A 57671-nucleotide genomic window follows, 5' to 3' on the forward strand; every position below is an offset into this window, starting at 1 on the left:
CGCGGGTTATATGGAAAACGCTGAAACCACGCAGCAGGCCGCCGCTCGCGAAACCTGGGAGGAAGCCTTTGCAGAGGTCAAGCTGGAGGGTTTATACACGCTCATTGACCTGCCTCATATCAATCAAGTGTATATGATTTTCCGAGCTGAGCTTCTGGGTGGTTTTAGCGCAGGTCCTGAAAGCTTAGAAGTAGCGCTGTTCGAAGAGCATGAAATTCCCTGGGATGAGCTTGCTTTCCCAACGATTGAGCGCACCTTGCAGCACTTTTATGAAGACCGTAAAAGTGCTCACTACCCATTACACATTAGCGCGATTACTCCTGAAGATAGAGAGCGCTATTTTGGCAGTGCCTAAGCTCTTTTAATGCAGTGTATCGCCGAATTACAGATCGGCCAGTTGCCAAACATCATAGGCCACCTCTTCATAGGGGTGGGCTAGCTTCAGAGCCGCAATGGCTGCCCGTATATGTTCATCGCGGCAGACAAGCTCAACCTTTACTTCTTCGACAATTTCAAGTGACCCTACGTGACCCAGGTGTGGTTGCGCACCCTCCAGCGGGCGGAACTGGCCGGTGCCGCGAGTTTGAAAACAGCAGGCTTCATAATCACCAAGTCGGCCAGCCCCTGTTTCAAAGACCGCTTCTTTAACACTCTCGGCATCTTCAATGAGGACAAAAAAAAGCCAGTTTGTACATATCAATTGATCTCCTAAATCATAAACTATAGCGGAAGAGTCCTATCTGAACGGAGAAAGGGCGATAAGACGTTAGTGTGATGATATTTCAATTTACAGAGTAGTGAGTCAGTCAATGGATAAGTTTGAGATAAAGCTTGATCAGGCGGCCAGGGCTGCTTGGATGTCGTATGTGGGGGGCATGACTCAGGATGATATTGCCAGCCAGTTAGGCGTCTCTCGGCCAGGTGTCCAGCGCCTTTTAGCCCTTGCAAGGCAAGAAGGATTAGTGAAAGTTCATATTGATCATCCAATTTCTACTTGCATGACATTAGGCAGCGCGCTGCGGGACTATTTTGGATTGTCTTATTGCGATGTGGTGCCTGCCGATAGTCAAGCGCCTGACAGTGCTGCGTATTATCTTGCTGTGGCAGGCGCAGAGCGAATGGCACGGTTAGTGGAGCGCAGCGATCCCTTAACACTTTCGTTAGGCACCGGACGCTCTGTTAGGGCGGCTGTTGAAGCCCTGCGCCGTACCGAACGCCCTCAGCATCGGTTTGTATCTCTGGTGGGAAACGTCGCAAGGGATGGCTCGGCTAACCGCTATGATGCGGTCATGCTTCTTGCTGACAAAACGGGCGGCGAACGCTTTTTACTGCCTGCGCCTGTGGTTGCGGAGTCGTTGGCTGAGAAAGAGGCCATGCTTACACAGCGATTATTTAAAGCGATTGCTGATGTGGCGCGCGAATCAGAAGCGGCATTTATTGGAGTAGGAAGAATCGACCGCCAAGCCACATTATTCCAAGACCACTTTATTAGTGAAAGCGAGCTAGATGAGCTATTAAGCCTTAAAGCTGTTGGTGAATTGCTTGGTTGGCCGCTGAATGAGCGCGGTGAGATTATTGATTGCTCGATTACAAGGCGCGTGACCAGCCTTCCACTAGAGCGTTTTGGAAAGCACCTGATGGTAGCGATAGCGGGGGGGCACGATAAAGCACCCGCGATCTTAGCCGCATTACGTGGTGGCTGGTTAAAGGGGCTGATCACTGATGAAATTGCAGCACGGCATATCGTTGACGCTATCACTTAGTGATCAATAGTGCATTGCAACATGCAAGTCAATGAATGAATTAGCGTAAAGTCTAAGGTCGTAAGCTTTGCTTTTTTTGGCTTTACATACGATCATTTGTTCGATCAATGATCAAAGTGATCAATTTAATAATAATACCAATATCTGCCAAGGAGAAACGCTTTATGCGTCTCACACGCCATTTGCCTATTGCCACGTTAGCCGCTGCTATTGCTGGCGCGGGAACCGCAAACGCCCAAACTGAAATCACTGTGGCCACAGTCAATAACAATGACATGATGATTATGCAGAGCCTGACGGATGCGTTTGAAAACGCCCATCCTGATATCACGCTTGACTGGGTGGTATTGGAGGAAAACGTACTTCGTCAGCGAATGACCACCGATATTGCGACGAGCGGTGGTCAGTTTGATGTGATGACGATTGGCACGTATGAAGTGCCGATTTGGGCAGAACGCGGTTGGCTTGAACCGCTTGATAACTTGCCAGACGACTATGCGATAGACGATTTACTGGCCTCTGTTCGTGATGGTCTTAGCTTAGATGGCACGCTTCATGCACTGCCGTTCTATGCTGAAAGCTCAATGATGTATTACCGCAAAGACCTGTTTGAGCAAGCGGGTATCGAAATGCCCGAGCAGCCAACCTGGGAACAGGTGCGTGGTTGGGCCGAGCAGCTGCATGGTTCTGAAGACGGTTTAGCGGGTATTTGCTTGCGTGGTAAACCTGGCTGGGGTGAAAACATGGCGTTTGTCTCTACGCTAGTTAACACCTTTGGCGGCCGCTGGTTTGATGAACAGTGGAACCCTGAACTCACTTCCGAAGCCTGGGTAAGCGCTGTTCAGTTCTACGTTGATTTACTAAATCACTATGGGCCTCCAGGAGCAAGTTCCAACGGCTTTAATGAAAATCTGGCACTTTTCTCACGTGGCAACTGCGCGATGTGGGTGGATGCCACGTCAGCCGCTGGCAAACTCTATGATGAGCATGAGTCCGACGTGGCAGAGAGTCTGGGCTTTGCACCGGCTCCTATTGCCGAAACCCCCAAAGGATCGCATTGGTTATGGTCTTGGGCGCTGGCGATTCCAGAGTCTTCCGAGAACAAAGAGGCTGCACGCGAGTTTATTACTTGGGCAACCTCACAGGAATACATAGAACTTGTGGGTGAAACTAACGGCTGGACTAACGTCCCTCCCGGCACCCGCAAATCTACTTATGCAAACGAGCAGTATATGGAAGCGGCACCATTTGCTGGTTTCGTACTTGAAGCCATTCAGAATGCGGATCCTACCGATTCTACTCTAGAGCCAAATCCTTATGTCGGTGTGCAGTTTGTTGGTATTCCTGAATTCCAATCGATTGGAACGCAAGTGGGGCAGTCCATTGCGGCAGCGTTAACTGGGAGCGATACGGTAGCCGAGGCGCTAGAGGGTGCTCAACGCGCGACCGAGCGCACTATGCAACGAGCTGGCTACATCGAGCGATAAAAATCAACGTCTGCCTCACCGTTGGGCAGGCGTTTAATGGATGTTTCCTAGCAGATCAGCTTTTTGGCAGGTACTCCCATGAATAAAACACGTGCTTCTGGCCGTACGGTCGGTGGGCTACGAACGCTCTCGCTTCAAGCTCCCGCGGTAACGCTACTATTGCTCTGGATGATCGTGCCATTGGGCATGACTATCTGGTTCTCACTTCAGCGCTATAACCTACTAATGCCCGGTATGTCTGGCTTTGCCGGGGTAGAAAACTACGAGTATCTGTTAACCGATCCAGCCCTTTGGTCTGCCATGGGCACAACGCTACTACTGGTTGGCTGGGTGTTAGCTATTACGGTTGTTGGTGGCACCTTGCTGGCAGTGTTATTTCAGCAAGAGTTTGCAGGGCGTGGCATTGCCCGAGTGTTGGCAATTTCGCCTTTTTTTGTGATGCCCACGGTTAGTGCCTTGGTATGGAAAAACATGATGATGCACCCTTCCAACGGGGTGCTGGCATGGCTGGCTGAGTCGTTAGGGCTACCTGCACTGGATTGGTTCTCTTCGCTGCCGCTGACCTCAATCATCATTATCGTGGCATGGCAATGGCTACCATTTGCGTTACTTATACTGCTGACCGCCATGCAGTCATTGGATGAAGATCAAGTAGAGGCTGCGCGCATGGATGGCGCAGGCCCTATCGCGATTTTTTTTTTTATCACGCTGCCACATCTAAAACGGGCGATTAGCGTGGTGATCATGATCGAGATGATCTTCTTGATGACCATTTTTGCGGAGATTTTTGTCACCACAGCCGGTGGCCCGGGGCTTGCTACAACAAACTTGGCCTATCTCATTTATATCCGGGCATTGCTTGATTTTGATGTGGGGATTGCCTCCGCGGGTGGCGTGATTGCGATTATTCTCGCCAATATCGTCGCCATTTTCCTTGTCCGCATGGTCGCCAGGAACTTAGAAGAGTGACTCTGTATCAGGGCGTCTTGGGAGCATTTCAATGACAATACAACGTACTAGCGTCGCACCACCGGCAGTGCGATCTCTACCCGCTAAGCAGTTGCTGCTTACACTGGTGGGTTGGTCGATAGCGCTAATTATCTTTTTCCCCATTCTATGGATGGTGCTGACAGGGTTTAAAACGGAGGCAGCGGCAATTGCCGATCCGAGCTTTATTTTTTCACCCACGCTTGAAAGTTATCAGGCGGTACAGGCCCGTTCTGGCTACACACGCTTTGCGCTGAATAGTGTGGTAGTGGCGTTTGGCTCTACGTTCCTGGCGCTACTGATTGCGATTCCTTCTGCTTATGCGATGGCTTTTTTGCCCACCAAGCGAACCAAAGGCACGCTGCTATGGATGCTGTCTACCAAAATGCTGCCGCCCGTCGGCGTATTGGTACCGATTTATCTGATTTTTCGCGATGTTGGGTTACTGGATACGCGCACTGGGCTGATCATTATTTACACCCTGATGAACCTGCCCATCGTGGTATGGATGCTCTACACCTTCTTTAAAGATATGCCGAAAGACATCCTTGAGGCTGGGCGGATGGACGGTGCTTCTACGCTACAGGAAGTATTTTTCCTGCTACTGCCGTTAACCCTGCCGGGCATTGCCTCTACGGGGTTGCTATCGGTGATTCTGAGTTGGAACGAAGCGTTCTGGAGTCTCAACCTTACTTCTTCTAATGCGGCACCATTAACTGCGTATATCGCTTCCTTCTCAAGCCCTGAAGGCTTGTTCTGGGCCAAGCTGTCGGCGGCTTCCACAATGGCCATTGCCCCCATCCTGATTCTTGGCTGGATGACCCAAAAACAAATGGTGCGTGGCCTGACCTTTGGCGCCGTCAAGTAAAGGAGTTCCTAATGGCAACCTTACAACTGAAAAATATTACCAAGCAGTTTGGCGATACCAAGGTCATTAAAGGCATTGATTTAGAGGTCAACGATCGTGAGTTTGTGGTCTTTGTTGGCCCGTCGGGCTGTGGTAAATCCACGCTGATGCGCATGATTGCCGGCTTAGAGAGTGCAAGCGACGGTGACATCTTGATCGATGGCCAGCGCATTAATGATGTAGGGCCAGCTGACCGTGGTTTAGCGATGGTGTTTCAGAGCTATGCGCTTTATCCGCATATGACCGTGGAAGGTAATATGGGCTTCAGCATGCGTTTGGCGGGTGTCCCTAAGGAGGAGCGTCGCGCCAAAGTGCTGGAAGCGGCGAAAATTCTCCAGCTTGAACCGCTTCTTGACCGTAAGCCAAAAGCCTTATCTGGCGGACAGCGTCAGCGTGTAGCGATTGGTCGAGCGATTGTGCGTAATCCCAGCATCTTTCTGTTTGATGAGCCGCTTTCTAACCTGGATGCGGCGCTGCGAGTGCAGATGCGTATTGAGCTGGCACGGCTGCATGAAGAACTAGATGCCACGATGATTTACGTCACCCACGATCAGATAGAAGCCATGACCATGGCTGATAAAATCGTTGTGCTACATGATGGCGTGGTGGAGCAAGTGGGCTCGCCAATGGCGCTCTACCACCATCCGCGCAATCGCTTTGTGGCGGGCTTTATTGGCTCACCGAAAATGAATTTTCTACCGGTGTCGTTGACTGGCGTAACGCCTGAAGGTGTAGCGATTCGTCTGCCCGGCGGCGGTGAGCGCAGCGTGCCGGTTGATGGTGCACACTTGGATGCTAACGCCACCCTTGAGCTGGGTGTTCGCCCAGAACACTTAGTACTTGATGAGCAGGGGCCGCTGAGTGGGCAGATCAAAGTGCTTGAGCGCCTCGGCGGTCAAACCTCGCTCTACGTTCAAATGGACGATGAGCTGATCACTATTATGGCTGATGGCGATGTGGCTTATCGGGTCAACGATACCGTGCGCTTTGGTTTTGCCCCCGAGCGTGCCCATCTGTTTGACGAAGGCGGGTTAGCCCTGCCTAGCCTGCAGCAGCACCCGTTGGCAAGCCTGACCCGTCAAGATAACCGCGCGGCTACGGAAGCAGCCTCTCCAGGGGAGCAGGTATGAAAGCGCTGATTTTTGATTGTGACGGCGTCCTGGTGGATAGCGAAGCACTCGCTGAAGAGACCCTGGAAACCCACCTTGGGCAGTGGCTGCCGGATCTGGATATCCCGACGTTGCTTAGCCAAGCCTTGGGTATGACGACGGCCAACATCCTCCAGCATCTGGAACAGCTAAGCCGCCACTTATTGCCGCCCAATGCCGCTGAACTGGTCGATAACGCCATAGAGGCGCGCTTGGTGAGGGAATTAACCGCCATTGCAGGGGTGCATGCAGCCGTCAGCGGGATCGATTTACCCAAGGCTGTCGTGTCGAATAGCCGCCGTTGCCGCGTGCTGGCATCGCTCGCCACTACCCAACTGAACGGCGTGCTAGGCGATGTGCCGATTTTCACCGCCGAGCAGGTTGAAAACCCCAAGCCGGACCCCGCTATTTATCACTTAGCGGCCCGTTCTCTTGGCTGGCCACCCAACCGCTGTCTGGTGGTAGAAGATAGCGTGGCAGGGGTAACCGCTGCTTATGCTGCAGGCATGCGAGTGATTGGTTTTGTGGGAGCGAGTCATATAGATGAACAACAGTCCTCACGGTTACTAGCGGCGGGCGCTTGGCGAATTTTACCCCATATGCGCGGACTTCACGCTTTAGTAGACGAGTGGCAATCCCATTTGCAAGGACAAGATAACAATGAAACTGCTCAATAAACGCGCCGTTATCACAGGCGGTGCCCGTGGTATCGGGTTAGCCATAGCTCAGCGCTACCTCGCCGAAGGGGCGAATATCATTGTGGCCGACATCGATGCCAACGCCATTGACGATGCGCTCGCCACGCTGCAACAAGACGCTAGTGCCGAGCGCGTGATGGGTGTCGTGCTGAACGTGTGCGACCAAGCCTCTATCAACGCCATGGTGGAGTGCGTTACCGAGCGATTTGGCGGGATTGATATTTTGGTCAATAACGCCGCGGTGTTTGATATGGCACCGGTGCTCGAGGTGACGGAGGCCAGCTTTGACAAGCAGTTTGCGGTGAATGCTAAGGGGCTATTTTTTACTCTACAGACCGTGGCTCGCGCCATGGTGGCACAAGGGCAGGGGGGGAAGATTATTAATATGTCTTCCCAGGCGGGGCGGCGCGGTGAGCCACTAGTAAGCGTTTACTGTGCCAGTAAAGCGGCGGTAATCAGTCTTACCCAATCCTGCGGGCTGGGTTTGATTAAACATGGCATTAACGTTAATGGCATCGCGCCAGGGGTGGTAGATACGCCCATGTGGGAAGAAGTCGATGCATTGTTTGCGCGCTATGAGAACCGCCCGCTGGGCGAGAAAAAGCGTTTGGTTGGTGAGGCCGTTCCATTTGGCCGTATGGGGCTTCCAGAAGACCACACTGGGGCGGCTGTGTTTCTCGCCAGCCAGGATAGCGATTACGTGGTCGCCCAGACGCTGAACGTTGATGGTGGTAACTGGATGAGTTGATACGCCTATGAACCCTGATCTTGCGTCATTAAGCCACCAACTGATCCATGCGGCAGAAGGAAAAGCGCGCTTTATGGTCGCGATTGCAGGCCCTCCGGGGGGTGGGAAATCTTATCGTAGTGAATTGTTGTGCGATGCCATCAATCGGCACTTGCCAGGGCAGGCTGCTGTGGTACCCATGGATGGCTATCACTTCGATAACGCCGTGCTAGAGAGTGATCAACTACCGCTAAAGGGGGCACCAAATACCTTTGATGTAGACGGTTTGCATCATGATTTAACACGCATTCGTCAGACGGACAAGCCAGTAGCGGTGCCTGTATTTGATCGACCGTTGGATCTCGCTCGAGCCGGAGGGCGGTTGATTACTCCAGCGCACCGCATTGTGATTGTAGAAGGTAATTACTTGCTGCTGGATCAAGAACCCTGGCGGGCGTTGCACAAGCTGTTCGATTGGACGCTATTTATCGATGTGGACGATGCCGTACTGGTTGAGCGGTTGGTGAATCGCTGGCTCTGCATGGGCCAAGATCATATCGGCGCCCTCGAGCGTGCTCATCAAAAAGACATGCTTAACGCTGAACTTGTAAAAAGCGGCAGCGTGCCACCTGACCAGCGCTGGCGCTAGGACGCGGCGTGCCTAACAAATGACCCGGAGAGTGACGATGACCCAGCTTAATAATCACAACATGGGTGCCCTCAGCGCGGCGGTTGAGACGCCTTCTTATGATCGGCAGTCCGTGACGCCAGGCATCGTGCATATTGGCGTCGGTGGTTTTCATCGTGCCCATCAAGCGATGTACCTTGACGCGCTAATGAACCAGGGGGAGGCGTTTGAATGGGGCATTGTGGGAGTGGGAGTAATGCCTGACGATAAGCGTATGCAGAAGGCCCTGGCTGCGCAAGACTACCTTTATACGCTCGTGGTGAAGCACCCCGACGGCGAGTATCAGCCCCGTGTGATCGGCAGTATGGTGGATTACCTGTTTGCGCCAGAAGACCCCGAAGCAGTGATCGAAAAAATGGCCGATCCCGCCATCAAGATTGTGTCGCTCACCGTGACGGAGGGGGGCTACAACTTCCATCCGGTGACCGGAGAATTCAATCTGGATTCTCCACTGGTGCGTGACGACCTTGCCCACCCCGAGCAGCCTTCCACCAGCTTTGGCTTAGTGGTGGAAGCTCTGGTTCGCCGCCGGGCACGGGGCATTGCACCTTTTACGGTGATGTCCTGCGACAATATTCAAGGTAACGGTGACGTGGCTAAGCGCATGTTCAGTGCCTACGCCCGTGCCCGCAGCGCGGGACTTGGCGACTGGCTAGCTGCCGAAGTGGCGTTTCCCAATGCCATGGTGGATCGCATCACGCCAGTGACAGCGCCCGTGGATATCGACGAGCTGGCCCAGCGGTTTGATATTGAGGATGCTTGGCCAGTGGTATGTGAGCCATTTACCCAATGGGTGTTGGAAGATCACTTTCCTTTGGGTCGCCCAGCGCTTGAGAAAGTAGGCGTTCAACTTGTCGATGATGTAGAGCCTTATGAGCTGATGAAGCTACGACTGCTCAATGCCAGCCATCAGGCGCTTGCTTATTTCGGCTACTTAGCAGGCTACCGTTACGCCCATGAAGTGTGCCAAGACCCGCTGTTTGTTGAGTTTTTGCTGAGCTACATGCGTGAAGAGGGCACGCCTACGCTGGCACCAGTGCCAGGGGTGGATTTAGAAACCTATCGGCTGACCCTGATTGAACGCTTCGCCAACCCGCAAATTAAAGACACTCTGGTACGACTATGTGCTGAAAGCTCTGATCGCATCCCCAAATGGCTCGTGCCTGTCATTCGCCAGCAGCTCGCCCAAGGAGGTGAGATTGAGCGCAGCGCCGCCGTGGTCGCCAGTTGGGCACGTTATGTTGAAGGCGTCGATGAGCAGGGAGAGGCTATCGATATTGTGGATCGCCTGCGTGAACCATTGATGGCTATTGCCACCAACAACCGCAAGAACCCCGCTGCGTTTGTCGAGAACCGCGAGCTGTTTGGCGACTTGGCTGACCAGCCTCGCTTTCTACATGCTTATCTAAAGATATTGACGTCGCTGCATGAACGGGGAGCACGGGCTACTCTTGAGACTCTGGTCGCGTCCAAAGGAACGTTGTGATGTATATCGGGGTAGATTGCGGTACGCAGAGTACTAAAGTCGTGGTAGTCGATGTGGAGCGCGGTGTGATCCTGGGTGAAGGCAGTCGTTCCCATGGCCTAGACGAGGGAGAGCATGGCCGCCGGGAGCAGGCACCAGCAGAGTGGCTGGCAGCGCTCAAAGGGGCTTTTTTTCAAGCGATTGAGCGTTCTGGTATTGATACCAAGCAGGTGCGGGGGATAGGCGTTTCCGGACAGCAGCACGGCATGGTGGCACTGGATGCAGATGGCGTGCCGGTGTATCCCGCCAAACTGTGGTGCGATACCGAAACTAGTACTCAAAATAACGATTTAGTGGCTCGGCTTGGAGGCGAAGCGGGCTGCCTGGAGAAGCTTGGTCTGGTATTACAAACCGGCTATACCGCGTCTAAAGTGGCGTGGCTGCGCGAAAACCACCCTGATGCCTACCAGCGTATAGCCACTCTGCTACTGCCCCACGACTACCTCAACTTCTGGCTGACTGGTGAGCGAGTCACTGAGGCGGGAGATGCGTCGGGCACCGGTTATTTCGATACGCGTGCCCAATGCTGGCAGAAAGAGGTATTTGCAGCCATTGCGCCGGAACTTGACCCTGATCGTGTGCTGCCTCGCCTTATCCAGGCGCATGAGCCAGCAGGGCGAGTATGCCCGCTAGTGGCGCAAGAGCTAGGGCTTCATGATGATGTGGTGGTGTCTTCTGGCGGCGGCGACAACATGATGGGCGCAATTGGCACCGGTAATATTACTCAGGGGCTGGTGACGCTTAGTTTAGGTACGTCCGGCACGGTGTGCGCCTACTCACCTGATTCGGTGGTGTGCGACAGTGCCATGGTGGCCAATTTTTGTGCCAGCCATGGTGGTTGGCTGCCGCTTATTTGTACGATGAATGTTACGTCCGCCACGACTAAGGTGCGCGAACTGTTTGGGTTGGACTTAACCGCGTTTGGTAAGCAAATAGCGAGTGCCCCAGTTGGGGCGGAAGGTATTACCGTACTGCCGTTTTTTAACGGCGAACGGGTGCCGATGCTGCCCAATGCAACTGGCGACTTCCTTGGCTTGACCAGCCTTAATATGACTCAAGCTAACCTCTGCCGAGGGGTGATGGAAGGCGCTACCTTTGGCCTGCGCTATGGTTTGGAACTATTAGGTGAGCTAGCTGCAGGCACCAGTCAGATTAGGCTGATTGGCGGCGGTGCCAAGAGCCCAGTTTGGCGGCAAATGGTGGCTGACATTACTAATACCCAGGTAATTTGCCCAGAAATCACCGACGCTGCTGCACTAGGTGCTGCCATTCAGGCGGCTTGGTGCGATTTACATCAGGAAGGCGTTACTTTGGCATCGCTTTGTGAGCGCTTGGTGCACCTTAATACCGCTTCCCTTGCGGACCCTGATGCTGGCCGTGTTACTGCTTATGAAGTGATTTATCAGCGTTATCGCGAGGCGCTTGCTCAGCGTCATGGTATTTAATAATGCGGACTGCCTAGAAAGGTATTGCTTTGCCTTGTACCGTTTAAGGAGAGATACAGAGAGTATACGCGACGCTTGAGCGGAGAGAGTCATGGATACCATCTTGCGCGATCTGCTAGATACGCTAGGGTTAATCCCCACTGATAAACTTCAGCCACTCAGTGGTGGTGATATAGCCGCTGTTTACGCCTTAACTACCCGCCAAGGGCAAGTCGTTATTAAACACGATGATTCAGCGCGACTACTTGGAGAAGCAGAAGGGCTTCGCACACTAAAAGGAGCGGGTACTTCACTAGTGATACCCGAGGTGCTGGGGGAGTCGATGGGCTGGCTGGTGATTGAGTCGCTCGACACCAAACCCGCAAACGCCCGCAGTAGCGCTGCCTTGGGCGAGGGGCTACGTGAGCTGCATGGCGTGATAGGTGATGCCCATGGCTGGCATCAGAACAATGCGTGCGGACGTACGCCCCAATCTAATTCCCCGCTGACAGATGGCCGGGCGTTTCAGCGCGAACGGCGTCTGCTGCCTCTGAGCCAAGCGTGCTATCAGCAGGGCCTGCTGGATGCCGCGTTACGCAGCCGTATTGAGCGCCAAGCAGGCCAGCTAGAAACATGGCTGCCAGATTCGCCTGCCACTCTTATTCATGGAGACCTATGGTCGGGCAATGTGCTGACGACCACTAGAGGGCCTGCACTAATCGACCCTGCTGTTTATCGCCATTATCCCGACGTTGACCTAGCCATGCTGACCCTGTTTGGGGCGACAGGTGCGCCTTTTTTCGATGCTTACTGGGACGGCGATAAGCCAGCCGACTGGCCAAGACGAGAAGCGCTGTTTCAGCTTTATCCGTTGCTTAATCATCTGCTGTTATTTGGTTCAGGGTATCGCAGCGCCGTTGAACGTTGTGTGGCCACGTTGGAAAATTTTGAGGATTAATGTGTCAGCGTTTGACGGAGCAATAGTGGTGATGGTGCTGCTTTTCTCGCTTTATTAGCTATCTGTTTGGATTGCCAATCACTGTCGCATGTTGTTGAGAGACTCAAACGCTCACTTGAGTTAGCGTGTTATTACATTAGCTGTAACACAGTTCACTTAATATTCGAGTGAGCAAAAGGAGCGCTAAAAAACTGCATGCTCATGGGGCTTTGAACTAAGGTAAGAGAGAGTCTTGCGCAGTGCGGCTATTTATATGTGACGCTGTTCATATATTTAGGTTAAGTTCAAGCCTAGCATACATACATGAATGTAACTATAATGCCACCTTTCAGAATGGCTATCATTATCGCCACCCTACGTTGACACCTAGAGGCAATCCCATGCGACTGGCACACTGGGCAGTCAATGCCCCTTTTCGTCCCCTGCTATTAGCAGTGCTGACATCTTCTTTCATACTGCCTGCACAAGCGGCAGATTTGATTAATATCACCCGCGACGCGCTTAACAATAATGCTGCCTTGGCCTCTGCACGTGCTGAGTTTTCAAGTGTTGAAGCGGCAAGCGACGTGGCAAGTGGTGCATTACTACCCCAGGTAAATGCTTCCGGTAACGTCGCACATAACCAGCAGTACGAAAGCCAGTCCTCCTCAAGAGGGGGGCAGAGTGCTGGTGCTGCTTCTAATGCAGGTGGAGAGGGGGGTGGCGATGATCGTTACAATACGGTGTCGTTAAGCCTTGAGGCGACCCAGGCACTATTTAATGCCGTCACGCGTCAGGAAGTGAATCAGGCTGAGCGTCAGATTGATCAACAAGTGTACCTATTGGCCGCTACTGAGCAGCAATTATTGATTGATGTTGCTACCGCTTATTTCGATATTTTGCGTGCCCATGAAGTCCTCGAGGCGCGCTTAGCCCAAGAACGGGCGATTGGCCGCCAGCTTGAGCAGGCCCAAGAGCAGTTTGAAGTTGGCCTCATAGCGATTACTGAAGTAGAGGAAGCGCGAGCGAGTTTTGATCAATCCCGCGCTGATCGCATCGCCGGAGAAAGTAATCTTCAGGTCGCATTTGAGGTGCTTGAACAGCTGACGGGGCAGCGTTACGCCAGTATTGATGCATTGGGCGACGGTATGCCGATTGCCCTGCCAACCCCCACGGATCGTAACTATTGGGTAGAACAAGCAATTGAGCGTAATCCGCAGGTATTGGCGCAGCAGGCGGGCATTGAGCTTTCCCGCGTAGGCGTTGAGCTGGCGCGTGCCGGACGCATGCCGACGGTGCAGGCATTTGCTAACTACCAGTACTCGGACAGCGACAGTGATCTGGTTAGTGGTTACAACACGTCAAGTCAAGTGGGCGTTTCGGCGAACTTGCCTATTTATACCGGTGGCAGTACCAGTGCTCGTATTCGCCAAGGCACTTTCCAGCTCGAAAGTAGCCAATACGATTTCGAGTCTCAGCGCCGTACCACCATTCAGCAGGTGCGTTCGCTCTATACCCAGGTCAGCAACAACGTCGATACCGTTGATGCTCGTCAGCAGGCAATCGTCTCTAACCGCAGCGCTTTGGAAGCTACGCGCGCCGGTTATGAAGTAGGCACGCGTAATATCGTGGACGTGTTGAACGCTGAGCAAAACCTTTACAACGCCATCGCTAACTATGCTGAAGCGCGTTATGACTATGTGGTGAATCTGCTGTCACTGCGTCAACAGGCCGGCTTGCTAGACGTTGCGGCGATTGAAGAAGTCAATGCGTGGCTAACGGGTGATGAGGTGAACTTCACGCTTCCTGAAAGTGGCGAACCTGACGCCTACCAGCGGGCTATGGATATTGGCGCTCCCCCTACACCGGGTGCGTAAGCTAGCGAGTCGTTAGTTTTCTAACACGTTAAACCAATCAAGCGCAGTGCTGCTATCCGTCAATGTTGAAAAGATTAATGGGAAACCGACGTATGAAGAAGACGATTCACTCAGGTCGAGCGAGTCTAGTGACGCTGATAGCTGCATTGGCGCTAGCCGCATGCGGCCAGGAGCAGCCTCAGGAACAGCAGGCCGGGCAGCAGGAAGCTCCGCCTCATGCTGTAGAAGTAGCCGAAATAGCCCGCCAGGATATCCCGCTGGATAAATCTTACCCATCACTGCTGCGCAGCGACAGTGAGGTCACGCTTGTGGCGCGGGTAAATGGGTTTCTTGAAGAGCGCCATTTTGAGCCAGGACAGTTGGTAGAGCAGGGTGATCGGCTCTATACCATTGAGCCAGATCTCTACCAAGCAACGGTTAATCAGCGTGAAGCCGACTTGCAAAGTGCGCGCGCTGAACTTGCTCGTGCCCAGCGCGATGCGCAGCGTTTTGAGCAGTTGTTGAGCCAAAACTCGGTGAGCCGTCAACAGTATGACCAAGCACTGGCTGATCAGCGGGTTGCCCAAGCCAGCGTTGCTCAAGCAGATGCGGCGTTAACCAGCGCTAATATTGATTTAGGGTACTCAAACGTTACGGCACCCGTGTCTGGCATGATCAGCTTAAGCCAGATAAACGTTGGTAATTTGGTAACGCCAGGAACTGAGCTGGCCACTATCACGCCGCTTGATCCCCTTGAAGTACGTTTTCAACTACCTCAGCGCGATGCCTTTGAGCTGCGTCGTCAACTGGGTGAGAGCGGTAGCGCATCAGATATCACCGCGCGTTTGAGCGTGCCAGGACAAAGTGGCAGCGACAGCACTGACCTTGAAGGCCGCCTGGACTTCCTTGGTTCTCGTGTTGATACCGGCACCAGCACGGTACAAGCGTCAGCAACGTTCGCAAACCCCGATGGCGCTGTATTGCCTGGTCAGTTTGTACGGGTGCGGATTGAAGGCTTGAAGCGTTTCGATGTGCTGGCCGTACCAGAAATTGCCGTTACTCAGGGGTTAATGGGGCCACAGGTCTTTATTGTTGATGATGAAAACAAAGCCCGCGAGCGCACGGTTCAGCTCGGTGAAGTGGCTGGTCCATGGCAAATCATTCGTGATGGCCTTACCGCTGGTGAGCGCGTCATCGTAGGCGACCCCGCTGGCCTGGAGCCAGGCAGGGTAATTGACCCCCAGCCGTTTGAAGGTAACGCTGCCGCTATCGTCGAAGAAGCTGAGCAGGAAGACGCCCAGCAAGAAGCCCAGGAGGCTGAGGCAATGCAGGAGGGGGCGGCTGACGCACAGCCCGCTGAAGGGGAAGAGGGCGCGCAATAATGAACTTTTCCAACTTCTTCATCAGCCGACCGATTTTCGCCACCGTTTTGGCGATTATCTTGACGCTGGTAGGTACGATGGCGATGCGAATACTGCCGATTGAGCAGTATCCCAGCGTTGTACCTCCCACGGTGTCGGTACAGGCTCAGTTCCCAGGGGCTGATGCTGAAACAGTTGCGCAGACTGTAGCCGCACCGCTTGCTGAGGCCATCAATGGTGTTGAGGACATGCTGTACATGACCTCAAACAGTGCTGATAACGGCACCATGAGCCTGAGCGTGGCGTTCAATATCGGCACGGATGGTGATATCAATACCATCAACGTGAACAACCGAGTGCAGGGCGCACTTTCACAGCTACCCGAGGCAGTTCAGTCTCAAGGGGTGAAAGTCGAATTACGCTCTGACTCTATTTTGATGCTTGTTGCCTTGACGTCACCTAGCGGTGACTACAACAAGATATACATGCAGAACTACGCCACGCTTAATATCTTGGATGAGCTACGCCAAGTACCAGGCGTAGGTAATGCCGAAGTGTTGGGTGGTGGTGAGTTTGCTATGCGGGTGTGGATGGATCCCGATAAGCTGGCTCAGTACAACCTTACGCCCAGTGAAGTGGCCAGTGCTATTCGTGCGCAGAACACCGAGATTCCTGCGGGTAACTTAGCGGCAACGCCACAAAGCGAACCGCGCGCCTATACCTATACGATTACCGCCGGCGGGCGTTTGTCGGGCACTGATGATTTCCGCAATATCTTCCTGCGCACCAACCCGGACGGCTCTTCGCTGCGGCTAGAGGATGTGGCGCGTATTGAGTTGGGCGCTTCGTTCTATGGCGTGGATGCTCGCTTAAACGGCGCCACCATGACGCCAATTATTATTAACCAGCAACCTGGTGCAAACGCGCTGGAAACTGCAGATGCGGTACGCACCACCATGGAAGAGCTTTCGGGGCGTTTCCCGCCAGGGCTTGAGTATGTAACGCCTTATGACACCACTCTGTTTATTGATGCATCCGTAGAAACGGTACTAAAGACCTTCATCGAAGCGTTCCTGATCGTTATCGTTATTCTGTTTATCTTCTTGCAGAACTGGCGCTTTACGGTCATTGCTATGTCGGTCGTGCCGGTGTCGGTTATCGGCACCTTTGCGGGCTTTTACTTGTTTGGCTTCTCAATCAACCTGCTAACGCTTTTCGCCCTGGTGCTATCGATAGGGATAGTAGTGGACGATGCGATTCTGGTGGTCGAGAACGTCGAGCGGGTACTGAGCGAAGAAGACGATATTTCGGTGCGTGATGCGACTATTCGCGCGATGAAAGAGGTCGGTGGCCCAGTTATTGCCACGTCGCTTATTATGGCGGCGGTATTTGTGCCGGTAGCATTTTTGGGTGGTTTTACCGGGCAAATTTATCAGCAGTTTGCGATTACCGTGGCGATATCGGTGGCGCTGTCAGCGTTGATGGCACTGACATTCACCCCCGCGCTGTCGGCTATCTTTATTAAGCATAACCTGCATAAAACGAAACAGTCCGCGTTTCGGCGTGCGATTACCACGCCGCTGCGTCTGTTTGACCGCTTCTTCGCTGGCTTTACCGCCGTTTATATGTGGTTCGTGAAAAAGTTGGTGCGCTTCTGGGTGTTAGCGCTCGCGCTAACTGTGGCGGTGGGGGCTGGTTCTTACTGGCTCTATGCGAATACGCCTTCCACGCTAGTGCCGGAAACTGACCAAGGTATCGTGCTGGTCAGCGTTTCCTTGCCAGATGCCGCGTCACTTAGCCGAACGCAAGCTTACATGGCCGAGCTCAGTTCACAGATAGAAGCTATTCCTGGCGTTGAGTACTCCTCTGCGGTCGCAGGTTATGACATTCTGTCGAGCGCGGTTAATACGGCGCGTGGCATCATGTTTATCAACATGAAAACCTGGGCTGAGCGAGATCTAACCGCGAATGAATTGGTAGGCCGTATCATGCAGCTGGGCGCGAGCATTGATGGTGGTTCGGCGATGGCGTTTAACGTGCCGCCAATAATGGGACTCTCGACAACGGGTGGCTTCACTGGCTACTTGCAATCTTTTGAGGGTGCTTCCACGCGTGAGCTTTATCAAGCGTCATTGCAAATTATGCAGGCAGCTAACCAGCATCCGGCTCTGAGTCGCGTATTCACGACATTTAATGTCAACGTACCTTCTTACCGTGCGGATATAGACCAGCAAAAAGCACTCAGCTATGGCGTTGCTCTTGAAAATATCAACTCAGCGCTAGCCAATACCTTTGGTAATGGTTTTGTTAACTTCTTTAGCTACCAAAACCGCAACTTCCAGGTCTATTTACAGAATGAAGATGAATTCCGTAAAACACCGGATGATGTCAGTAGTGTTTATGTGCGCGGTGGCAATGGCGAGCGTATTCCGCTTTCCGAGTTTGTAACGCTTGAACGCCAAACTGGCCCATCGGTGGTCTCCCGTTTCGGTGTTTATGCGGGCGCTCAGTTCCAAGGCAACCCAGCGCCAGGTTACAGCTCTGCACAGGCTATTGAAGCCATGGAGGAAGTGGTTCAGGAAACGCTAGGTAGAAACTGGGGCATGGGCTGGACAGGTACGGCGTACCAAGAGTCTAACCTTGGTAATACCGCCACGCTTGCTATCGTGTTTGGTATCTTGATGGTGTTCTTGATCCTGGCGGCGCAGTATGAAAGTTGGTCGCTTCCTCTCGCAGTACTAACCGCCACGCCGTTCGCCTTCTTAGGGGGGATTGGTGGCATTGTGCTGCGCGGCCTGGACACCAGTGTTTATGTCCAGATTGGGATGCTGGTGGTCGTTGGCTTGGCTGCTAAGAACGCGATATTAATTGTCGAGTTTGCTGAGATGCAGCGCAAAGAGCAGGGCAAGTCGATTCGTGAAGCAGCGATTACTGCTGCAGAGCTTCGCTTCCGTCCCATCGTCATGACCTCGCTGGCCTTTATCTTCGGCACCTTGCCGTTGGCACTGGCCTCTGGCGCAAGTGATGTGAGCAGTCACCACATAGGTACCACCGTTGCGGTCGGTATGGCATCTGTTGCCGTGCTAGGAAGCCTGTTTATTCCAAGCTTCTACGCAATGATTGCCACGGTCTCCGATTGGCTCTATCGCAAACGCCACCCTGACCGGGATGGTAACAACGAGCAGGCAGCGCTAGGTCACGACCAACCGTAACGCTGTTTAGCGGCTTGCTAGCGGGCACCCTGTTTTCAGGGTGCCCGTTTTTTTGAATGCGTTATCTCTGTTGTTTCCGGTATTTGTAATAAATACTGCTGCTTAGATGGATTTCTGTGTTAATTATTTATGGTTTTAAGCGTTTAGTGAGTTTTTTAAACTACACTTAATTGATAGTGGCTACCCAGAAAAGGATATCTATCAATGAGTAAATCTAACGCCTCAACAGCATCTGTTTCAAAGCTGAAAGCCCATATTGATGCACTAGAGAAGCAGCCTCTCGATATTGCGCCAGACGCCTCATCAAGACACTTACACAACGGTGTCGACACGCCATTTCCACCCGCCGATCTACATGGCAGCTACACCAACAATCGCCCGCTTCCAACCGACGGTATTGAGGGGCGTCATGCCTGGATCGTTGGCGGCGGCATTGCAGGGTTGTCTGCTGCCTTCTTCCTGATTCGTGACGGCCACATGCCGGCTGGCAATATCACCTTCCTAGAGGAGCAGAGCATAGAAGGTGGCTCGCTGGATGGTGCTGGCAACGCGGAAGAAGGCTATATCGTGCGTGGAGGCCGTGAAATGGAGATGACCTACCAGAATTTCTGGGACGTCTTCTCGGAAATACCGGCTCTGGAGTTGCCGCCACCATTTACTGTGCTGGATGAGTATCGCATCGTTAATGACGCCGACAAAAACTGGTCAAAAGCGCGCCTGTTGGAAAAGCAGGGTCAGATCAAAGACTTCTCCACCATGAACCTCTCCAAACGCCAGCAGTTGGAAGTCGTCAAGCTACTGCTAGCGCGCAAAGAGGATTTGGATGATGTCAGCGTAGAGCAGTGGTTCAGTGAGGGATTCCTGGAAACTAATTTCTATACCTTCTGGCGCACTATGTTTGCCTTCCAGAACTGGCATTCAGCACTTGAAATGAAACTGTACATGCATCGCTTTCTGCACTTGATGGATGGGCTTAACGATATGACGTCGCTGGTGTTTCCGAAGTACAACCAGTTCGACAGTTTTGTCCGGCCACTGATGAGTTGGCTGAAGGATCAGGGGGTGAAGGTTGAGTACGACACGGTTGTCGAAAATCTAGACATGGAGACTCTGGAAGGCGGCAGGAGAACCGTCACCACGATTCAGTGCCATGGCAGTAACGGCGGTAAAACTATCCCAGTCGGCCCCCGCGACTTGGTGTTTGTCACCACTGGTTCGATGACCGAAGATACTGCTTATGGCGATGATGACACCGTTCCACAGTTGAAAGACAACGTGCAGGCTGGCGAGGGATCAGGCTGGCAACTGTGGAAGAATCTCGCAGAAAAATCCGATATCTTCGGGAAGCCAGAAAAGTTCTGCGGGGACGTTCCACGCTCTACCTGGGAGTCAGTAACGCTTACCTGTAAGCCTTCGCCTCTGATGGATAAACTTAAAGAACTGTCGGTTAATGACCCTTATTCAGGGTTCACGGCTACAGGCGGGATTATCACCTTTACAGACTCTTCCTGGTTAATGAGCTTTACCTGTAATCGCCAGCCACACTTCCCCGACCAGCCCGATGATGTGATTGTGCTATGGACATACGCATTGTTGATGGACAAGCCCGGCGATTATGTCAAAAAGCCAATGCCTGAGTGCACTGGGAAAGAAGTGCTGACCGAGATGTGTTATCACCTTGGCTTGATTGATCAGCTCGACGCTATACTGGCTGCCACCAAAACGCGTATCGCGCTAATGCCTTATATCACCGCTCAATTCATGCCAAGAGCCAAGGGGGATCGCCCCAGCGTAGTGCCTGAAGGTTGCACCAACCTTGCCTGCATGGGGCAGTTTGTAGAAACCCATAACGACGTTGTGTTCACCCTGGAAAGCTCGGTAAGAACTGCCCGTATTGGTGCCTATAGCTTGCTCGGGCTCAAGAAACAGGTGCCGGATATCTATCCCGGTCAATACGATGTGCGTCGCTTGTTACGGGCAACTCGTACTCTTAATAGTGACGAAGCATTTATGGGTGAAGGTGTTTTACGGCGTATTCTGGGGGGAACCTACTTTGAGAATATTCTGCCGCTTGGCCGGGAGGAAACCCCAAATGATCTCCACCATCATGGGTTGTTTGAGCATCAGCTTCAGGCTGTTCGTAGTTTGTTGGGCGAAAACCATACCCTTGATGAAGTGAAAAGCCGGTTTCAGGAACTAAGGGATAAGTTGCGGGGGCGGCGCTAATTGTGGCTAATCTTGCTTAGTTAATTGGTTGTCTCAGCTCGCCGCCTTTGCGCGGTGAGTTGAGGCAGTTTCCGTACAAGCCCCGGGGCAGAGCTTTTGGGCGATAAGTGATGGGAGTCAAGGTAGCTAAACGCATAAACGCGTAAGGTGGTCTACGCTAAAAGAGACCCTGTTTTTAGCTTGTGCTAATAAATATAACGTCAAGCGAAAACATCACCAGGCTTTGTCTGGAGGAGAACACGCCATGATGCAATCACTTGTTTCCGCTGCACTGCAGTTTCCAACGGTTGTCTTTACCTTCTTGTTGGCATTGATAGCGCTCTATTGGCTACTGGTTTTAATCAGGCTTGCGCCGCTGGAGCTGTTTGAACGTGATAGCCTGCGCGACGACCACATGGCCAGCACACTTGTGTCTTTAGGCTTTGCGGGCGTGCCTGCCACGCTTGCGTTAAGCTTTTTGGTACTTTTTGCGGGTGCTATTTCGTTGGCCATCGAGTTATTAGCCCTCCGCTGGTTATCGCTGGGTATGCTTCGGGTGCCTGTCGGCGTGCTCGTGCTGTGGATCTCATTTGCGGTTGCGTCGCCAGTTGCGGCAGCCGTGTGCCATTCATTACAACGCGCGCTTCATCGCTATCAGCCGTTCAAACGTCGCTGTTTATTGGGCGCTACCGTCGTTGTTTCAGAACGCCAGAATGATGAATACGCATCTGCTCAGTTGGCAAATGAACCAAGCAGCGCAGTCAAATTGCACTGCAAAGCGGGGGATTGCCCGCAAGCTGGCGAGCGCCGAGTGCTAGTGAAGTATCTAGCCGACGAAGGCGCGTACCGCAGTGTGATTGAGCAGCAATATCTTGATACGCGTGTTCGCGTGAATAAGCTTCGCTTGCATCGCAAGCATCATTCGAACGGCTATTCCACCTAGCGAATGTTGTTTAGCCAACGTATTGTCTAGCCAAATAGGCGCCGCCACTGCTTAATGAACCACTGGCCAATAGGGTGCGAAGTAGAGGAGGCGCTTGTTGGGTTGCTGTGGGGGAAAGCGCTTAGTGGCGTGTCGAGAAACTGACGAAGGGGTGTTACTTGTTCGGAATGATTGAGCATAGGAGCATGGCCACAGCCTGGGGCTGTGAAAGTAACTAAGCCGGGTTGCACCTCTTTCATACGTGGCAGCGTTTCGGCATCCAGTAGCGCTGATTCGGCACCTCGAATCACCATCACAGGGCAATGGATGTTCGCCCAATCTGCCCATGTGTCTCGCGGTGTGTCATGGATGAATTGCTCACCAATACGGGGGTCGAAGTGATAGGTCCAGCTACCATCAGGTAGTCGCCGTGCGCTTCCCAATGCCAGCGCTCGCCATTCAGCATCATTGGTAATCCCAAAGCTTGCGTAGTGCTGTGTCAGCTCTTTTTGTAGGTCTGCAAAGTTCGTAAAACGGTGGGTTAGGCTGAAGTAACCGGAGAGCGCGATTAGGCCATCTTTATTCAGTTCAGGCCCAACATCGTTCAGGATAAGCCTAGAAATCCGATGTCGATGCGTTTTATCGGCAGCGAGTAGCATGCCCAATAGCCCACCCATGGAGGTGCCCAGCCAGTCGACCTGTTTTAATTGAAAATGATCTAGCACGCCTATCGCCACGGTCATGTAGTGGCTGTAGAGATAGTCGTGGGCAGGAAACAGTGACCAACTTGAAAGGCCGCGCCCGGGCGTATCTGGCGCAAGAATACGCCATTCGCTGCCCAACTGGTGGGCCAACGCTTCGAAATCACCGCCGTGGCGAGCAAGGCCATGCCATGCAACTAGCGTGCGGGGTGCGTCGGGATTCCAAATGCGCACAGCGATATCAAGTTCGCGGATACGAACAAATTCCAATGCATCCATAAAATAATCCTATGCTGACAATCCGCTCAGTATAGGTGTATTGCTGCAATGCAGCGAGATGGTTAGCGCTTCATCATGGTGATCAAGCTATCGATGAGTTCACCGCCGCGTTCGCGCAGTGAAAAAGATTCTGGATTTCGCAACCAATCGTGAAATAAGCCACCCAGCGCCGCCTGCATAAGCCGCGTTGCCACTTCGGGGGTTAGATCATCGCGTAGCAACTGCTGCTGCTTGGCCAATTGAAATACCAACAGCATTTCATCGAAACACTCGTCTGCGATCTCATCTTGCATCTGAATCGGATTGATATCGCTAAAGAATTCACAGCGATGCAGCAAAATCGATAAAATGCGTTGATGTGAAGGCTGCTCTAGGCGATTGAGTCCGGCATGGCATGCAAGCTGTATGGCTACCAGGGGCGAGACGGTTGGGTCAGCATTGTTGACCTCTTCCATCAACGACTGGAAGGGCATACGCACACGCTCCACCAGCGCCATAAAAAGATCGCCTTTATTTTTAAAATGCCAATATACAGCACCGCGCGTTAGGTCAGCATGACGAGCAATTTGCTCCAGCGATGTGCGAGCTACGCCTTTTGCGAAAAACACCTCTTCGGCCGCATCCAACAGCGCTTCGCGAGTTGCAGCAGCCTCCGCTTTGGTTTTTCTTGCCATATAAAAACGTAACCTCAGTAATCGACACGTGATAAGTCCATTTTATCTTATGTGCACCACTTTTTACATTCAAAACTGTATGGTTAATTGCTTTAGCTCATAACGTGGGTTAACAAATTCGTTATTTGTCGGTAAAAAGCGTATAAGATTTATTTAGAAACGCCGTTTCGAAACGAAACCGTCATTACGCACGCTATAGGAATTTCAGCATGGCGCGAGCACCTTTTACCCTGGCAGGGCACACTGTAATGCCAGGCCAACGCTTACAAATTGATGTGCCTGTGGCACGCCTATATACCCATACGCAGCTGCATATTCCGGTTGAAGTTGTGCATGGGCGTAAAGATGGCCCGGTTATGCTGGTGTGCGGTGGGATTCACGGCGATGAAATTAATGGGGTAGAGATTGTTCGTCGCCTGCTGCGTTCCAAAGCAATCAATAGCTTGCGTGGCACGTTAATTGCTGTGCCTGTGGTGAATGTCTTCGGTTTTTTGCAGCAAACGCGTTATTTACCTGACCGCCGCGATTTGAATCGCTGTTTTCCGGGCAGTGAAAAGGGCTCGTTAGGTGGGCGCATTGCGGCGCTATTCCGCGATGAAATTGTCGATCACGCCACGCATATTATCGATTTGCATACCGGTGCTATTCACCGTACCAACCTTCCGCAAATTCGTGCTCAGTTGCAGCCTGGCAGTGAAACTGAGCGCATGGCTGATGCGTTTGGTGCTCCCGTTGTGCTCAATGCAGAGCTTCGCGAAGGTAGCCTGCGCCACTATGCCCAAAATCGCGGAATTCCGGTGCTTACCTATGAAGCCGGTGAGGCGCTACGTTTTGATGAGTGGGCAATTGCCCCCGGCGTGCGTGGCGTTTTACGCGTGATGCGCCGCTTAGGCATGCTGGCGGGCGAACAGCGCCGCCGCTCACCGATGCCAGCAGAACTTGCCAATGGCTCTAGCTGGGCGAGGGCACCTATCGATGGCATCTTGCGCCCCAAGGTGCGCCTGGGCGCCCGGGTAGCAAAAGGCGAGGTGCTCGGTAAAGTGGCAGACCCCTTCGGCAATGATGAAGGTGAAGTGCTTTCTATGGCCGACGGCATTGTTATTGGTATGAGCCGCCTGCCACTAGCGAACGAAGGTGAAGCGCTTTATCACATTGCCCGTTTTGATGAGATTGAAGAAGCTGAGACGGCGATTGAAAATTTTCAATCAAGCCTAACGCCTCAGCCTGATGCGATGTATTGATACTCGGCTTTGGTACTTGGTACTTGGTACTTGGTACTTGGTACGGTGATGAGCACTGTTACTAAGGGTGCTCTACAAAGAGACCTTTGAACATCTGCTCACAAGCCGTTGTTGAAAATTATTGTTAAAGGCTTTTCATTAAAAAATTATAGCTAAAAACTATTTGCTTAATAGCGAAAGAGACCGAGTCACAGATGGCGTGATGCACGTGAGTTGGCTATACCTGTGGGGTGGCCGCTTTAGCTTAGATTAATATAGCCTGTTAAAGGTGGCCTTTTTCCAGTGGTACGGATCGTGCCATGTCGAATGTGACAAGGAGGAAGTGTTATGAGCAGTGATAGCCAGCATCCCACTACGAATGAGTCAGGTATTCCGGTTTCAAGCGACGAGCATGCCCTATCAGTAGGGCCTGATGGCCCCATTGTTATGCACGATCACTATTTGATGGAGCAAATGGCGGCGTTTAACCGTGAGATGATTCCTGACCGACAACCTCATGCAAAGGGGAGTGGTGCCTTTGGGCATTTTGAAGTAACCCACGATGTTAGCCATTATACCAAAGCCAAGTTTCTACAACCGGGCACTAAGACCGACGTGCTGATTCGCTTTTCGACCGTCGCCGGGGAGAGCGGCAGCCCTGACACATGGCGCGACCCCCGCGGTTTCTCGATTAAGTTTTATACCGAAGAAGGCAACTTCGACATGGTGGGTAACAATACCCCCGTGTTTTTTGTTCGCGACCCGATGAAATTCCAACACTTTATTCACTCGCAAAAACGCCGAGCGGATAATGGCCTGCGTGACCACGATATGCAGTGGGATTTTTGGACATTGGCACCTGAGTCAGCTCACCAAGTGGCATGGTTGATGGGCGATCGAGGCGTGCCAGCCACGTGGCGGCACATGAACGGTTACTCCAGTCACACCTATATGTGGGTAAATGCTGAAGGAGAACGGTTTTGGGTGAAGTATCACTTCAAAACTGATCAAGAGATTAAATGCATGACCCAAGAGCAGGCCGATCAGATGGCCGGCAGTGATGCTGATTATCATCGTCGTGACTTGTTCGAGGCCATTAAGCGGGGCGACTATCCTACGTGGACGCTCAACATGCAGATTATGCCGTTTGATGATGCCAAGACCTACCGAGTGAATCCTTTTGACTTGACCAAAGTGTGGTCCCATAAAGACTACCCGTTAATCGAAGTTGGTAAGCTGACGCTCGACCGTAATCCCACGGATTTTCATAGCGAAATTGAGCAAGCCGCGTTTGAACCTAATAACATGGTGCCGGGGACCGGATTATCACCGGACAAAATGCTATTGGCACGCTCTATCTCTTATGCTGACGCTCACCGTGCCCGCTTGGGTGTGAACTACAAGCATATCCCAGTGAATACCCCAAAATGCCCCGTGCACAGCTATAGCCAAGGTGGCGCGATGCGTATTCGGCACGCCACCGATCCTGTGTATACGCCCAATAGCAAAGGCGGGCCGAAAGCCGATGCTCAGCGTTACCCAGAAGATGCGGTGTGGTCGACAGACGGAAAGTTTGTACGTGCGGCCTATACGCTCAGAAAAGACGATGACGACTGGAGCCAAGCCCATGCGTTAGTGCGTGAAGTCATGGATGATGCCCAGCGTGATCGCTTAGTGTCGAATGTGGTAGGACACTTATCCGGTGGCGTTACCGAGCCTGTATTAGCACGTGCTTTTGAGTACTGGCGCAATATTGATCAAGAGGTCGGCGAGCGGATTGAGCAGGGCGTTCGCAATCCATAGCGGTGCGTTTTTGCGGCTAACGCACTCAAGCCGCTAGGCTAGTTTCGACTGTAGCTAACGGCAGCCCGCAGTCCAACTAGGACGCGGGCTGTAGTGCTTCCTAGATCTCTGTTTCGGGTTCGCGAACTAAGCTAAGCGCTTCATCGAAAAGCCGCAGGCCCGCATCCTCTTTGTGCGCGTGTTCAGACAGGTGGCGACGGAAACGCCTGCCACCGGGACAGCCCTGAAATAACCCCAGCAAATGGCGGGTAATGTGATTCAGCTTGGCCCCTTCATCCAGCCGCTGCTGAATATAAGGGCGAAATGCGTTAGCCGCTTCCAGGCGCGTGCGTGCAGGCCCCGCTTCACCAAACAGCTGCTCATCCACCCCGGCGAGTAGCCACGGGTTTTGGTATGCCTCGCGGCCCACCATCACGCTGTCTACGTGCTCAAGTTGGGCTTTGCACTCGGCAAGGGTTTTGATCCCCCCATTAATGCCAATATGCAGCTCTGGATGGCTTTGCTTCAGGCGATGCACACGGGGGTAGTTAAGGGGCGGTACATCCCGGTTTTGCTTAGGCGACAAACCCTGCAGCCACGCTTTGCGCGCGTGAACGGTAAAGATGTTGCAACCTACATTCGCCACGATCTCAATAAACCGCGCCAAGTCAGCATCTTCATCCTGATCGTCAATCCCGATACGGCACTTCACCGTGACCGGAATTGACACTGCCGCTTGCATAGCCTTAACCGCCGTCGCCACTTTTTCAGGGTAGCCCATCAAACAAGCGCCAATCATATTGTTCTGCACTCGGTCGCTGGGGCAGCCGACATTCAGATTGACCTCGTCGTAACCCCACGCCTCGGCAATGGCTGCACACTCGGCCAGCTCTCCCGCATCGCTGCCACCCAGTTGCAACGCAATCGGATGCTCTACATCGCTATAACCTAAGAAGCGCTCACGGGGCGTTCCATGCAAAATCGCACCGGTGGTCACCATCTCGGTGTACAGCAATGTTCGTTTGGTTAACGTGCGTGCAAACGCGCGATAATCGCGGGTAGTCCAATCCATCATGGGGGCCACAGAAAATAGACGAGCAGCGTCTGCTGGGCTTGCTTTAGTCATATCAATCACTTGCATCATTTGATGCGGTATAAGCCTGTCGTAATTGCTTAGCAGCGGGGGAGTCGTTGGCGAGCGATTGTACGCAAAAAGCGGGTTTGAGTACAAAGCAAGTGCATGGATAACTCAAGTTGGCCAAGGTGTTCTTAGGATGATGCTCAAAGGCACTAGAAACCGCAGGTGTTGCACTTATTAGTTGAATTCAGAATTACAGCTATTGAGACCAGACAGGGGGTCGCTTTGAGGGTTTGGGGCATAGTTCAGACCATGCATTGACGATAGAAGCAGTGAAGAGCTGTTTTGTCGCTAATTAGCGCCTTTTTTACGGCCTTTGAGTTTAGCGGGCTTCTTGCAAGGCAGGTCGTAATGCCTTGAGCCTGGGGTGTCTAAGACTTCTCTTGATATGGTAGGCCACCATTCGATTAGGCGCACAGCGGTTTCCCACGCTTTGACCCTTTTCCAGTCGTTACCCAGGTTGATCGTGGTAATTCCACAGTTCTCAAAGGCCAGCCTTTCCGGGTCACCTTTTTTGAAGCGATCTTTGGAGATAATCACCCAGCTTTTGTCGGATTGCTTGAGCTGTTCTAGCCATGCTTCATCCGTCATGCCAGGGCCGCCGTTGACGTCTCGGGCATGTATGACGGTGTGATTCTCACTGCAGAGTTTTGCTAGATGGTTAAGTGCGTTGGCAATGTGAGGGCTGATATTTTCGTCAATGAAGAAGTGCACCCGATAAAATCCTTTCTTCGAATTTTACGGCACGCTCTACTTCCTCTTGCGTCACATCATACGCACGGGCTGCATCTTCTGCGCTGCCTTCTACTTCGGCTGCTTGGGCCAGTGTGCTGGTGGGCATGTGGCTAGGTAGCACGATGGGCTTGCCGAAGGCAAAGCGTGGGTCGATCACGATGCTCGGGTCTTCGGGATCTGGATGCCAGCGCACAGGATCTCCCTCCGCATTGAATTCGATGCCTGCCCTTAGTGAGGGAACTATCACATCTTCAAATGCGTTTTGGCGCTTAACCAAGTCAATCACTGCTGTTTCGCCGTTTTCTTCCAGTGCCTTCAGGAATACCTTTTGGCCATCGGTACACAGCTGGGGATTGATGAGTGGGTAATCCCGCTGTAGTAACTCGCTGAGCGCATGCAATGCTTCACGGATGACCGATAAGCTCACATTGTGGCTACGGAATTTAGCCACGGCACGGAGTTCCAGCAAGTCTTTAAAGCTGAGGGTGTCTTCTGCGCCTAACGCTTGGGGTTCGGGTTCCCAGAGTGGCCCCTTGGTCGACCGCGCAGGCATGAGCCAGCGGCGAATCTTATCCGCTTCTACGCCAATCAGGCGCTCTGCTTGCTTGGGGCTGTAAAGCCCGATGTTAGTGAATGCGGTCATGATCTACCCCCCAGCGTAGCGCTAGGTGTGAAATATAGCGGCTTTAATATGGTGTCTTTTGGAGTGTTTTACTTTGTTGTACATGGCTATAGTCTGACACTTTAAGTGAACAGCGCAAGGGGTATCCGCCGCACAAGGTGCCATGCTGGTGGTTATTTCGGTTGAAGCCAGTAGGCAACAGGGTAGCGTTGATCTTGTGGTTTTTACCTAGGTACAGGGTGAGGTCGATATCGACCACGGCCTCAGGCAAATTCGCGACGAAATTGCCGGGTATTTTCGTTTGCCGTGCTATTAACGTTTAGTTTTTGTATAAGTCTTATGAGCCCTGCAGCACTTTGCTTATTTCGCGGTCTAATTCAATGTGATGAGGGCTAGGCAGTGGTAAGCTGATATTTCGTTGTTGAGGAGTCTCTATGCATAAGACGCTAGGTGGTATCAGTTTAGTGTTCGCGAGTATGTTGCTACTGGCTGGCTGTGGTGGTCAGGAGGAGGAGCCGACCTCTGTGCCGTCTGAACCGGTCGTTGAAACGCCTAGCCCTCAGGAAAGCGCCGAGCCAAAAGAGATGGTCGATCCTCTCATCGTGGCCATTTCGACAACGGCCTCTTTGCGCTCTGATCGTCGTTTAATGGTAGAAGGCGAAACCAAACTGCCGGACGAAGCTCTTATTCAGGTAACCATTGAGCGTGAGATAAGCCGCGTGCGCTGGCAAGAGCGTACCAGTGTCTCGCAAGGGCGGTTTAATGCAGGCCCCTTTGGCTCTGGTAGTGGTTTACCTGATGGAAGGTATATTGTGAGCGTTCAGCTTTCAGAAGCTTCTGTGCAGCCAAGAGCGGTACAGGCGCGCATTGGCAATGAAGGGGAGTACCTAGCTGGCGAGCTGGTTAGCCAGACTCGCCATGGACTAGGGCAGGTTGCCACCTACTCGCGCAGTTTCTTAGTGGGCAGTGAACCAAGACGTACGCGCGATCAGGTGGACGTGGTTGAAGAAATGTAGGACGTGGGGAGATAAAGATGCTTTAGGCAGGAGACCAGTGTGCTAGTAGTACCGCATGTATGGTGGTGTCACTGGGCGCTTTAGCAAAGTGCTCAATAACATAACCTTGTTCACTCTGGATCAGGTAATGGCCAGTTTTGTGAAACACATGGGTAGGGCCCAATAGCACTAAGTCGCCTGCTGACACCGGTGAGAAGTCCGTTTCTTGGCCGGGAGTTGCCATTACACAGGGTGCTTTCCAGTCAATCTTTAGCGGCAGGTGATGCGGCACCGTCATGGTGGTTGCCTGAACCTGTTCCCAGGGGAGGGGGCCAGTATGCGTCAGGGTCAACAGAGGAGGTGCGCTGTCACCTTCTAGTAGCGTTGCCAAAGAGCAATCAAGGGCGTCGGCGAGCGCAACAAGGCGTTCATGGCCGATTTGTTTGATAGCACCGGATTCCCAATAAGAAATGGTGACATCTGATACGCCTACTTTACGTGCGAGGGCAGCTTTGTTGAGCTTGGCCCTAAGCCGCAGTTGCTTTATACGTGAGCCTAGCGATTCCATTTCGTTTTCCTATCGATGAGCCAAACAGGCTCGTTGAATGTACTTCCACCCTATTCGGCGGCGCTCTGTGCATACCAAAAATCGCGAGGCGTTCTCAAGTATGAACACGAATCTTAGGTGCTGCGCCATACTAAGCGATTGTGCTTTAACGCGCATCTTCCTATCAGTGAGCCTTCAGCCTTTGATCAGACGCTTTTAAGTCAAACTCGTTCCCTGCAAGGTGCTGCTGGTTGCCTTAAGGGTGCGTATAATGCCGTGACGCTCTATTGCCAAAAGGACATCTTGATGACCGTTCGTACTCGTATCGCGCCTTCTCCGACGGGTGATCCGCATGTAGGTACTGCCTATATTGCGCTGTTTAATCTCTGTTTTGCGCGCCAGCATGGTGGCCAGTTCATTCTGCGCATTGAAGACACCGATCGGGTTCGGTCTACTGCTGAATCAGAACAGATGATTTTAGATTCTTTGCGTTGGCTTGGTCTGGAGTGGGATGAAGGCCCTGATGTGGGCGGCCCTCATGGCCCGTATCGGCAAAGCGAGCGTGGCGATATCTACGCCCAGTACGCCCAGCAGCTTATAGATGCGGGGCATGCCTTTAAGTGTTACCGCACCAGTGAAGAATTGGATGAATTGCGGGAAGCTCGCAAAGCGGCCGGTATGCACTTGGCCTTGAAACCGGTTGACTTGGCGCTGGACTCTGATGAACAAGCCCGCCGTGAGCAAGAAGGCTGGCCTTATGTCGTTCGCATGAAGGTGCCAAGTACAGGTGTTTGTGTAGTTAACGATATGCTGCGCGGCACAATCGAAGTGGAGTGGGCACAAGTAGATGCACAAATTCTGCTGAAGTCGGATGGCATGCCTACTTATCACCTGGCGAACGTGGTTGATGATCACCTGATGAAAATCACCCACGTGCTGCGTGGCGAAGAGTGGATTAACTCAGCGCCGAAGCATCAGTTGCTGTATGAGTATTTCGGGTGGGAAATGCCGCAGCTTTGCCATATGCCGTTGTTGCGTAATCCCGATAAGTCCAAGCTCTCCAAGCGTAAAAACCCGACGTCGATTAACTACTACCGTCGAATGGGGTTCTTGCCTCAGGCGGTCACTAACTACTTGGGCCGTATGGGTTGGTCGATGCCTGACGAGCGGGAGAAGTTTAGCCTGCCAGATATGATGGCTGAGTTTGATATTCAGCGGGTATCGTTAGGCGGGCCAGTGTTTGATTTGGAAAAACTGACCTGGCTGAACGGCGTCTATATTCGTGAAGACTTAGACGACGATGCGCTACTTCAGGCGCTTCGAGAGTGGGCGTTCAATGAGGAGTATGTGAAGCAAATACTTCCTCAGGTGCGTCCTCGTGTTGAAACGCTTTCCCAGGTAATACCGCTGGCGGGACACTTTTTCTCTGGGCTGCCTGCGCTGACGGAAGATGACTTTGATAGCGTGAAGCTTGAGAAAGAAGAGCTGGTTAAGCTGCTGCAGTTCTTGGTGTGGCGTTTTAAAGCCGTACCTGCTTGGTCAAAAGAGGCGCTCTTAGCTGAGGTTAAAGTGCTTGCTGAACACTTTGACATTAAAATGAAGGCCTTCCTAGCCCCGGTCTTTATTGCCATTACGGGTAGTACGTCGAGTACCTCAGTGATGGATGCCATGGCGATCTTGGGTTCCGACGTTACGCGGGCACGGTTACGTAGTGCCATTGAAGTGCTAGGCGGTGTCTCCAAGAAGCAAGCAAAACGCTTTGAGAAAGAGTTTCGCGATCTCTGATGTCTTGACCGCGACACTGTGAGCGCACTACAGATGTCCTTAATAAGTGGATTCGATAAGTGTGCTTGATTAGTGTCTTTGATCAGTGTTGGGAAGCGCCACTTTCATATTAATCACGGAATTTGGCGTTTCCGGTGTTTGAAAGCCTTGACGAAGGCGGGCGGAATCAGTAACATACGCTCCGTCTTCGAGACATGTGGGGCCTTAGCTCAGCTGGGAGAGCGCAACACTGGCAGTGTTGAGGTCAGCGGTTCGATCCCGCTAGGCTCCACCAATATCGAAAATTCTGATTGTCAATTTTCAATACGAGTTTTCAATATAGTACCTCAAGGCCGTATTTTTTAGGTTAATTACGTCCCATTCGTCTAGTGGTCTAGGACACCGCCCTTTCACGGCGGTAACAGGGGTTCGAACCCCCTATGGGACGCCATCTCCTACTTCCTCGAAATTTATTTGCAGATTTATTGTCGGCAAACATTTCTCAAAATACGCATTTTAACTAAAGGCAATGAGGCGACTCATTTGTCAGTTTTTGCGTTCCCGTCATTGTAATCACTGGCTGAAATCATTCCCATTTCAATCGTTTTTGGACGATTTTGTGCTTGACTTGTCCACTTTTGCAAGTTTGTGAAAGGGGTTGTGCACAACCCTGGGTTGTTGTCTCAAAAAATCAGTGATTTAGAATTATCTCTTTTAAATCAATAAGTTATATTAGGTTAAAAAATGACCAATTTAAGGCTGGGTCACTGTTCATGGCGATTGTGGGACGTTTTGTAGTGGTTGTGAACAGGGTTATCCACAGATAGTGTGGAAAACCCTTTTCAAGATCGAGGCGCTTAAAAGTCAAGCGTTATTCTGGCTTTTGTAAGCGCTTTAATAGCGACGAAGTGTCCCAACGTCCACCCTTCATACGTTGCACATCAGCATAAAATTGGTCGACAAGGGCGGTCACGGGTAGTGTGGCGCTCAATCGGCGAGCCTGCTCTAAACAAATCCCTAAATCCTTGCGCATCCAGTCCACTGCAAAGCCATGGTTATACTCATTGGCTATCATCGTTTTGTGGCGGTTTTCCATCTGCCATGAGCCTGCCGCGCCTTTAGACACCACATCGATCACCTGTTGTTGGTCCAGCCCTGCTTGTTCAGCGAAGTGCAAGCCTTCGGCAAGACCTTGTACCAAGCCAGCAATACAAATCTGGTTAACCATTTTGGTAAGCTGGCCACTGCTAGCACTGCCCATCAGAGTGACGGCGCGAGCATAGTGATCAAGGATGGGTTGTACAGCGTCAAAGTGTGCCTGTTCTCCACCGCACATAATCGTCAGTGCGCCATTTTCTGCCCCTTGCTGCCCGCCAGAAACGGGGGCATCTAGAAAGGCCACGCCTTGCTTGCGGCAGATGGTGTCTAGCTCCAGGGCTAGGTCTGCAGAGGCGGTGGTGTGGTCGATGAGGTAGGTGTCGGCTGCCATGCTGCTCAATACGCCGTCGGTGCCGGTAGTTACTTGTCTGACGTCGTCGTCATTGCCTACGCATATCAAAACAAGATCCGCGCCGTCGGCGGCTTCCTTGGGTGTGGCATGGGCGGTGCCGCCATGCTCTTTTGCCCAGGCATCCGCTTTGCTGCTTGTGCGGTTGTACACGCGCGTTGTCAGGCCTTGTTTGGCGAGGTGACCTGCCATGGGATAACCCATAACGCCCAGGCCAATAAAGGCAACAGTAGTAATGGTTCGCATAGAGCACCTTATTTGTGTGGGGGAGTGGTTTGTGTGTGAGGAACAATAGAGAGAAGTGAATTTACGATAAGCAAAAGGCCACCCGTGGGTGGCCTTTTATTATCCTAGTGACGCTGCGTTGTTACCGCGGCGTTATTTTTTAGGATAGTCGCGCATATCGTGGCCGATATACAGCTGGCGCGGGCGGCCAATTTTGTAGCTTTCGCTGAGCATTTCATGCCAGTGAGAGATCCAGCCAATGGTGCGAGATACCGCGAAAATGACGGTAAACATATTGGTCGGAATGCCCATGGCTTTGAGAATGATGCCAGAGTAGAAGTCGACGTTTGGATAAAGCTTACGTTCGATGAAGTACTCATCTTCCAGGGCAATTTGCTCAAGGCGCTTGGCGATTTTGAGCTGCGGGTCGTCGGCTAAGCCAAGCTCAGCCAGTACTTCGTCGCAGGTCTCTTTCATTACTTTGGCGCGCGGGTCAAAGTTGCGATAAACGCGGTGACCAAAGCCCATCAGCTTGAAGGGGTCATCCTTGTCTTTTGCTTTGTCGACAAAGCGCTGAATGTTTTCTTCAGAGTCGTCGCCAATTTCGTCAAGCATATTCAGTACAGCTTCGTTGGCACCGCCGTGTGCTGGGCCCCAAAGTGCTGCAATACCTGCACTGATACAGGCAAATGGGTTGGCGCCGGTTGAGCCAGCTAAGCGTACTGTAGAGGTAGAGGCGTTTTGCTCATGATCCGCGTGCAGCATAAAGATGCGGTCCATGGCTTTCGCGTACACCGGATTGATTTTGTACTCTTCGCACGGGTTGCTGAACATCATGTAGAGGAAGTTCTCTGCATAGCTCAGGTCGTTGCGGGGGTAGTTGAACGGCTGGCCAACGTTATATTTATGCGACATTGCGGCCAGGGTAGGCATTTTTGCAATGAGACGAATAGCGCTGATCACGCGGTCTTCTTCTTGGGTAATGTCCATGTGGTCATGGTAGAAAGCAGCTAGGCCGCCAACGACACCACACAGGATGGACATTGGGTGCGCATCGCGACGGAACCCTTTGAAGAAGTTGTTGATTTGGTCGTGCACCATGGTGTGGTTACGAATGCGCGACTCGAAATCTGCATACTGTTCATCGTTGGGTAGCTCACCGAATAACAGGGTGTAGCATACCTCGACAAAATTAGACTCTTTGGCCAGTTGGTCAATAGGGTAGCCGCGGTGTAGCAGCACGCCCTTGCCGCCATCAATATAAGTGATGGCGGACTGGCAGGGAGAGGGGGCCATGAAGCCGGGATCGTAGGTAAACAGGCCTTCAGCACCCAAGCCGCGTACGTCGATGACGTCGGGGCCAAGTGTGCCGGAATACATGGGTAGTTCGATCGGTTTTTCTAGACCGTCTACCGTCAATGTCGCTTTCCTGTCAGCCATGCTGGCCTCCTTTCGAATTCGGTTTGGGACGTAATGTCGTTGTTTCGCATACCGCGCCGGCGAAAAGGCTCGCCTACTATAGAAGTGTGCGACATTTTGTCAATTAGCCTAAGCGCTAGGTATCCTTGTACAGCTATTGTTGTATTGGATAATCTTTGTATATGATAAGCATGGAGTTCATAGTAAAGAAGCGTCAGGGGATTGACGACACGTTAACGGGCTTATCAAACCATCAATCTCCTGTCACTATAACCATGCTGCAACGCAAAATCGACTCGGGTAGACCTCATTTTTCTTGCACCATAGTCGAGTTAAGCTTGAGTTCGGTTTGTCAGCAGGGGCGAAGGTTCTTATAATCCACGGCGCGCGACCGGCAGATAGGAGGTCGTGCTCGACTTGGCAGCGGCCGAGCCCCTTCCAGCAACCACTGCCCGCTCGGGCCATGCCCGACCTGTCGCAGAGCGGGCCAAGAGAGTGTGTATAACGCCGTGAATAGCAAACGACCCGTAAACTTAGACCTTACTACGATACATTTCCCACTACCGGCGCTAACGTCGATTACACACCGTATTACGGGTGTCATCCTCTTCGTTGGCCTGATCTTCGCTTTTTGGGCGCTGGGTAAATCACTATCGTCTCCGGCTGGCTTTGATGCCGTCAGCAACGCATTGGCCAATAACTTTTTCGCCAAGTTCATTGCCTGGGGATTGTTATCCGCATTGGCATTCCATTTTGTGGCAGGCGTTAAACACCTGTTAATGGATGCGGATATCGGCGTGACCCTTGAAGGTGGCGTGAAAAAAGCACAGATCACTGTTGTCGTCAGTGTCGTTCTGATCATCCTGGCAGGAGTTTGGGTATGGTAACCAACATCACAAGTTTTGGCCGTAGCGGGTTATCCGATTGGCTAATGCAGCGCGTTTCAGCGGTAATTCTAGCTGTATATACCGTCTTTATCGTCGCCTACCTGCTGCTCAATCCTAACCTGGATTACTACGCCTGGAGCGGACTGTTCGAACAAACTTGGATGCGTATTTTCTCGCTGCTAGCGTTTGTTTCGATTGCAGCGCACGCCTGGATCGGTTTGTGGACGGTCACCACCGATTATCTCAAGTCCACTCGCCTGCGCGTGGGTGTCCAGACCCTGATTATTCTGGCCATCTTCGTATACCTGGTGTGGGGCATTCAAATTCTGTGGGGAGCTTGATACATGTCTAACCTTCGTAGCCTGACATTTGACGCCATTATCATCGGTGGCGGTGGCTCTGGATTACGTGCTGCTCTAGAGCTTGCCAAGTCTGGCAAAAAGACAGCCGTACTGTCCAAAGTGTTCCCGACACGCTCTCACACGGTTTCTGCTCAGGGCGGCATTACCTGCGCTATCGCCTCTTCAGACCCGAACGATGACTGGCGCTGGCACATGTACGACACCGTTAAAGGCGGCGACTACATTGCTGACCAAGACGCGGCTGAGTACATGTGTTCAGAAGGCCCGAAAGCGGTTTTTGAGCTTGAGCACATGGGGCTTCCGTTCTCGCGCTTCGATAATGGCCGTATTTATCAGCGTCCGTTTGGTGGCCAGTCGAAAAACTTCGGCGAAGGCGGTCAGGCGGCACGTACCTGTGCAGCCGCTGACCGTACTGGTCATGCACTGCTTCATACGCTCTACCAAAACAACCTCAAGAACAACACGACGTTCTTGAATGAGTGGTACGCGGTAGATCTGGTGAAAAATAGCAACGGTGATGTGGTCGGTTGTATCGCCATGTGCATCGAAACTGGCGAAGTTGTCCACGTTAAATCGAAAGCCACTGTTTTGGCGACAGGTGGTGCAGGCCGTATCTATGCCTCTACTACTAATGCCTTGATCAATACCGGCGACGGTATCGGCATGGCGCTGCGTGCTGGCTTCCCGATGCAGGACATGGAAATGTGGCAGTTCCATCCGACCGGTATCTACGGTGCGGGTACGCTGGTCACTGAAGGCTGCCGTGGTGAGGGTGGTTACCTGATCAATAAAGACGGTGAGCGCTTCATGGAGCGTTATGCTCCGAACGCCAAAGACTTGGCCGGCCGTGACGTTGTTGCACGCTCTATGGTCATGGAAATTCTTGAAGGTCGTGGCTGCGGCGAGAAGGGCGATCACGTCTTCTTGAAGCTTGACCACCTGGGCGAAGAAGTTCTTGGTAAGCGCCTGCCGGGTATCGTTGAGCTGTCGAAAACGTTCGCTCACGTTGATCCTGCCAAAGACCCGATTCCGGTTGTACCCACTTGCCACTACATGATGGGTGGTATTCCCACCAATATTCATGGCCAAGCAATTACCCAGGACGAAAGCGGTAACGACCATATCGTTAATGGCTTGTTTGCCTGTGGTGAGGCGGCGTGTGTATCGGTTCACGGTGCTAACCGCTTGGGCGGTAACTCTCTGCTTGATCTAGTGGTATTCGGTCGTGCGGCGGGGATGTTTATTGAAGGCGCGCTTAACGAAGGTATTGACTACCTGGATGCTTCTGAATCTGATATCGAATCAGCAATGAAGCGTATTACGCGCTGGAATGAGTCGGAGGGTGGCGAAAGCATTCCTGAGCTTAAAGCAGAGCTTCAAGACATCATGCAGACCTCTTTCGGCGTATTCCGCGAAGAGAAGAATATGCAGGAAGGTGTCAAAAAGCTGGCGGATCTACGCAGCCGTATTGCCAACGCGCACCTGCCGGACAAGTCCAATGCTTTCAACACGGCGCGTGTTGAGGCCTTAGAACTTGATAACCTGATGGAAGTGGCGGAAGCAACGGCGATTGCTGCCCTTGAGCGTAATGAGAGCCGTGGTGCGCACTCGCGCTACGACTATCCTGACCGTGATGATGTCAACTGGCTGAAACACTCGCTCTACTTCCCGGCCACGAAAGAGCTGAAGAAGCGCGACGTTAACTTCAAGCCGAAAACTGTTGATACGTTCGAGCCTAAGGTTCGCACCTACTAATCTCTGCACTGACGAGAGGGAGTCACCATGTCTAACCTTCAGGTATCCGTATACCGCTACAATCCGGAAACCGACTCCGCGCCTTATATGCAGGAGTTCCAGGTCGATACCAAAGGCCGCGATCTGATGGTGCTGGATGTTCTGCACCTGATGAAAGAGCAGGATAGCGGGCTAGCGTTCCGTCGCAGCTGCCGTGAAGGCGTGTGCGGTTCCGATGGCATGAACATGAACGGTAAAAACGGCTTGGCATGTATTACGCCGCTGTCAGATGTTGTGAAAGGCAACAAGTTGACCTTACGCCCGTTACCAGGTCTGCCGGTTATCCGCGATATGGTCGTTGATATGGGGCTGTTCTATAAGCAGTACGAGCGTATTCAGCCGTATCTACAGAACGACGAGCCAGCACCGGCGATCGAACGTCTGCAATCGCCAGAAGAACGCGACAAGCTAGATGGCCTGTATGAATGTATTCTGTGCGCATGTTGTTCGACATCTTGCCCGTCGTTCTGGTGGAACCCAGACAAGTTTGTTGGTCCGGCTGGTTTGCTCCAGTCTTATCGCTTCCTTGCTGATACACGTGATACGGCTACCCGCGAACGCCTTACCAGCCTGGAAGATCCGTTCTCCGTTTTCCGCTGCCGCGGCATTATGAATTGCGTTGCGGTTTGTCCAAAAGGGCTAAATCCGACCCGTGCAATTGGTAAAATTCGTGAAATGTTGCTGGCTGATGCGACGTAAACGCCTAATCCTATGAAAAAAATGCGATCGCTACGTAAGTTGCTGCATAAAGCCACTTAAATCGTGGCGCTTCGCTTGTTATCATAGGGACGTTATGTGGTGCGGCGACGCGTCGCACTACCTAACCAGTCAAGTTTAAAAGCCGGTGCCGAAAGTACCGGCTTTTGAGCATGAACTGATCAAGCACGACTAGATAGGAAAACGCCTCGTATCAATGTAATGCAAATGCAAATGCGAAGCGATGGAAGCGATAATAGCAAGTAGAGAAATAGTACGTAGCGAAATAGTACGTAGTGAAAATGTAGTATGAACAGCTAGTATGAACAGGGCTTCCGGCCTCCGGTCGGCGCCGCCGGCATATGTCCCGCCCCGCCGGCAGGGCAATAGCGATGTCGTTGCGCGACCGCAGCGATACCGATACCACCCCATCAGTGCAGGGTGACCGAGAGATGCAACAAGGCATAATGGAGTTGATGTGGCGTTCCTCTCACGTTAGTGGTGGCAATGTCCACTACGTGGAAGCGCTTTATGAGCAGTACCTCGCCGATCCTGATTCTGTCTCAGACGAATGGCGCAGCTATTTTGATCAGCTGCCGCGTTCTGAGGGCAGTGCCTCCCACGATGTTCCACTAAGCCCCACTCGTGATCAGTTCTACCAACTGGGCCGTGAAAGTCGCCCAGGCAGGGTAGCCGCCGCCCCCGATAGCGGTGAGAATAAAAAGCAGGTAAAAGTCCTGCAGCTGATTAACGCATACCGCTTTCGTGGCCATCAGAAGGCCAATATCGACCCGCTAGGACTGCGTAATCCCACCCCCGTCCCAGACCTCGATCTGTCATTTCATCAGCTTTCCAAGGCTGATCTTGACACCGAGTTCCAGACCGGTTCGTTTTTTCTAGGTATTGATAAAGCACCGTTGCGAGAGATCGTTGACGCGCTGGAGCAGACTTATTGTCGCTCTATCGGCTGCGAGATCATGCACATCGTCGATACCGAAGAGAAACGTTGGTTGCAACGGCGTTTTGAATCGGTGCGAAGTGCGCCGAAATTCAGCGACGATGTGCGTAAGCACGTGCTGGAGCGCCTTACCGCTGCCGAAGGTTTGGAGAATTACCTAGCGTCTAAATATCCAGGTACCAAGCGCTTCGGTCTAGAAGGCGGTGAATCATTTGTTCCAATGATGGACGAGTTGATTCAGCGGTCCGGCGGCTATGGTACTAAAGAAGTCGTTATTGGCATGGCTCACCGTGGCCGCCTGAACCTGTTGGTCAATATTTTGGGTAAAAACCCCGCTGAATTGATTGACGAGTTCGACGGTAAGAAGGTGATCGAGCGTGGTTCTGGTGATGTGAAATATCACCAAGGCTTTAGCTCTAACGTCATGTCGCCTGGTGGCGAAGTCCACTTGGCCATGTCGTTCAACCCGTCGCATTTGGAAATTGTAGCGCCGGTAGTGGAAGGCTCGGTGCGTGCACGTCAAGATCGCCGTAATGACGAAGAGGGCAGTAAAGTACTGCCAATCAACGTTCATGGCGATGCTGCGTTTGCTGGTCAGGGCGTGGTCATGGAGACATTCCAGATGTCTCAAACCCGTGCCTATAAAACCGGCGGCACGGTACACATCGTGATTAACAACCAAGTGGGCTTCACGACGTCGAACCCCTTGGATGCGCGCTCCACCGAATACTGTACTGACATCGCTAAGATGGTTCAGGCGCCGATTTTCCATGTTAACGGCGATGATCCGGATGCGGTTATCCATGCGACCCAAGTGGCGTTGGACTACCGTCAGCAGTTTAAGAAAGACGTTGTTATTGATCTGGTGTGTTACCGCCGTCGCGGCCATAATGAGGCCGACGAGCCATCGGGCACCCAACCGATGATGTACGCCAAGATTAAAGATCACCCTTCTTCGCGTTCGCTCTATGCAAAACGTTTGGTCGAGCAGGGTGTATTGTCAGAAGAAGATGCCAAGGCAATGGTTGAAACCTACCGCGATGATCTTGTGGCAGGTAACCACGTAGCGAATGCCTTGGTGCAAGAGCCTAATACGTCACTCTTTGTGGATTGGGCGCCCTACCTTGGGCACGAGTGGACCGGTGATGCAGACACTACCTTCGATATGAAGCGTCTGCAGCAACTGGCAGCGAGAATGTGCGAGATTCCTGATGGGGTCGAAGTACAGCGCCAAGTCGCTAAGATCTATGAAGACCGTCGTAAAATGCAGGCGGGCGGCATGGGACTTAACTGGGGCTTCGCCGAAACGCTGGCGTATGCCACGCTGCTGGATCAGGGCCATCCGATCCGTATTACTGGTCAGGATGTTGGACGTGGAACGTTCTCTCACCGTCACGCGGTAGTGCACAACCAGAAAGATGGTTCTACGTACGTGCCGTTGCAGAACATGTCAGACGGTCAGCCACGCTTTACCATTCACGACTCCTTCCTATCGGAAGAAGCGGTGTTGGCTTTTGAGTACGGCTACTCCACGACAGCACCGGGTGACTTAGTCATTTGGGAAGCCCAGTTTGGTGACTTCTTTAACGGTGCCCAAGTCGTGGTTGACCAGTTTATCTCCTCTGGCGAAACCAAGTGGGGACGACTGTGTGGACTGACCATGTTGTTGCCGCATGGCTATGAAGGTCAGGGGCCCGAGCACTCCTCCGCACGGTTAGAGCGCTTCTTGCAGCTGTGCGCTGAGCACAACATGCAGGTATGTGTGCCGACAACCCCCGCACAGATTTATCATCTGATGCGACGTCAAGTCATTCGTCCGTTGCGTAAGCCGCTGGTGATCATGTCGCCGAAGTCGCTATTGCGCCATAAAGAAGCGGTATCTAGCCTAGAAGATCTCGCTCACGGCAAGTTCTACATGGTGTTGCCGGATCAGGCGAATCTTGAGGCAGAAAAGGTGACTCGCGTTATTATGTGCGCTGGCAAGGTGTACTACGACCTAGCCAACTGGCGTGCAGAAAACGAGCGTGATGACACGGCGATTATTCGTCTTGAGCAACTCTACCCCTTCCCGAAAGAAGAGCTTCTGGAAGTGCTCCAGGCGTATGCCAATGTGGAAGACATCGTGTGGTGCCAGGAAGAGCCGCTGAACCAAGGCGCTTGGTACTCAAGTCAGCACCACATGCGCGCCGTTGCCGATATGCTGAAAGATGGCTTCGGACGTGATTTGAAATTTGCAGGACGTCCTGCCTCTGCCGCGCCGGCAGCGGGCTATATGTCCGTCCACACTGAACAGCAGCGCCAGCTGGTGGAAGACGCTTTTAACCTATAAGCGCCCACCGGGTTTAGAGAACACATAAGGGAAACGACATGGCTACTGATATCAAAGCGCCAACCTTTCCGGAATCCGTTGCCGAAGGCACTGTGGCCGCGTGGCATAAAAAGCCGGGTGACAGCGTTGAACGCGACGAGCTGATTGTTGAAATTGAAACCGACAAAGTGGTGCTCGAAGTCGTCGCACCGGAAGCGGGAACCCTGACTGACGTGATGGCCGAAGAGGGCGATACCGTTGAGTCAGAACAAGTGTTAGGCAAAATCGGTGAAGGCAGCGCGTCTGGCAGTAAAGAAGAGAAATCTTCTGACGACGCTAGCGCTAAATCGTCTGAAGCGAAAAAAGACGATAAGCAAGAAGAGAAAAAAGCCAGCGGCGGTAACGGCGGTGGAAAGCAACATGACGTAAAAGCCCCAAGCTTCCCTGAGTCTATCCAGGAAGGCACCGTGGCGACGTGGCACAAGAAAGTGGGTGAAGCAGTTAAGCGCGATGAAGTGCTAGCTGACATCGAAACCGACAAGGTGGTGCTTGAAGTTGTCGCACCGGCCGACGGCGCACTGGCAGAAATTAAAGCCGAAGAAGGCAGCCAGGTTGAATCCGAAGCAGTTCTGGCCGTCTTTACCGAAGGTGCTGGTGGTGCTGGTGAAGAGAGCAGCAGTGCTTCTTCTTCCAGCGCTTCGAGCAGCGATGATGAAGGCTCTGATGAGAAAGTCGGCGATAAAATTCTAGCGCCAGCGGCACGCAAAATGGTTGCTGAGCATGATCTGGATGTTGCCAAGATTGAGGGCACCGGCAAAGGTGGCCGCATCTTGAAAGAAGACGTGCAAAAAGCAGTGAAAGATGGCTCTGCCAAAAAGGCAGCGAAATCTTCAGCGCCAGCGAAAGCCGCCGCTGCACCGGCAGTGGAAGGTGAGCGCGTCGAGAAGCGCGTTCCGATGACGCGTCTGCGTCAAACCATTGCTAAGCGTCTGGTTCAGGCCCAGCAAACGGCTGCCATGCTGACCACGTACAACGAAGTGGACATGACTGAAATCATGGCCCTGCGTGCGCAGTACAAAGATACGTTCCTAAAGGCTCACGATATTAAATTGGGCTTTATGGGCTTCTTTGTGAAAGCGGCTTCTGAAGCACTCAAGCGCTTCCCGGATGTTAACGCCTCTATTGACGGTACTGATATCGTCTACCACGGTTATCAGGATATCGGCGTCGCGGTATCAACGGACCGCGGTCTGGTCGTACCGGTACTGCGCGACACCGACAGCATGAAAATTGCCGACGTCGAGAGAACGATTGTTGATTTCGGTAAGCGTGGTCGTGACGGTAAGCTGGGCATGGATGACATGATCGGCGGCACCTTCACTATCACCAACGGCGGTACGTTTGGCTCTTTGATGTCGACCCCGATTATCAATCCGCCGCAGACCGCTATCCTGGGCATGCACAAAATCCAGGATCGTCCAATGGCCGTGAATGGTAAGGTCGAGATTCGCCCGATGATGTATCTGGCGCTGTCCTACGACCACCGCATGATTGATGGTAAAGATGCGGTACGTTTCCTGGTTACTATTAAAGAGCTGCTGGAAGACCCGGCTCGCTTGCTGCTGGACGTATAACGGAGCGCGCTGATCCGCCTCCGCTGCTGTATTAGCGTTCTAATGCAATCGCACCTTGCCTCTTGCCCGGTTTAGATTCACGCGGGGGGAGGCAACCAAGCTAAAGGAGCCAACATGGCTGACAAGTTTGATGTGATCGTTATCGGTGCAGGTCCTGGTGGCTACGTAGCGGCTATCCGCGCTGCGCAGCTAGGCCTGAAAGCCGCCTGTGTTGAAAAATGGATTGGTAAAGAAGGCAATGTCGTTCACGGTGGTACGTGTTTGAACGTCGGTTGTATCCCGTCCAAAGCGTTGCTTGAAGCCTCGCATAAGTTCGTTGAAGCCAAGCACGATTTCGACGACATGGGTATCAATGCCGGTGACGTCACCATGGACGTCAAAAAAATGATGGCTCGCAAGGACAAGATCGTTAAGAACTTGACCGGCGGCATCTCTGGTCTGTTTAAGGCCAACGGCGTTACCGCTATTGAAGGAACCGGTAAAGTGGTCTCCGGTAAGCAAGTCGAAGTCACTGACTTAGATGGCAATACCACCACTTACGACGCTGATAATATCGTCATTGCTGCAGGTTCCGTGCCGGTTGAAATTCCTCCGACGCCGCTAACTGAAGGCTTGATTGTTGATTCCACCGGCGCGCTGGAATTTCAGGAAACGCCGAAGCGCTTAGGCGTTATTGGCGCTGGCGTTATCGGTCTAGAGCTGGGTAGCGTTTGGAGCCGTTTGGGTTCCGAAGTCACGGTTTTGGAAGCGATGGATAGTTTCTTGCCGATGGTCGATACGGCGATCGCTAAAGAAACGCAGAAGCTGCTCAAAAAGCAGGGTCTGGATATTAAACTGGGCGCCCGCGTGACTGGTTCGGAAACCAATGGCGACGAAGTCATTGTGAAGTACACCGATGCCAATGGCGAACAGGAAATGACCTTCGACAAACTGATTGTTTGTGTTGGTCGTCGTCCGTACACCAAAGGCGTGATTGCCGATGGTGTCAGCGTTGAGCTGGACGAGCGTGGATTTATCTTTGTTGATGATCAGTGCCGTACCAATGTACCGGGTGTTTACGCCATTGGTGACTGTGTGCGTGGCCCCATGCTGGCGCACAAGGCATCTGAAGAAGGCATTATGGTTGCTGATATCATCGCTGGCCACAAAGCCGAGATGAACTACGACACGATTCCGAACGTGATTTACACGTTCCCGGAAGTAGCGTGGGTTGGTATGACCGAGCAAGATGCCAAAGCGAAAGGCATTGAAGTTAAGACCGGTAGCTTCCCATTCGCGGCAAGTGGTCGTGCCATGGCGAACAACGCCACCGAAGGTAGCGCCAAGATTATTGCCGATGCGGAAACCGACCGTATCCTCGGCATGCATATCGTTGGTCAGCACGCGGGTGAGATGATTGCTCAAGGCGTGATTGCAATGGAATTCGGCTCTAGCGCCGAAGACCTGGCTCTGACCTGCTATGCACATCCGACCATGTCGGAAGCAGTGCATGAAGCAGCTCTTGCGGTAGAAGGCCATGCCATTCACATGGCTAACCGTAAGAAGCGCAAGTAATTCGCTAAGCAACAACCAAGCGCCACCGTCAGGTGGCGCAACACTTTCGGCTCTGTGAGAAATCAGCGGGGACGAAGGTACGGGGATGCCCCGCTCTTATAAAGAAGCGGGTCATCGTTCGAGTCACATGCAACCAATGGCATGAATCGATGAACCTTCACGAGTATCAAGGCAAACAGCTGTTTGCTGATTATGGTCTACCAGTGTCTAAAGGCTTTGCCGTGGACACTCCCGAAGAAGCCGAAGAAGCGTGCAAAAAGATCGGCGGCGACATGTGGGTGGTTAAAGCCCAGGTTCACGCTGGTGGCCGCGGTAAAGCGGGCGGCGTTAAGCTGATTAAAGATCCGGCCGAAGCGAAAGCCTTCGCCGAGCAGTGGTTAGGCAAGAACCTGGTAACCTTCCAGACTGACGAAAAAGGTCAGCCGGTTGCTAAGATTTTGGTTGAGACTTGCACCGACATCGCTGATGAGCTGTATCTTGGCGCAGTTGTCGACCGTACTACCCGTCGTGTGGTCTTCATGGCCTCTACCGAAGGCGGTGTTGAAATCGAGACCGTTGCTGAAGAAACGCCAGAAAAGATTTTGAAAGCTGAAATCGATCCGCTGGTCGGCGCACAGCCCTACCAAGCGCGTGAGCTGGCATTTGCTTTGGGCCTTAAAGGCGACCAGATCAAGCAGTTCACAAAGATTTTCCTGGGCCTTTCTAAGCTGTTCCATGACAAAGATCTGGCGCTGTTAGAAATTAACCCGCTGGTTATTACCGACGAAGGCAATCTGCACTGCCTCGACGCTAAACTGGGACTCGACAGCAACGCGCTGTACCGTCACCCAGATCTTCAGGCGATGCGCGATCCTTCCCAGGAAGATCAGCGTGAAGCTGATGCAGCGAAGTGGGAACTGAACTATGTAGCACTTGATGGCAACATCGGCTGCATGGTTAACGGTGCTGGCTTGGCCATGGGCACCATGGACATCGTCAACCTGAGTGGCGGTAAGCCTGCTAACTTCCTGGACGTTGGTGGCGGCGCGACTAAAGAGCGCGTTGCAGAAGCGTTCAAGATCATCTTGTCTGACGACAACGTCAAAGCGGTTCTGGTGAACATCTTCGGCGGTATCGTTCGTTGCGACATGATTGCTGAAGGCATCATCGGTGCTGTTGAACAAGTCGGTGTTAACGTTCCAGTGGTTGTGCGTCTGGAAGGTAACAACGCTGAATTGGGCGCTGAAAAACTGGCGTCTAGCGGTCTGAACATCATCGCTGCTACCAGTCTGACCGACGCGGCTCAGCAGGTTGTAAAAGCAGCGGAGGGCAAGTAATGAGCATCCTGATCGATAAGAACACCAAGGTCATCTGCCAAGGTTTCACCGGTGGCCAGGGCACGTTCCACTCCGAACAGGCGATTGCCTATGGCACGCAAATGGTCGGTGGTGTTACGCCGGGCAAAGGCGGCCAGACGCACCTGGGCCTGCCCGTTTTCAACACCGTGAAAGAAGCGGTTGAGAAAACCGGTGCGGAAGCCAGCGTGATCTACGTTCCGGCACCGTTCTGTAAAGACTCGATTCTTGAAGCCGCTAACGCTGGCATCAAGTTGATCGTGTGCATCACCGAAGGTATCGCGACGCTAGATATGCTCGAAGCAAAAGTAAAATGCGACGAGCTGGGCGTACGTCTGATCGGTCCGAACTGCCCAGGTGTTATCACGCCTGGCGAATGCAAAATCGGTATTATGCCGGGCCACATTCACCAGCCGGGTAAAGTCGGTATTGTGTCGCGTTCAGGTACTCTGACTTACGAAGCCGTTAAGCAGACAACTGACCATGGTTTCGGTCAGTCTACTTGTGTAGGCATCGGTGGTGATCCGATTCCGGGTTCTAACTTCATCGACATTCTTGAAATGTTTGAGAAAGACCCGAAAACCGAAGCGATCGTAATGATCGGTGAAATCGGTGGTACGGCTGAAGAAGAAGCAGCGGCTTACATCAAAGCCAACGTTTCTAAGCCTGTAGTTTCCTACATTGCCGGTGTGACTGCACCTCCTGGCAAGCGTATGGGCCATGCGGGCGCAATCATCTCTGGCGGTAAAGGTACTGCGGATGAGAAGTTTGCTGCCCTGGAAGATGCCGGTGTTAAAACCGTGCGTTCTCTGGCTGAAATCGGCGATGCACTGAAAGAAGTCACTGGCTGGTAAGCTATTGACCTCTAGTCGCACGCTATAAGGGCGCCCCTTGGGGCGCCCTTATTCGTTGGTTCACGGTTATCTTTTGGGTGTTTTATTGTCGGGTTCTCGGCGCAGCATTCGGTAGCTGTATAGAATGAATAGTGGCGCCCCCACCGCCAAATAGAGGTGGTAGCTCACCAGTCGCCAAACCAGGACGGCCGCTGAGGCCTGCTCGCGCTCCATCAAGGGCAGCAACAAACTGCCAACGCCCACTTCAGCGGCACCCGCGCCGCCGGGAAGAAAGCTAAGCTGGCTGGGCGCCATGGCCAGCATTTGGGTTAAAAATGTCCACATCCAGTCAGCATGTCCGCCCACGCCCAGCACCGCTATATAGAGCAAGCTATAGCGCATTAGCCAATGCGCAGTGGTTAGCATCATCATCGCGAGTAGCGTTGTGCGTGGAAGCGCGAGCGTGACCTTAAGCGCATGTCGGCATCGTAATAAACGGCGTGCCAGCCAGCGCCGTCGATAACGGCTTGGCCAGGCCGTTATAACGCCACCTGCACGTAGCAGGTTTGGTAAATAGCACATCACAACACTGACCAGCGTGGCCATAAGTGCTAAACCGACGAGCGCCCACTGCACTAGCGACTGATGTGGCCACTGAGTGTCGCTAACCAGTGAAAAGAGCACCAAGCCGCTCAGCATGGCGAGGAAAAACAGCAAATCACAGCCTTGGTCAATCAAGAACACTGCCGCCCCTTTGGCGGGCGGAAAGCCTCGTCGAACAAGCAGGATAAGTAGGGTGGCTGGCCCGCCACTCCCACCAGGCGTAGCGCACAACGCAAACTTAGACGCCAGTTCGATGCCCAGTGCGCCACGTTGACTGAGTTGCCCTGCACGGCCGCCTAACATTAGCCGCAATCTTGCTGCATTCAGGTTCCAACATAGAAACGCCAGCAGCAGCATTAACAGGAGTAACCCGAGTGGAAAGTGTTTAATGCGCTGTAGAGCCTCTGAGCCGCCCAGCCAAGCGGTAAGCATTAGCGGGGCCAAGAGCGCCCCAAGCAGTAGCAGGCCGTGCAACGGGCGAAAACGCAGTAATCGTTGGGGCTTAGTGGTGGTGGACGAGGGCATTGGGTCGTTCAATTTTACAAAGGTCGATGTAGTGCTCAAGAAGAGACTGGATAACGCTATCCCAACTGAGCTGGCGTTCGACAAAATGACGGGCATAACGCCCGCTGGCGGCGATGTCGTTACTAAACAATGCTGTACAGGCCTCTGCCATGGCACCGGGGTCGAGTGGTTGACAGAGAATGCCTGCACCTAGCGGCACATTTTCTGCCAGTGCACCGGCCCTGGCACCCACGATAGGTACACCGCAGGCCATCGCCTCTTGAGCGATCAAACCGAATGTTTCCCGAGTGCCCGCATGCAGCAGGGCATCGCTACTGGCGAGTGCTTTCGCCACCTCGTGCGCGCCACAGCAGCGATCCACGACAGTGACATTGTTGGGTACCTGATGGGGCATGCCAGGCCCCATCAGCAATAAATGATAATGGCTGCCGAGTTGGCGCATCGTTGCAAGTAGCACATCAATATTTTTCTCGCGGGAATTACGTCCCACAAAGATCAGCAGTTTTTTATCACTGGATATACCCATGCTTTGACGGAAAGAGGGGTCACGCTGCTGGGGGGGGAAATGGTTTAAATCGACCCCTAATGGCTGTACGCGAACGTTATCGACTCCCCACTCCTTTAAGCGATTAGCCATGGCGTTACGGGGGGCTAGCACGCTATCAAACTGGCAGTAGAGGTCTTTAACATAGCGTGTTAAGCGTTTCTCAACGTGGCGGCCAAAGCGATCTCCCATTAAGCGCGGAAGGTCTGAGTGATAAAACCCTACCACCGGTACCCCAAGCTTCTGTCCCGCAGCAAGGGCCGCCCACGCCGTCACATAAGGGTCACCAGCCTCGATAAGGTCTGGCTTAAGATCAATCAACGCATCCCGCCAGCGTGCCCTCCTTAGCGGGAACCGATACCCCTGGCCCAAGGGGAGATGTAACGCTGGCAAGGTGTGGTGATCGCCAAGACTATCGCGCTCTGCTCCTGGCACCAGCAAGCTGGTACGCAAGTGGGGAATGTCTGATAAAACACGGTGCTTGGCCTGTAAATAGGTGCGTACACCACCGCTGGCGGGGGCATAAAACATCGTCACATCTGCGATGTGCAAGCTAACCTCCAAACCCATAAAAGTGTCACCTTTTCACCATAAGGGAGAAATAAGTCAATTTGGCGACAACTGAGAAGAGGCCGTTGATTACCCGATTATCCGCGTTAAATCCCCATCAAATCACCTGGCGGTGACTCGCTTTCGCTCGTCTAATTACTTGACTAATGTTGGGGTTGGATTAATATACCATCCATATGGATGGTATATGGAATCCATTTGGATGCTTTTGTAAGTATTTTAAAATGTTTGAGCTGCTCTTACCTAGAGAGTTAGCGCAACGAGGAATGACACATGAGCGTGCATGAACTGCGCCGCAAATCCGGCGATTCCAGTGAGAAAATCACCATTAATCTTGGGGTAGTCGATCTGGGGCAAATCGACCTACTAGTCCAGGAAGGGTTTTATTCGAACCGCACCGATCTGATTCGCACGGCCATTCGTAACCAATTGGCGACACATGCCGAAGTGGTTAGGGAAACCGTAACCCGCAAGTCGTTCGTACTGGGGCTTGAACATTACAGCCGAGAAAACTTGGAGGCGCTGCAGTCGGCAGGTGAGAAGCTGCAGATTCAAGTTCTGGGGTTGGCCAGCATTGCTGACGACGTAACGCCGGAGCTTGCTCGCGCCACTATCGAGTCGGTTGTGGTGCTAGGTGCTCTGCATGCCAGTAAGGCGGTGAAGGCCGCTCTGGCAGACCGAATCCACTGAATTACTCACCACCGCATAGCGGAATTGGGGTATTGACCATGATCGGCGCCACTATGAATAAGCGAATGGAAGAAGCGACGCGACTGACGCGCGCAGGCAAGTTGCATGAAGCCATGGCACTTCTCCAGGGCGCCATACCTGAGTCGAGTGGGGAAGAAGCGCCAGTCCAGCCCTACCAGGGTGGCAATATCTTTGAGGGAACCTGTGAGGTTGTCGACGAAGATGGCACTGCATCGAAATCAAGGCCAACGTCGAAAACCTCGTCTTCTGCGTTTGGTCGCGGTCGGAAAGCCAGCGCGGGCGCGTTTACGTCTGGGCATTTTTCTAACCATGTTGGCTCGCGTGATTACAAGTTATATATCCCCAGTGGCCACAAGAGCCAGGCATTGCCGCTGGTGGTCATGCTACACGGCTGCACGCAGAATCCCGATGACTTTGCTGCTGGAACCAACATGAACCAGGTAGCTGAAGTTCAGCAATTTTGCGTGCTCTATCCCGCTCAGCCGGTCAGTGCCAACAACTCGAAATGCTGGAACTGGTTCAAGGCGGAAGACCAGCAGCGCGATGGAGGAGAACCTTCGATTCTGGCTGGCATGACCCGTCAGATCATAGACACCCATGGGCTCGATGCGAGCCGGGTTTATGTGGCAGGGCTCTCGGCGGGGGCGGCCATGGCAACGACGTTAGCGATGACCTATCCAGACCTGTTTGCAGCGGTAGGTGTTCACTCGGGGCTGCCCCACGGTGTAGCAAAAAGCCTTCCTGACGCGTTGGGTGCCATGCAAGGTGGCACGGGGCCGCTCGGTAATAGTGGTAAAAAGCCAGGAACCGAGTGGGCATCAGAAGTGCCCGCGATTATCTTTCATGGTGATCGCGACGCGACCGTGCATCCCAATAACGCAGATCGTGTTGCCGCTCAGTATGATGCATCACGTCCCGCAGGCGGTGCCAACAAGCCAACGGTAGAGAAGGGAAAAGCTGCCAATGGTCATGCTTACACGCGTACCACGCATCATGATGCGGCGGGTAAGCCATGCCTGGAGCAGTGGAAAATACACGGAGCTGGGCATGCCTGGTCAGGGGGAAGCGCGAGGGGTAGCTATACCGATCCCAAAGGCCCCGATGCCACGCAGGAAATGCTGCGCTTTTTCATGCAGCATCAGCAGGCCAACAAAAGGCAGTAAGTGACTGCCGCACAAAAATAACAACGGCGCCTGTAATGTAAGGCGCCGTTGTTGTCTATTTAGCCGGTTTATATAGAGGGTTTATATAAAAGGTTTTATGCCGTGGGCTTTGCCACCAGCGAACGGGTTTCTTCGCGGGCTTCCGTTAGCGCAACGCGCAGGCTGTCGCCCAGCTTGTAGCGCTCTTCGCCCTCAATCTGAATGCGGCCCTCTTTGTCATCAATGACCACTTTGGCTCGATCACTGTGCATCAGCGGGGCGGGTACGAAGGCGGTGGCACCGTTCTCCAGTAGGCGAACCCGCATACCGCCACGGTTGATCGCCATGATCTCCGCGTCGAAGGTGTCCTGATTCTGAGCGGCTGGCGTTAAGTAGCGTACGTAGAGCCAATCTTTTACGTCACGCTCTGCCATGCGGTTCAGGCGGCGACGCTCGGTCAGTTGCTCAGTGAGCTGCTGGCTGGCTTCCGCAGGCGCCTGTTCACCTTTAAGCACGCGCTTAATCAAGCGATGGTTGACCATATCACCATATTTACGAATCGGCGACGTCCAAGTGGCATAAGCCGGTAACCCTAGGCCAAAGTGCGGGCCAGGTTGGGCTGACATGCTGGTGAAGCCTTGGAAGCGACGCAGACGTGCGTCCAACCAGGCATCATCACGGCTTTCGAGGGCGCGCTTTAGCTCTTTGTAGTGAGCTAGCTCGGTCAGCGCTTCCTGGGCAACCTCGATTTCCTGGGTTGCCAAGAATTCTTGAGCAGATTCGGCTTTTTCAGGCTCAAAAGCGCGGTGCACATTAAAGATGCCGTGGCCGATATGCTTGGCGAGGAAATCCGCACAGCAAGCATTGGCGGCAATCATCGACTCTTCAATCATACGGTTGGCGATGCGGCGATCTTCGGTGCGAATTCCCAATACGTTGCCTGCCTCGTCCAGGTCGAAAACGTAGTCAGGACGATCTTTGAACACCAGGGCATGTTCGTTGCGCCAAGCGGTCCGCGCCTCTGTCAAATCACGCAGCGCTTTCAACTGCTCCGCGACATTGTCGGCGGGGGCCCAATCACCTTGACCGTCAATCCAGTCGGAAACGCGGTCATAGGCTAGTTTGGCGTGGGATTTCACGTTAGCAGCAAAGAAACGGTAATCACCCAGGCTGCCATCGGCATTAATGTCCAGCGAGCAGGCAAGGGCGGGGCGAGTCTGGCCTTCCCATAGCGAGCAGAGGTCATCTGCCAGCTGTTCAGGCAGCATCGTCACGTTTTGGCCGGGCAGGTAGACCGTGAAGGCACGCGTACGCGCTTCAAGATCGGCCGCATGGCCTTCTTCAACGTAGGCCGTTGGGTCAGCGATCGCAACGCTTAGCCGCCAACCGCCGCTTTCCAGCGCTTCCACGTGCAGCGCGTCGTCCATATCGCGGGTTTTTTCGCCATCAATAGTGAAGAAAGGCTGCGCCGTGAGGTCTTCACGGGTTAAACCTTCATCATGCAGTGGCCATTCGGTACCTGCATCCGGGCACTCCTGTTCCAGTGTATGGCGGGCGAGGGTGACGCGCCACGGAACAGCGGGGTCGTCGGACTTAGCTACCAGTTCATCAATTTGTGAGAAGAAACCGCGATCGTTCTCTTTCAGTGGGTGGCGTACCAGCCGCGCGACAACCCAGTCACCATCCGCAATGGTGGATTCATCCAGGCTGTTCTTAATGCGCGCCTTTAGCACGTTGCGAATCGAAGGGTGGTCGGGCACAACGGCTAAACGGTCTTCGCGCTTTTGCACACGGGCAACAAAGCGGTCAAGCCCAGCTTCGATCAGCTTTTCAGGCTCAACAGACTTTTTGTCGCCGTTTTCGTGGATCACCGCCTCGACGCGATCGCCGTGCATTACCTGCTTCATGGCGGGGGGCGGTACGAAATAGGATTCACCACTATCGGTTTCGAGAAAACCGAAGCCTTTTTCGGTGGCTTTAATCACCCCTTCAGCGCGTGGGGTGGTATCACGGATCTGTTGCTTGAGCTGGGCAAGCAATGAGTTGTTTTGCAGCATGTGTTCAATCAGTTGGCGAGAGTAGCCTGCCACTATACGGATTCCCAAAGGCTGCGCCAATCGTGGTTACCCCGAAGTTCGCTTTGGCCCCAAACTATCAACGATCTGCGTTCAATTTTGTAAGTGTGTTATCACCTTCTTGGGTAAAACTGACGTCACTATTCAACCATAGTTGTAGCTAATTGGTATTTGATTGGTATCTCATTGGGTCTATAGTGGTATTTAATTGGTATGGCCGCTACGGGGAGATACTCATGGACTCACGCTTTACTCAACTGCACCTTGACCCTCAGGGCGCAACACCGCTTTATCAGCAGTTAGCGCGCCAGCTAGAACAGGCAATTGAAACTGGCGCTTGGCAAGCCGGTGAGGCGCTGCCTTCTGAGCGCAATTTGGCCGAAAGCTTAGCGGTTTCGCGCATTACTGCCCGTAAAGCGTTAGATCGCTTAGCAGAGCTTGGACTCATTCGTCGAAGTCGTGGTTCTGGCACCTTTATTACCCCTCGCCTCAATCAGTCCCTGTCACGGCTTTCCAGTTTTACCGAGCTGCTGACCCAACGCGGCTTTACACCGAGCTCTCATTGGTTGGAGCGCAAGCTGGCCAACCCCAGTGCAGAAGAAAGTATGCGCCTTGGTCTGGGAGCTGATGCCCAGGTGGCCCGCCTTAAACGTTTGCGTTTAGCCGATGGGGTAGTGATGGCGGTGGAAGAAAGTTGCCTGCCCGTCTCGGTGCTGCCTGATCCGCTGGCGGTCGAGACGTCTCTCTATGCAACGCTGGAAGCGAGTGGGAAAGGGATTGCGCGCGCCTTGCAGCATGTTACTGCCATCAACGCCGGCGAAGAATTAGCGACGCTTGCTGAGGTGCCAGAAGGTCAGGCGCTGCTCAAAGTCACGCGACTTGGGTATCTCGCCGATGGCACCTCAGCGGAACTCACCATTACCTACTGCCGCACTGACTACTACGACTTTATGGTCGAGCTGACCCGCTAGGAGATTTTATGCAGTTTGGCAATATCCTCACCTCCGAGGGCTGGCGCCTGGGAGAGATCCATTGGGAAGAAGGGCGTATCAGGCGTATTGATGGCGATCCGGTAGACCCCGCTACCAACGAGCATCCACGCATTGTTCCCGGCTTTATAGATTTGCATGTGCATGGCGGTGGTGGCGCCGACACCATGGAGGGCGGCGAGGCGCTTGCCACGCTAGCGCGTACCCACGTGCGTTTTGGAACCACCCGTTTGCTTGCTACCACTATGACGGCGCCAGATGCCCAGATTCGTCAGGTGTTATGCGACGTCGCTAGCTATATGGAGGCGCAGGAGCCGGACGCCGCTAGGGTATTGGGCGTTCATTTGGAAGGCCCTTATATCAACCCCGGCAAGCTGGGTGCTCAACCCGCCCATGCGCGTAATGGTGTGATTGAGGAGGTGGACGAGCTGTGTGCTTTGGCCCCCATCCGCTTGCTGACACTTGCCCCTGAGTTAGCCGGCCACTATGCATTAATTCGCCATCTCAGCGAGCGGGGCGTGCGGGTTCAGCTAGGGCATACGCTTGGCAGCTATGAAGAAGGTGTGGAGGCAATGGCCCATGGTGCCTGCGGATTTACTCATTTGTTCAATGCCATGACCGGCCTACATCACCGCAAACCTGGAATGGTCGGCGCAGCGCTTGCTCATGCGCAGTACGCCGAACTAATACCTGATCTGCTGCATGTACACCCCGGTGCCATCCGTACTGCCTTACGCTGCATCCCTAATCTCTATGCTGTTACCGATTCCACCGCTGCGGCAGGCATGCCAGACGGTGATTACCGTCTAGGTGAGCAGACCGTCACCAAATGCCTGGGAGGTGTTCGTTTGGCTGACGGCACCTTGGCAGGCAGCACGCTGACCATGGATCAAGCTTTACGTAACTTCGTTAGTCTCGGCCTCTCCCTGGAGGATGCGTCGAACCGCCTGTCACGTTTTCCTGCCGATTTTCTGGGAATCGGCGACATCGGCCGCCTTCAAGAGGGCGCATTGGCTGATCTGGTCGTCCTTGATCCCCAACTTCAACTCCAAGCGGTCTATGTCGAGGGCCGTCATGTCTGTGGAAACGTCCAAGGAGCCTCTTAATGTCTCTGATGCTTGAAGAAACCCGCAACGCTCCCGAGCGTATTCGCGGTCAGCTGCAGCGCAATGCGCCGTTGCTCGCAGCGCTAGGCGAGCGTTTACGTCTCGCCGAACCTACTGCAGCGGTCACCGTGGCACGGGGCAGTTCGGATCACGCTGCCAGCTACTTTGCTTACCTGTGCATGAAGCGCAAAGGCATTCCGGTGGCCTCGCTGCCGCCTTCGCTAACCACACTGGCTAAAGCGCCTTGGCGGCTAACAGGGCAGCTGGCCTTGGCGGTTTCCCAATCTGGGCAAAGCCCTGACCTCGTCGCTATGCAGCAGTCGCTCGCTGCCGCCGGGGCTCGAACGATAGCGTTAGTCAATACGCCGCAGTCGCCTCTGGGCGCAGCCAGCGATAGTGAAATCCCTCTCTATGCGGGAGAGGAAAAGAGTGTGGCCGCCACTAAAAGCTACCTTGCCACGCTTTCTGCCATGGCGCAGCTCATCGGTCACTGGCAGGAAGACCGCTTGCTACTCGCTGCTCTGGAACAGTTACCAGAGCGGCTGACTCAGGCTCTGGAAATGGATTGGTCTCCTGCCATAGAGGCGTTGCTACACGCCGACAAAATGATGGTGATTGGTCGTGGGGCGGGTCTTGCTGTCGCTCAGGAAGCCGCGCTCAAGTTTAAAGAAACCTGTGCGATTCAAGCTGAATCCTTTAGCGGCGCCGAAGTCCGCCACGGTCCGATGGCGCTGATTGGCCCTGATTATCCGGTGCTGGTATTCGCGCCACCAGGACCCGAGCAGGCAGGCTTGCTGGAGTTAACCGAATGGCTCAACAGTGTCGGCGCCCGAGTAGTCCTTGCTGCCGACAAAAGCGTGGTACAGCGCAATTTGACCTTGGTAGATGCTGGTCATGAGGCCCTGCAGCCACTGTCGGTGATTCAGAGCTTTTATCAAATGGTGGCTGGCCTTGCAGAGGCCCGGGGAAGCGATCCAGATCGCCCTCGGCACCTCAATAAAGTCACCTGCACCCTGTAAACGTATAACAACAATCTTGGGAGTCTTCCCATGTCAGATTCTAGTCAATCATTAACACTGCAGGCCCCCGTGACGGGGGTTGTGGTACCCCTAATAGCGGTGCCTGATCCGGTTTTCGCCAGCCTAACTCTGGGAGAAGGCATTGCCCTCGATCCGTTGGGCGAGTGCCTGCACGCTCCCTGTGATGGTGAAGTGGTGCAGTGCGCTCGTACCCATCATGCGTTCACCTTGAGAACCGAGGCTGGTGTTGAATTACTGCTTCACTTAGGCCTGGATACGGTTGAGTTAAAAGGGAAAGGTATTGAGCCTTTGGTCGCTGTAGGTGATCACGTGCGCGCTGGCGACCCGCTGTGCCGCTTCGATGCCGATGCCTTAGCGCGGGGAGCAAGTGCGCTGATTACCCCACTGGTGATCACCGAGGCGGCTGGCTGGCAATTACTGCCGTCGAAGCACCGCGAGGGTGAGCAGGTTTCACTTGGTGAACCCTTACTGGTGCTAACCCGCACTGCCGTTGAGCTTGCCAATACACGTGCTAATGGGCCGTTAGTTGAGCGCCGGGTGATCTTAGCCTT

General features: G+C 53.1%; 47 protein-coding genes, 2 tRNA genes and 1 pseudogene (2 of these 50 running past the window's edge). 38 read left to right on the forward strand and 12 right to left on the reverse strand.

Going from position 1 to position 57671, the window contains the following annotated elements:
• On the forward strand, positions 1-355 hold the 3' portion of the coding sequence (locus REH51_RS14105; RefSeq protein ID WP_009722480.1) for an NUDIX hydrolase. 203 nt of this gene lie to the left of the window's left edge; 355 of the gene's 558 nt are visible here — the last part of the coding sequence; its start codon lies beyond the left edge, outside the window; the stop codon is at positions 353-355.
• A gap of 27 nt (positions 356-382) precedes the next feature.
• Here the strand turns inward: REH51_RS14105 and REH51_RS14110 are convergent.
• Positions 383-695 (reverse strand): annotated as a pseudogene (locus tag REH51_RS14110) (NGG1p interacting factor NIF3).
• A 114-nt stretch (positions 696-809) separates the two neighbouring features.
• Here REH51_RS14110 and REH51_RS14115 point away from each other — a divergent pair.
• The 16 genes from REH51_RS14115 to REH51_RS14190 all read left to right on the forward strand — a co-directional run bounded on the left by REH51_RS14115 (position 810) and on the right by REH51_RS14190 (position 21868).
• Positions 810-1763: a sugar-binding transcriptional regulator gene (locus REH51_RS14115; protein WP_009722482.1), complete on the forward strand. Its 954-nt coding sequence runs from the start codon at positions 810-812 to the stop codon at positions 1761-1763.
• Between the two features lie 164 nt (positions 1764-1927).
• Positions 1928-3250 carry an ABC transporter substrate-binding protein gene (locus REH51_RS14120; protein WP_009722483.1) on the forward strand — a complete coding sequence of 441 codons (1323 nt, stop codon included), beginning with the start codon at positions 1928-1930 and terminating at the stop codon, positions 3248-3250.
• A gap of 78 nt (positions 3251-3328) precedes the next feature.
• Positions 3329-4219, forward strand: a complete 891-nt coding sequence (locus REH51_RS14125; RefSeq protein ID WP_009722484.1) for a carbohydrate ABC transporter permease — start codon at positions 3329-3331, stop codon at positions 4217-4219.
• 31 nt (positions 4220-4250) lie between these two features.
• Positions 4251-5105, forward strand: coding sequence for a carbohydrate ABC transporter permease (locus tag REH51_RS14130; RefSeq protein ID WP_009722485.1), 855 nt, complete (start codon positions 4251-4253; stop codon positions 5103-5105).
• An 11-nt stretch (positions 5106-5116) separates the two neighbouring features.
• The gene (locus REH51_RS14135) at positions 5117-6274 is read left to right on the forward strand and encodes an ABC transporter ATP-binding protein (protein WP_009722486.1); all 1158 of its coding nucleotides are present in this window, start codon (positions 5117-5119) and stop codon (positions 6272-6274) included.
• On the forward strand, positions 6271-6969 hold the full coding sequence (locus REH51_RS14140; RefSeq protein ID WP_498936122.1) for an HAD family hydrolase: 699 nt from the start codon (positions 6271-6273) through the stop codon (positions 6967-6969). The genes REH51_RS14135 and REH51_RS14140 overlap by 4 nt, the downstream gene beginning before the upstream one ends.
• The gene (locus tag REH51_RS14145; protein ID WP_009722488.1) at positions 6953-7738 is read left to right on the forward strand and encodes an L-iditol 2-dehydrogenase; all 786 of its coding nucleotides are present in this window, start codon (positions 6953-6955) and stop codon (positions 7736-7738) included. The genes REH51_RS14140 and REH51_RS14145 overlap by 17 nt, the downstream gene beginning before the upstream one ends.
• Positions 7739-7745: 7 nt before the next feature.
• Entirely contained in the window at positions 7746-8366 is a 621-nt protein-coding gene (locus REH51_RS14150) for a nucleoside/nucleotide kinase family protein (protein WP_498936124.1), read from the forward strand.
• A 37-nt stretch (positions 8367-8403) separates the two neighbouring features.
• Positions 8404-9891: a mannitol dehydrogenase family protein gene (locus tag REH51_RS14155; RefSeq protein WP_009722490.1), complete on the forward strand. Its 1488-nt coding sequence runs from the start codon at positions 8404-8406 to the stop codon at positions 9889-9891.
• Positions 9891-11375 carry a xylulokinase gene (gene xylB, locus REH51_RS14160; protein WP_009722491.1) on the forward strand — a complete coding sequence of 495 codons (1485 nt, stop codon included), beginning with the start codon at positions 9891-9893 and terminating at the stop codon, positions 11373-11375. Before REH51_RS14155 ends, xylB begins: the two co-directional genes overlap by 1 nt.
• A gap of 91 nt (positions 11376-11466) precedes the next feature.
• Complete coding sequence (locus REH51_RS14165; protein WP_009722492.1) at positions 11467-12312, forward strand: fructosamine kinase family protein; 846 nt, start codon at positions 11467-11469, stop codon at positions 12310-12312.
• Positions 12313-12692: 380 nt separating this feature from the next.
• Positions 12693-14168: a TolC family outer membrane protein gene (locus REH51_RS14170; RefSeq protein ID WP_009722493.1), complete on the forward strand. Its 1476-nt coding sequence runs from the start codon at positions 12693-12695 to the stop codon at positions 14166-14168.
• Positions 14169-14260: 92 nt separating this feature from the next.
• On the forward strand, positions 14261-15529 hold the full coding sequence (locus REH51_RS14175; protein WP_009722494.1) for an efflux RND transporter periplasmic adaptor subunit: 1269 nt from the start codon (positions 14261-14263) through the stop codon (positions 15527-15529).
• Positions 15529-18720 (forward strand): efflux RND transporter permease subunit, encoded by a 3192-nt coding sequence (locus tag REH51_RS14180; RefSeq protein WP_009722495.1) that lies wholly within the window; start codon positions 15529-15531, stop codon positions 18718-18720. Before REH51_RS14175 ends, REH51_RS14180 begins: the two co-directional genes overlap by 1 nt.
• 204 nt (positions 18721-18924) lie before the next feature.
• Positions 18925-20946: an oleate hydratase gene (locus REH51_RS14185; protein ID WP_009722496.1), complete on the forward strand. Its 2022-nt coding sequence runs from the start codon at positions 18925-18927 to the stop codon at positions 20944-20946.
• 247 nt (positions 20947-21193) lie between these two features.
• Positions 21194-21868 carry a hypothetical protein gene (locus tag REH51_RS14190; RefSeq protein WP_039868746.1) on the forward strand — a complete coding sequence of 225 codons (675 nt, stop codon included), beginning with the start codon at positions 21194-21196 and terminating at the stop codon, positions 21866-21868.
• A 26-nt stretch (positions 21869-21894) separates the two neighbouring features.
• On the opposite strand, the gene REH51_RS14195 is transcribed toward REH51_RS14190, so the two are convergent.
• Entirely contained in the window at positions 21895-22827 is a 933-nt protein-coding gene (locus tag REH51_RS14195) for an alpha/beta fold hydrolase (protein ID WP_009722498.1), read from the reverse strand.
• A 62-nt stretch (positions 22828-22889) separates the two neighbouring features.
• Entirely contained in the window at positions 22890-23501 is a 612-nt protein-coding gene (locus REH51_RS14200; RefSeq protein WP_009722499.1) for a TetR family transcriptional regulator, read from the reverse strand.
• Between the two features lie 209 nt (positions 23502-23710).
• On the opposite strand from REH51_RS14200, the gene REH51_RS14205 reads away from it, so the two are divergent.
• Both REH51_RS14205 and REH51_RS14210 read left to right on the forward strand, forming a co-directional pair.
• Positions 23711-24742: a succinylglutamate desuccinylase/aspartoacylase family protein gene (locus REH51_RS14205; RefSeq protein ID WP_009722500.1), complete on the forward strand. Its 1032-nt coding sequence runs from the start codon at positions 23711-23713 to the stop codon at positions 24740-24742.
• A gap of 327 nt (positions 24743-25069) precedes the next feature.
• Positions 25070-26524 (forward strand): catalase, encoded by a 1455-nt coding sequence (locus tag REH51_RS14210; protein WP_009722501.1) that lies wholly within the window; start codon positions 25070-25072, stop codon positions 26522-26524.
• A gap of 100 nt (positions 26525-26624) precedes the next feature.
• Here REH51_RS14210 and dusA read toward each other — a convergent pair whose 3' ends face one another.
• The 3 genes from dusA to REH51_RS14225 form a co-directional block, all read right to left on the reverse strand.
• Entirely contained in the window at positions 26625-27629 is a 1005-nt protein-coding gene (gene dusA / locus REH51_RS14215; protein ID WP_039868747.1) for a tRNA dihydrouridine(20/20a) synthase DusA, read from the reverse strand.
• A 303-nt stretch (positions 27630-27932) separates the two neighbouring features.
• Positions 27933-28355, reverse strand: coding sequence for a PIN-like domain-containing protein (locus tag REH51_RS14220; protein WP_009722503.1), 423 nt, complete (start codon positions 28353-28355; stop codon positions 27933-27935).
• Positions 28339-29019, reverse strand: a complete 681-nt coding sequence (locus REH51_RS14225) for a MerR family transcriptional regulator (RefSeq protein WP_009722504.1) — start codon at positions 29017-29019, stop codon at positions 28339-28341. Before REH51_RS14225 ends, REH51_RS14220 begins: the two co-directional genes overlap by 17 nt.
• A 413-nt stretch (positions 29020-29432) precedes the next feature.
• On the opposite strand from REH51_RS14225, the gene REH51_RS14230 reads away from it, so the two are divergent.
• Positions 29433-30014 (forward strand): hypothetical protein, encoded by a 582-nt coding sequence (locus REH51_RS14230; protein WP_498936126.1) that lies wholly within the window; start codon positions 29433-29435, stop codon positions 30012-30014.
• Positions 30015-30036: 22 nt separating this feature from the next.
• Here REH51_RS14230 and REH51_RS14235 read toward each other — a convergent pair whose 3' ends face one another.
• The gene (locus REH51_RS14235) at positions 30037-30561 is read right to left on the reverse strand and encodes a helix-turn-helix domain-containing protein (RefSeq protein WP_009722506.1); all 525 of its coding nucleotides are present in this window, start codon (positions 30559-30561) and stop codon (positions 30037-30039) included.
• Positions 30562-30846: 285 nt separating this feature from the next.
• Between REH51_RS14235 and gltX the strand changes: the two genes are divergently transcribed.
• The 3 genes from gltX to REH51_RS14250 all read left to right on the forward strand — a co-directional run bounded on the left by gltX (position 30847) and on the right by REH51_RS14250 (position 32755).
• A complete protein-coding gene (gltX, locus tag REH51_RS14240) occupies positions 30847-32325 on the forward strand; it encodes a glutamate--tRNA ligase (RefSeq protein ID WP_498936128.1) in 1479 nt (492 codons plus the stop codon).
• A 198-nt stretch (positions 32326-32523) separates the two neighbouring features.
• A tRNA-Ala gene (locus REH51_RS14245) sits at positions 32524-32599 on the forward strand.
• A gap of 80 nt (positions 32600-32679) precedes the next feature.
• Positions 32680-32755: transfer RNA gene (locus REH51_RS14250), tRNA-Glu, on the forward strand.
• A gap of 420 nt (positions 32756-33175) precedes the next feature.
• Here REH51_RS14250 and REH51_RS14255 read toward each other — a convergent pair.
• Together REH51_RS14255 and gltA are read right to left on the reverse strand one after the other, a co-directional pair.
• Positions 33176-34057, reverse strand: a complete 882-nt coding sequence (locus REH51_RS14255) for an NAD(P)-dependent oxidoreductase (protein ID WP_009722508.1) — start codon at positions 34055-34057, stop codon at positions 33176-33178.
• A 132-nt stretch (positions 34058-34189) separates the two neighbouring features.
• A complete protein-coding gene (gene gltA / locus REH51_RS14260; protein ID WP_498936130.1) occupies positions 34190-35476 on the reverse strand; it encodes a citrate synthase in 1287 nt (428 codons plus the stop codon).
• A 488-nt stretch (positions 35477-35964) separates the two neighbouring features.
• Between gltA and sdhC the strand changes: the two genes are divergently transcribed.
• The 9 genes from sdhC to sucD all read left to right on the forward strand — a co-directional run bounded on the left by sdhC (position 35965) and on the right by sucD (position 47836).
• Positions 35965-36342, forward strand: a complete 378-nt coding sequence (gene sdhC, locus REH51_RS14265) for a succinate dehydrogenase, cytochrome b556 subunit (protein WP_186004638.1) — start codon at positions 35965-35967, stop codon at positions 36340-36342.
• Positions 36336-36683, forward strand: coding sequence for a succinate dehydrogenase, hydrophobic membrane anchor protein (gene sdhD, locus REH51_RS14270; RefSeq protein ID WP_009722511.1), 348 nt, complete (start codon positions 36336-36338; stop codon positions 36681-36683). Before sdhC ends, sdhD begins: the two co-directional genes overlap by 7 nt.
• Positions 36684-36686: 3 nt before the next feature.
• Positions 36687-38459 carry a succinate dehydrogenase flavoprotein subunit gene (sdhA, locus tag REH51_RS14275; RefSeq protein WP_009722512.1) on the forward strand — a complete coding sequence of 591 codons (1773 nt, stop codon included), beginning with the start codon at positions 36687-36689 and terminating at the stop codon, positions 38457-38459.
• A 27-nt stretch (positions 38460-38486) separates the two neighbouring features.
• Entirely contained in the window at positions 38487-39197 is a 711-nt protein-coding gene (locus REH51_RS14280; RefSeq protein WP_009722513.1) for a succinate dehydrogenase iron-sulfur subunit, read from the forward strand.
• Between the two features lie 449 nt (positions 39198-39646).
• On the forward strand, positions 39647-42481 hold the full coding sequence (locus REH51_RS14285; RefSeq protein ID WP_009722514.1) for a 2-oxoglutarate dehydrogenase E1 component: 2835 nt from the start codon (positions 39647-39649) through the stop codon (positions 42479-42481).
• A 38-nt stretch (positions 42482-42519) separates the two neighbouring features.
• Entirely contained in the window at positions 42520-44094 is a 1575-nt protein-coding gene (gene odhB, locus REH51_RS14290) for a 2-oxoglutarate dehydrogenase complex dihydrolipoyllysine-residue succinyltransferase (RefSeq protein ID WP_009722515.1), read from the forward strand.
• A 114-nt stretch (positions 44095-44208) separates the two neighbouring features.
• Entirely contained in the window at positions 44209-45648 is a 1440-nt protein-coding gene (lpdA, locus tag REH51_RS14295) for a dihydrolipoyl dehydrogenase (RefSeq protein WP_009722516.1), read from the forward strand.
• 149 nt (positions 45649-45797) lie between these two features.
• The gene (gene sucC / locus REH51_RS14300; RefSeq protein WP_009722517.1) at positions 45798-46964 is read left to right on the forward strand and encodes an ADP-forming succinate--CoA ligase subunit beta; all 1167 of its coding nucleotides are present in this window, start codon (positions 45798-45800) and stop codon (positions 46962-46964) included.
• The gene (gene sucD, locus REH51_RS14305; protein ID WP_009722518.1) at positions 46964-47836 is read left to right on the forward strand and encodes a succinate--CoA ligase subunit alpha; all 873 of its coding nucleotides are present in this window, start codon (positions 46964-46966) and stop codon (positions 47834-47836) included. Before sucC ends, sucD begins: the two co-directional genes overlap by 1 nt.
• 66 nt (positions 47837-47902) lie before the next feature.
• Here sucD and gpgF read toward each other — a convergent pair whose 3' ends face one another.
• Both gpgF and gpgS read right to left on the reverse strand, forming a co-directional pair.
• The gene (gpgF, locus tag REH51_RS14310; RefSeq protein ID WP_498936132.1) at positions 47903-48943 is read right to left on the reverse strand and encodes a glucosaminyl phosphatidylglycerol flippase; all 1041 of its coding nucleotides are present in this window, start codon (positions 48941-48943) and stop codon (positions 47903-47905) included.
• Positions 48921-50039 (reverse strand): N-acetylglucosaminyl phosphatidylglycerol synthase, encoded by a 1119-nt coding sequence (gene gpgS / locus REH51_RS14315; protein ID WP_498937757.1) that lies wholly within the window; start codon positions 50037-50039, stop codon positions 48921-48923. The genes gpgF and gpgS overlap by 23 nt, the downstream gene beginning before the upstream one ends.
• 291 nt (positions 50040-50330) lie before the next feature.
• Here gpgS and REH51_RS14320 point away from each other — a divergent pair, with 291 nt between their 5' ends.
• Both REH51_RS14320 and REH51_RS14325 read left to right on the forward strand, forming a co-directional pair.
• Complete coding sequence (locus REH51_RS14320; RefSeq protein WP_009722521.1) at positions 50331-50747, forward strand: ribbon-helix-helix domain-containing protein; 417 nt, start codon at positions 50331-50333, stop codon at positions 50745-50747.
• A 38-nt stretch (positions 50748-50785) separates the two neighbouring features.
• A complete protein-coding gene (locus tag REH51_RS14325; RefSeq protein WP_009722522.1) occupies positions 50786-51931 on the forward strand; it encodes an extracellular catalytic domain type 1 short-chain-length polyhydroxyalkanoate depolymerase in 1146 nt (381 codons plus the stop codon).
• A 95-nt stretch (positions 51932-52026) separates the two neighbouring features.
• On the opposite strand, the gene REH51_RS14330 is transcribed toward REH51_RS14325, so the two are convergent.
• Positions 52027-53967, reverse strand: coding sequence for an exoribonuclease II (locus REH51_RS14330; protein WP_039868750.1), 1941 nt, complete (start codon positions 53965-53967; stop codon positions 52027-52029).
• A 254-nt stretch (positions 53968-54221) separates the two neighbouring features.
• Here REH51_RS14330 and REH51_RS14335 point away from each other — a divergent pair, with 254 nt between their 5' ends.
• The 4 genes in view from REH51_RS14335 to ptsP are tightly spaced (at most 30 nt apart) and all read left to right on the forward strand, a layout consistent with a single transcriptional unit that may run on beyond the window.
• Complete coding sequence (locus tag REH51_RS14335; protein ID WP_009722524.1) at positions 54222-54956, forward strand: GntR family transcriptional regulator; 735 nt, start codon at positions 54222-54224, stop codon at positions 54954-54956.
• An 8-nt stretch (positions 54957-54964) separates the two neighbouring features.
• Entirely contained in the window at positions 54965-56080 is a 1116-nt protein-coding gene (nagA, locus tag REH51_RS14340) for an N-acetylglucosamine-6-phosphate deacetylase (protein WP_009722525.1), read from the forward strand.
• A complete protein-coding gene (locus REH51_RS14345) occupies positions 56080-57099 on the forward strand; it encodes an SIS domain-containing protein (RefSeq protein WP_009722526.1) in 1020 nt (339 codons plus the stop codon). The genes nagA and REH51_RS14345 overlap by 1 nt, the downstream gene beginning before the upstream one ends.
• Before the next feature lie 30 nt (positions 57100-57129).
• Positions 57130-57671 carry the beginning of a phosphoenolpyruvate--protein phosphotransferase gene (ptsP, locus tag REH51_RS14350; protein ID WP_498936134.1) on the forward strand. It continues 2038 nt past the right edge of the window, so the window shows 542 of its 2580 coding nt (coding positions 1-542); its start codon is at positions 57130-57132; its stop codon lies beyond the right edge, outside the window.

The sequence above is a fragment of the Halomonas bluephagenesis genome, assembly GCF_054790765.1.

Bases quoted from the DNA above. Each gene is read 5' to 3' on its own strand.
- odhB (WP_009722515.1), top strand. From the start codon at position 42,520: ATGGCTACTGATATCAAAGCGCCAACCTTTCCGGAATCCGTTGCCGAA.
- REH51_RS14285 (WP_009722514.1), top strand. From the start codon at position 39,647: ATGCAACAAGGCATAATGGAGTTGATGTGGCGTTCCTCTCACGTTAGT.
- REH51_RS14225 (WP_009722504.1), bottom strand. From the start codon at position 29,019: ATGACCGCATTCACTAACATCGGGCTTTACAGCCCCAAGCAAGCAGAG.
- REH51_RS14205 (WP_009722500.1), top strand. From the start codon at position 23,711: ATGGCGCGAGCACCTTTTACCCTGGCAGGGCACACTGTAATGCCAGGC.
- REH51_RS14115 (WP_009722482.1), top strand. From the start codon at position 810: ATGGATAAGTTTGAGATAAAGCTTGATCAGGCGGCCAGGGCTGCTTGG.
- nagA (WP_009722525.1), top strand. From the start codon at position 54,965: ATGCAGTTTGGCAATATCCTCACCTCCGAGGGCTGGCGCCTGGGAGAG.
- REH51_RS14335 (WP_009722524.1), top strand. From the start codon at position 54,222: ATGGACTCACGCTTTACTCAACTGCACCTTGACCCTCAGGGCGCAACA.
- REH51_RS14140 (WP_498936122.1), top strand. From the start codon at position 6,271: ATGAAAGCGCTGATTTTTGATTGTGACGGCGTCCTGGTGGATAGCGAA.
- sdhA (WP_009722512.1), top strand. From the start codon at position 36,687: ATGTCTAACCTTCGTAGCCTGACATTTGACGCCATTATCATCGGTGGC.
- REH51_RS14145 (WP_009722488.1), top strand. From the start codon at position 6,953: ATGAAACTGCTCAATAAACGCGCCGTTATCACAGGCGGTGCCCGTGGT.
- REH51_RS14330 (WP_039868750.1), bottom strand. From the start codon at position 53,967: ATGCTGCAAAACAACTCATTGCTTGCCCAGCTCAAGCAACAGATCCGT.
- REH51_RS14190 (WP_039868746.1), top strand. From the start codon at position 21,194: ATGCAATCACTTGTTTCCGCTGCACTGCAGTTTCCAACGGTTGTCTTT.
- REH51_RS14150 (WP_498936124.1), top strand. From the start codon at position 7,746: ATGAACCCTGATCTTGCGTCATTAAGCCACCAACTGATCCATGCGGCA.
- REH51_RS14170 (WP_009722493.1), top strand. From the start codon at position 12,693: ATGCGACTGGCACACTGGGCAGTCAATGCCCCTTTTCGTCCCCTGCTA.
- REH51_RS14320 (WP_009722521.1), top strand. From the start codon at position 50,331: ATGAGCGTGCATGAACTGCGCCGCAAATCCGGCGATTCCAGTGAGAAA.
- REH51_RS14185 (WP_009722496.1), top strand. From the start codon at position 18,925: ATGAGTAAATCTAACGCCTCAACAGCATCTGTTTCAAAGCTGAAAGCC.
- xylB (WP_009722491.1), top strand. From the start codon at position 9,891: ATGTATATCGGGGTAGATTGCGGTACGCAGAGTACTAAAGTCGTGGTA.
- REH51_RS14195 (WP_009722498.1), bottom strand. From the start codon at position 22,827: ATGGATGCATTGGAATTTGTTCGTATCCGCGAACTTGATATCGCTGTG.
- REH51_RS14280 (WP_009722513.1), top strand. From the start codon at position 38,487: ATGTCTAACCTTCAGGTATCCGTATACCGCTACAATCCGGAAACCGAC.
- REH51_RS14155 (WP_009722490.1), top strand. From the start codon at position 8,404: ATGACCCAGCTTAATAATCACAACATGGGTGCCCTCAGCGCGGCGGTT.
- REH51_RS14130 (WP_009722485.1), top strand. From the start codon at position 4,251: ATGACAATACAACGTACTAGCGTCGCACCACCGGCAGTGCGATCTCTA.
- sucD (WP_009722518.1), top strand. From the start codon at position 46,964: ATGAGCATCCTGATCGATAAGAACACCAAGGTCATCTGCCAAGGTTTC.
- REH51_RS14120 (WP_009722483.1), top strand. From the start codon at position 1,928: ATGCGTCTCACACGCCATTTGCCTATTGCCACGTTAGCCGCTGCTATT.
- sdhD (WP_009722511.1), top strand. From the start codon at position 36,336: ATGGTAACCAACATCACAAGTTTTGGCCGTAGCGGGTTATCCGATTGG.
- dusA (WP_039868747.1), bottom strand. From the start codon at position 27,629: ATGACTAAAGCAAGCCCAGCAGACGCTGCTCGTCTATTTTCTGTGGCC.
- REH51_RS14235 (WP_009722506.1), bottom strand. From the start codon at position 30,561: ATGGAATCGCTAGGCTCACGTATAAAGCAACTGCGGCTTAGGGCCAAG.
- gltA (WP_498936130.1), bottom strand. From the start codon at position 35,476: ATGGCTGACAGGAAAGCGACATTGACGGTAGACGGTCTAGAAAAACCG.
- REH51_RS14175 (WP_009722494.1), top strand. From the start codon at position 14,261: ATGAAGAAGACGATTCACTCAGGTCGAGCGAGTCTAGTGACGCTGATA.
- sucC (WP_009722517.1), top strand. From the start codon at position 45,798: ATGAACCTTCACGAGTATCAAGGCAAACAGCTGTTTGCTGATTATGGT.
- REH51_RS14180 (WP_009722495.1), top strand. From the start codon at position 15,529: ATGAACTTTTCCAACTTCTTCATCAGCCGACCGATTTTCGCCACCGTT.
- REH51_RS14255 (WP_009722508.1), bottom strand. From the start codon at position 34,057: ATGCGAACCATTACTACTGTTGCCTTTATTGGCCTGGGCGTTATGGGT.
- REH51_RS14230 (WP_498936126.1), top strand. From the start codon at position 29,433: ATGCATAAGACGCTAGGTGGTATCAGTTTAGTGTTCGCGAGTATGTTG.
- REH51_RS14325 (WP_009722522.1), top strand. From the start codon at position 50,786: ATGATCGGCGCCACTATGAATAAGCGAATGGAAGAAGCGACGCGACTG.
- lpdA (WP_009722516.1), top strand. From the start codon at position 44,209: ATGGCTGACAAGTTTGATGTGATCGTTATCGGTGCAGGTCCTGGTGGC.
- REH51_RS14135 (WP_009722486.1), top strand. From the start codon at position 5,117: ATGGCAACCTTACAACTGAAAAATATTACCAAGCAGTTTGGCGATACC.
- REH51_RS14165 (WP_009722492.1), top strand. From the start codon at position 11,467: ATGGATACCATCTTGCGCGATCTGCTAGATACGCTAGGGTTAATCCCC.
- REH51_RS14210 (WP_009722501.1), top strand. From the start codon at position 25,070: ATGAGCAGTGATAGCCAGCATCCCACTACGAATGAGTCAGGTATTCCG.
- REH51_RS14345 (WP_009722526.1), top strand. From the start codon at position 56,080: ATGTCTCTGATGCTTGAAGAAACCCGCAACGCTCCCGAGCGTATTCGC.
- gpgF (WP_498936132.1), bottom strand. From the start codon at position 48,943: ATGCCCTCGTCCACCACCACTAAGCCCCAACGATTACTGCGTTTTCGC.
- REH51_RS14125 (WP_009722484.1), top strand. From the start codon at position 3,329: ATGAATAAAACACGTGCTTCTGGCCGTACGGTCGGTGGGCTACGAACG.
- REH51_RS14200 (WP_009722499.1), bottom strand. From the start codon at position 23,501: ATGGCAAGAAAAACCAAAGCGGAGGCTGCTGCAACTCGCGAAGCGCTG.
- gltX (WP_498936128.1), top strand. From the start codon at position 30,847: ATGACCGTTCGTACTCGTATCGCGCCTTCTCCGACGGGTGATCCGCAT.